We start from the raw sequence: 56059 nt of genomic DNA, 5'->3' as shown, positions 1-56059 counted from the left end.
CGCCCCCAGAACACCCGGCCGTCATCATTGCAGAGGATAATGCCGACGTTTGCTCTGAAGCCGTCCGAATCAATCACTTATGCCGTTATCCAGTTGTAGGGCTCGCTATTTGCATTGTTCCACAAACGGGCTGTAACCGGCAAACTGGGCGCCTCGGGCGAAGGGATCGGGCCCATCATCCCGCGGGCGATTCTTCCGGAAAGGTTCCATATGGCACTGGCTTTGTTCGACCTGGACAACACCCTCCTGCACGGCGACAGCGACTACCTCTGGGGGCGCTTCCTCCTTGCGCGCGAGCTCGTCGACGCGGCCGTATTCGAGTCCGAGAACGAGCGCTTCTACCGCGCGTACCAGGAAGGCACGCTGGACCCGCTGGAGTACCTGCGCTTCGCCCTGGCACCGCTGGCCCGGCACGACCCCCGCGAGCTGCACGCGTGGCGGCGGGAGTTCGTGGACGAGTGGATCCGCCCCCGGGTCCTGCCCCGGGCACAGGAACTGGTACGCGAGCACGCGGGGCAGGGCGACACCACCGTGATCGTCACGGCCACCAACCGCTTCATCACCGAGCCCATCGCGCAGCTGTTCCAGGTCGAGGACCTGCTGGCGACGACGCCCGAGCAGCGCGACGGCCGCTACACCGGCGAGGTGACCGGACCCGTCACCTTCGGCGCCGGCAAGGTGGACGCCCTGGAGCAATGGCTCGCGCAGCGCCGGGAGTCGCTCCGGGGCAGCCATTTCTACAGCGACTCGCACAACGACCTGCCCCTGCTCGAGCGCGTCGATCACCCGGTGGCCGTGGACCCCGACGACCTCCTCCGCCGCCGCGCCGAGGCGGCGGGCTGGCCCACCATCAGCCTGCGGTGACGCCATGAACCTGATCCACGGCATGCTGGGAATCCTGGCCTGTCAGCTGGCCGGCGAGGCCATCGTGCAGCTGGCCGGAATCCCGGTCCCCGGGCCGGTCATCGGCCTGGTCCTGCTGTTCGCCTTCCTGCTCTGGTACGGGGAGCCGCCCCCGGCCCTGCGCCGCGTCAGCGACACGCTCCTGGACTACCTCGCGCTGCTGTTCGTCCCCACGGGGGTCGGGCTGATGGTGCACTTCCCCCTCATCGCCCGGGACTGGCTCGCCATCGGCGTGGCGCTGGTGATCAGTACCGCGGTCACGCTGGCCGCCACCATGCTGGCGCTGCGTGCCATGCTCGCGCTGCGGAGCCGCCGCGATGGCTGACGAGATCACCAGCATCTGGGTCTACCTGGCCACGTCGCCATTGCTGTGGCTGACCATGACGCTCGCGGCGTTCGCGCTCGGCAGCTGGCTCAATCACCTCCTCGGCGGCAGCCCCGCGCTGCACCCGGTGCTGCTGTCCATGGGCCTGCTCATCGCCGTCCTCCTGCTCACCGGCACGGACTACGACACCTACTTCGAGGGCGCGCAGTTCGTTCACTTCATGCTCGGGCCGGCGACGGTGGCCCTGGCCATTCCGCTGTACGACCACCGGGAGCAGATCCTGGCGTGGCTCGGGCCGCTGCTGGTGGCCGGCCTGGCGGGCACCGCCGTGGCGGCGCTGTCCGCCGTCGTGGTCGGGGCGCTTCTGGGCGCCGGGCCGGCCACGCTGCTGTCCATGGCGCCCAAGTCGGTGACCTCGCCCATCGCCATGGGGGTCGCCGAGAAGCTCGGCGGCCTGCCGTCGCTGACGGCGGCTCTGGTCCTCATGACGGGCAGCCTGGGCTGCGTCATGGCGCCGCCGCTGATCCGGCTGCTGCGCATCCGCGACGACGCCGTGAAGGGCTTCGCCATGGGGCTGACGGCGCACGGGCTGGGTACGGCCCAGGCGTTCAGCATCAGCGCCACCGCGGGCGCATTCGCGGGCCTGGGCCTGAGCCTGGCGGGGCTGCTGACGGCGTTCCTGCTGCCGCTGCTGGTGGGCTTTCTGCCGATTCAGCCCTGATCGGCGAACAGCGGCAGATGGGCCAGGGCAACGGCATCGCCCGGGTCATCGCCCTCGGTGCAGATGGCCGCCCGCGCCACGACCGTGGCCCTGGCCGCGTCCATGACCTGCTGCATGCCGTCCAAGGTGGAGCCGGTACTGATGACGTCGTCGACGAGCACCACGCGCCGCCCTTCCACCAGGGCGCGGTCCTTGGCGTCGAGGTAGAGGGTCTGCTCCGTGCCGGTGGTGATGGAATGGGTCGTGGCCTTCAGGGCATCGCCCATGTAGCCCTTCCAGCTCTTGCGCAGCACCACGTAGGGCTGATTCGTGCGTACCGACAGGGCATGCGCCAGGGGGATGCTCTTGGCCTCCGGCGTGACCAGGGCGTCGTACTCGAACGCGGCCAGGCGTCCGGCGAGCAGCGTCGCCGCCGTCTCCACGAGCTCCGTGTCGCCCAGGATGTTGAGCACCGCGATGCGGATGCCGGAGCCCACGCTCATCAGCGGCAGGTCCCGCGCGACGGGACCGATGGTCAGTCGATGGGTCTCAGGGGCGGACGGCATGGCTTCCACCGGAACGACAAACGCCCCGGGGCTCGAGCGCCCGGGGCGCGGGGGATCTGGAGCGGGTGATGGGACTCGAACCCACGACTTCAACCTTGGCAAGGTTGCGCTCTACCAACTGAGCTACACCCGCCTGAACCAATGAGTCGAGAGTGTAAAAAAACGGGCCGGACCATTGCAAGGTGATCCGGCCCTTCAAGGACGGTGGTGACAAGCCGCGGGCATCGGCGGGACTGCTCACGACTTGGCGTCTATTGTTTGTCATCGCCAGGAATGAAACAATCTCTCATTCATCATTTTTTGCATGAGATTACTTCATGTTTCTCGATCTGCGCCATCTCCGCGCCCTGCTGGCCATCCGCGACCACGGCAACCTGTCCCAGGCCGCCGAGTCCCTGCATGTCACCCAGTCGGCGCTGTCCCACCAGCTGCGCGCCCTGGAGGACCATTTCGATACCCCGCTGTTCTTCCGCCGGTCCCGCCCGCTGCGCTGGACCCCCGTCGGCGAGCGCCTCCTGCAGCTGGCCCAGGAGATCGTGCCGGAAGTCGAGCGCGCCGAGACCGAGCTGCGCAGCACCGGCGACGGGCAGCAGGGACGGCTGCACATGGCCGTGGAATGCCACAGCTGCTTCGAGTGGCTGATGCCCACCCTGGACCGCTATCGCCCGGACTGGCCCGGCGTGGAGCTGGACCTGTCCATGGGCTTCAGCTTCCACCCGCTGCCGGCGCTGTACCGCGGCGACGTCGACCTGGTCATCACCTCCGACCCGGAGGAGACGCTCACCGGCCTGACCTATGTCCCGCTGTTCCGCTACGAGATGCTGCTGGCGGTGGCGCGGCAGTCTCCGCTGGCGTCCCGGCGCTGGATCGTTCCCCGGGACCTGGGCGACCAGACCCTGATCACGTACCCGGTCTGCCCGGACCGGCTGGATATCTATACGCGCTTTCTGGAGCCCGCGGGCGTCGACCCGGCCGAGCGCCGCACGGCCGAGCTGACCGTCATGCTGGTGCAGCTCGTCGCCAACGGCCGCGGCGTCGCCGCGCTGCCCAACTGGGCCCTGCGCGAGTACCAGGACCAGGCCAGCGTCCACGGCCTGCCCCTGGGCGAGAACGGCCTCTGGAGCACCCTCTACGCGGCGGTGCGCGACGAGGACCGCAACAAGCCCTTCGTCGACGCCTTCATCCGGCTGGCGCGTGAGCGGACCGCCGAGACGCTGCCCGACATCATCCCCTCCCGCTGACAAACCCGCTGCCGTCGGCTATTACGTTAAGGGAACGCTGAACAATTCCCGCGTTCTTCCGGGGAGCCCGCCATGCCGCGCATTCAGGAGCTCGACCACGGCTTCCGCCACCGCTACCTGGATTACGCGACCCTCACCGCCCAGCTCGAGGCCTGGAGCCAGGCCTTCCCCGGGATCGTCCATCTGCAGAGCATCGGCACGACGCCGGAGGAGCGCTCCATCTGGCTGCTGACCATCGGCCGGGAGCCCCGCAGAACGCGGCCCGCCGCATGGGTGGACGGCAACATGCACGGCACCGAGCTGGCGGGCTCCAGTGTCGCTCTCGCCATCGCCGAGAGCGTCCTGCGCATCCACATGGAACCCGAGCGCGCGGGCGAGGATTTCCCGCCGCCCCTGGTCGAGGCCCTGCGCGCCGTGCACCTGTACGTGGCCCCGCGGCTGTCCCCGGACGGTGCCGAGGCCGTCCTGGCGCACGGCGGCTTCATCCGCTCGGTGCCGCGCGCGTCCGACCCGGACCGCCCCGGCGCCCGCTGGCGGCGCATGGACCTCGACGGCGACGGCCGTTGCCGCCAGCTGCGCGTGCGCGACGCCGCCGGCGATTTCGTTCCCTCCAGCGTCTTTCCGGGGCTGATGCTGCCGCGCGATCCGGATGACCCGCCGCCGTATTACCGGCTCTACCCGGAAGGCGAAATCGAGGGCTATGACGGCTTCAGCATTCCGGAGCCGGATCCGCTCAGCGACACGCCGGACCTGAACCGGAACTTCCCCTGGGACTGGCGCCCCGAGGCGGAGCAGACGGGGGCCGGCGCATACCCCGGCAGCGAGCCGGAGTCCGAGGCGGTGCTGCGGTTCGCCGCCGCCCACCCCAACCTGTTCGCCTGGCTCAACCTGCACACCTTCGGCGGCGTGTTCATCCGCCCCCTGGGCGCGGCGCCGGACAGCCGCATGGATGCGGGCGACCGGCGGCTGTACCGGCAGCTCGCCACGTGGGCGCAGGCCTACACCGGCTACCCCACGGTGAGCGGCTACACCGAGTTCACCTACGAGCCGGAACAGCCGCTGCACGGCGACCTCACCGACTTCGCCTACCACCAGCGCGGCTGCCTGGCGGAAGTCTGCGAGCTGTGGGACCTGTTCCGCCGCATCGACATGCCGGAGCAGGCCCGCTTCGTGGATCACTACACCGCGGCCGCCCGCATCGACATGGAGAACCTCGCCCGCTGGGACGCGGACCACAACGACGGCCGCATCTTCCGGGACTGGCAACCGCTGGAGCATCCGCAGCTCGGCCCCGTGGAGGTCGGCGGCCTGGACCCGGTGACCGGCATCTGGAACCCGCCGCCGGAGACGCTGCCGGCTATATGCGAGGGAGTCGCCGCGTACTGGCTCCGCGTCGCGGGCCTGCTGCCGCGACTGGTGGTCGAGGAGGTCGTGGTCAGCCACCTGGACGAGCGCCTGCTGGAGGTCACCGTGACCATCGCCAACCACGGCTACCTGGCCACCAACGGCATCCCGTCCAGCCACGGGCTGCCCTGGAATCACGGGGTCACCGCCGAGCTGGATCCGCGCGACTGCCACCTTGCCCATCCGCAACAGGCGCGGCGAGAACTGGGCGCCCTGGACGGCTGGGGCGACGGCCAGGGCAGCAGCAGCCACATGCCGTGGTTCCAGCGCTCCCGGGGCAGCAATCATCGCCGGCAGGTGACCTGGCTGATACGCGGCGAGGGAACGCTGGAGCTGTCCGTGGGCAATGCGCGGCTCGGCTGGTGGCAGCAGACCGTGGTGGCCCGCTGATCCCGCGGACACGGCCGCGGCAATGATGGATGATTCCCGGACCCCGATGCCCTCGCTATCTGGCATGATGCCCGGGACGAAGCAATGACGACATCCGGCCACCTTCGGGGCAGCCCCATGCGACGACTGCTGTACGGCACACTCGCCTACCTCCTCGCCGGCGCCCTGGCGGCGCCCCCGCTGTCGGCGGACGAGCGCGCGGCAGCGCTGCAGGTGGATCGCCGCGTGTACGCGGGCCTCTCCGGGATGACCGCACAGTCCGACATCCATGTCGGCGGCGGCGCCGGCGGCGACGTCAACACCCTGAGCGACGGTTTCCTGCTGCGCCTCGGCCGCACGGGCCGACCGGCCCGCTACGACGTGGAGCTGGCGCGTACCCGCTACGAGGAGGGAACGCTCCTGCTGGGCATGGTCTCGCTGGACTACCTCATTCCCTGGGGCGACCTCTTCTCCGGCTTCGTGGGCCTGGTCGGCGGATACGCGCGCGTTGAGTGGAAGGGCGACGACCCGTTCAGCGGCGGGGCCGATTTCAACACCGACGGCGAGACCGTCTCCGGCGGGGTCATCGGCTTGCGGGGCGGCGGCCTGATCGAGGTCACGGACCTGGTGCAGGTGGAGATCGGCTACCGCTATCTGCATACCGGCATGGATCAGCGCTTCACCGGCGGCGCGCGCAGCGGACGCGTCGACATCCGCAACGTCCGCATGGTTCACGCGGGCGTCAACTTCCGTTTTTAATGTCCTGCAGGATACCAGGAGCCGACAATGCGCACTGCTGTCACGGGCCTGATCACCGCCAGCATGCTGGCTCTCGTCCTTGTCACTGCGCCGGCCGCGGCCCGGTCCGGAGACGACACGGGCGCACCGTTCATCGGCGCCGGCACGGGGCCGCACCGGCTGCATTTCGACAGTGACGACCGCGCCGCGGTGGACGTCGCGCGGGAGGACGAGCCCGGCGGGCACCTGCGGGTCGGGGTCGTGGAGGGGGACCGACGCGTCTACGGCCAGTGGACCGTGATCCGGCCGGCCGACTACCTAGTGTCGTCACTGACCGCCAACATCGACTACCTCTGGCACGCCGGCGGCCCCGTCACCCTGTTCGGGGGGGTGGGCGGCGGCGCCATCACGCTGAGCTGGGACGGCGACAACAGCTTCGACACCATGGCGGCGGTCAGCGCCCAGGCGGGCGTCATCCTCGACGTCACGCGCAGAATCGACCTGGAGCTGGGTGTACGGCAGCTGTTCACCCGGCTGCGCACGGATCCGCGCGGCCCGGACGGCAACAGCGTGGACGTGGACCTCGACCGGCTCGGCGCCGCCACCGCGGGAGTCAACGTCCGCTTCTAGTATCCTTCGCGCCGGGCTCCTCCGCCGTCCCCTCAGTAGTGCTGCCGCGGCCGAGCCGCTGCAGCACCTCGCGCTTTTGCGCAACGCTCATGCGCGACCACGAGGCGATCTCGTCGAGCGTACGGCCGCAGCCGAGGCAGTGCCGGCGCTCGCCATCCATCTGGCAGAGCCCCACGCACGGGGATTCAGGGTACGACGACACGGACATCGAGCGGCCTCCCGGTTGACGGCCCCGCGCGACCAAGGGCGGGTTGCCGGGCGGCAACCCGGGACACATTCTCGGCCCACCGGACGGATCGGGCAAGGCCGCGACACGGCTCCCTACCGGGTAACCGGCTCGCCGGCCCGGCCCGACGGCATGGCGAGCCCGCCGCCCATGGCCAGCTCGCCACCGCCGGGCATCGCCGGCATCAGGCCGGCCAGGCGGCGCGATTCGCCGTGCAGCTGCCAGTCGAACACGGCGCGGAACGCCAGCACGCTCTTGACGTAGTCCCGCGTCTCGCCGTAGGTGATGTTCTCGATCCACACGGCGGCCGGCTGGCCGGCATTGTCCTCCGCCCACTGCTGCGCGCGCCGCGGGCCCGCGTTATAGGCCGCGGCCGCCAGGATGACATTGCCGTCGAAGCGCTCCAGCATCTGCCGCAGGTAGGCAGCGCCCAGGCGCGCGTTGGTCGCCGGATCCAGCAGGTCGGCCGCGCTCGGCAGCGAAAGGCCGAGATCCCGCGCCACCCGCCGGCCGGTGGCGGGCATCACCTGGAGCAGGCCCAGCGCTCCGGCGCGGGAGCGCGCATCCGGGGAGAACGCGCTTTCCTTGCGCGCCACGGCGAACACCAGCGCCGGGTCCAGGCCCTCCGCCTCCGCGGCCGCGGTGAGCGTCTCGCGAAATCCCGCGGGAAAACGCAGCCCCAGCGCGTCGTGGAGGCCGGCGCCGTTGGCGCCGCGGATGGCCCGGTCGTACCACCCCCAGTCCCGGGCCAGCATCGCCGCCTGCGCCCGCGTGTCCGCGTCGTCGCCGGCCAGGGCGGTAATCCATTCCCGGCGCGCCCGGGAGATCATGCCCACCCGGAGCAGCTCCCGGGCGCGGCGAAGCCCCGGGCGGTCCGCCAGCCGCGCCTGCTTCTCCGGCTCCGCCTCGGGCTGCCGCGGATTCATGGCGTACGACCGGCCGATGGCATCGGCCGCGAGGAACCCGTAGTAGTGACGCTCCCCGGCCAGCTCCCGGAAGGCATCGCGGGCCCGCTCGCGCTCGCCCGTCCGCCAGAGTGCCTGCGCCTGCCAGTAGCGCCACTCTCCCGTTTGCCGTTGGGTGCCGGCCAGGTCCGCGATCGCCGCGAGGGCAGCCTCCCAGTCCTGCTGCCGGACCGCCGCCCGGGCCCGCCACTCACGCACCTCGTCGTTTACCGCCTCTTGCGGTAGCGCCTGCAATCGCTCCAGCGCGTCCTCATCCCGGGAGTAGGCGGAGCGCAGGGCGATCTCGCGGCGCAGCGCCGTGCGGGCACCGTCGGACAGGACACCGCGCTCGGCCCAGGCCGCCAGCAGCGAGCGGGCCGCATCCCGGTCGCTGCGGGCCAGCCGCTGTAGACCGAATCGCACGAGCTGGCGGCCCCGCCGGGTGTCAGCGGCGAACTCCGGTTGCTCCAGTGCGGTTGCCGGATCCCGTGCAACCGCCAGCCAGTGGTCCAGCCACGGGCGATCATCCGGGTGCAGGCGCCGGCGCAGGGCCAGGGCGAGATCGGCGTTGCCCGCATGCATGCTGCGGGTGATACGTTCCCAACGCTGCTCGCGGGTCAGTACGTCGCGCTGGTACAGCTCGGCGAACACCGGGTCGCAGGCCCGCGGCTGGGACTGCCCCACCAGCCACAGCTCCCGCGCCCGTGCCAGCCACCGGTCATCCACGCCGCGCGCGGCACGGCGCGCCTGCAGCGCATAGCATTGCAGCGTTGCACCACCGCCGCCGCGGTAGAAGTGGAGAAATTCCTGCCAGTCCGCCCGTCGCCCCAGCTCGTGGAGCCAGCGATACCGGAACCGTTGTCCGACCGGGCTGCCGCCGTGGGCGTCCAGGAACGCGCGGGCCCGGCCGGCGTCGAGGCGGCCCGGCGCACGCAGCAGGTAGTCGTGTTGCAGGTAGGCTGTCAGGGGGTAGCCGCTGAGGCGCTGTTCCAGAGCATCGATATCCATGGCCCGGCCCTGCGCGATGCGGTCCCGGGCGTCCCGGAACAGCTCGCGCTGGTTCGCCAGCCGATCATCCGCAGCCGCGTTCTGGCCCAGCGCCAGAAACGCCACCAGCACCATCGCCAATGCCCGAGGCATGCCCGCCCCTCCGGTTCACCCTTCGCATGAGGATGCACGCAAAAGTCCCTGAGGAAAAGGCGAAATTCGTCACGGTTTGAAAAGAAAAATCAATCGGCAGCCGCAAGGAGCGCCGCGTGGCGGGCGGCCCGCTCCGCGTCGGGATCCTCGATCACGGGCTCCCGGGCGATACGCGCCACATAGCCCGACGGGAAGCCGTGCTCCTGGGCTCCGGCGAGCACGATATCGCGGTACCAGCGGAACGGCTGGCGGTTGTCGTCGATGGTGCCGGGGACCGCAACGTAGCAGAACACCGATACGGAATCGGCGCCGAGCAGAACCTGCCGCTCCTCGATATGGTAACCACGCCCCAGGTCCTCGGCACGATCCAGCACCGGCTGCTCGCTGGCATGGACGTCGTAGACGACACCGTGGACCACCTCCCCCTCGCATGCCGCGATGTTGCACTTGGCCGTGCCGTCCTGGCGGCTCACGTGGTGGAAATGCAGGCTGTGCCCGGCAAGCGACGCCGCGCCGACAAGGCGGGCCGACGGCGTGCGCTCGCGCAGCCGCGCCACCAGCATGTTGGAACCGTAGGCAAAATACCGTCGCCAGGTCATTCAGACCTCGAGCCACTCCCGGCGGATCTCGGGGGAATCCTGCAGCTGCTGCGGTGTCCCGTCAAAGACGATCTGGCCGTCGCCCATGACGTACAGGCGATGGGAGATGTTCAGCGCAATGCTGAGCTTCTGCTCCACCAGAAGCACCGCGAGCCCGTCCGCGGCAAGCTCCTGCAGCAGCTCCGAGAGCTCGGTCACGACGCGCGGCGCCAGCCCCTCCGTGGGCTCGTCCACCATGATGCAGCGGGGGTTGCCCATGAGCGTACGGGCGATGGTGAGCATCTGCTGCTCGCCCCCGGACAGGGCTTCGCCCGGCGTATCGCGCCGCTGCTCCAGCTGGGGGAAGCGCTCGAACACCTGGCGATAGCCCCAGCGGCCGCTGCGGCTGCCGCGGCTGCGCTTGACCCCGAGCTCCAGGTTCTCGGCAACCGAGAGCCCGGGGAAGATGGCGCGGTCCTCCGGTACGTAGCCGAGCCCGAAGTGGCAGATACGATGAGCGGGCTGTCCGGTGATCCGCCGGCCGTCGAGATGGACCTCGCCCACCGGGGGCACGATCCCCATTACCGACTTGCACAGCGTCGAGCGCCCCACACCGTTACGGCCCACGAGGCTGACGATCTCGCCGGCGCCGACCTCCATGGACACGCCGCGCAGGACATGGGACTTGCCGTAGTAGGCGTTCAGCTCCCGGGTGGCCAGCATCAGTGCACCTCCGTGCCGAGATAGGCTTCCTGGACCGCGGCGTTGGCGCGAACCGCCTCGGGGACATCACTGGCGATCACCTCGCCGTAGACCAGCACCGTGATCCGGTCGGCGAGATTGAACACCACGCCCAGGTCGTGCTCCACCAGAACCAAGGTGCAGTCCTGGGTGATCTCCCGGATCAGCTCCACCATGGCATCCGCCTCGCTCCGGCTCATGCCGGCCGTGGGCTCGTCCAGAAGCAGGACCTCCGCCCCCGAGGCGATGGTGGCGCCGATCTCCAGCGCCCGCTGCTCGGCATAGGTGAGCAGCGATGCCTGAACATCGCGCTTGGCGGTGAGGTTCAGCCGTTCCATGAGCTCTTCCGCACGGGCCGTGACGTCCGGCTGCGCGTTCACCAGCTTCCAGAATGCATACCCGTGGCCGCGGGACCAGAGCAGGGCGCATCGCAGGTTCTGCATCACCGTCATGTTCTGGAACAGGTTGGTGACCTGGAAGCTGCGGCTCAGGCCCATGCGGTTGATCCGGTGCGGGGGAAGGCCGCCGATACCCCGCCCGAACAGCTCGATGGCCCCCGAGGTCGGCTCCATGCGCCCGCTGATCAGGTTGAACAGGGTCGACTTGCCGGCACCGTTGGGACCGATGATGACATGCCGCTCGCCGCGGGGGACGTCCAGGTCCACGCCGCGGATAATCTTGGCTCGGCCGAAATCCTTGGTCAGCCCGTGCAGGGCCAGGGCCGTGTGATCACTCATCGGTCACCCCCGGAGGCATGAATGGCCCGCTGCATCACTGGCCGGGCATGGAAGATGAAAACCGCGATGCCGGCAGCCAGCACGGCAAAGGCGAGCAGCCACGGGAGCGCATTGGTGACATTGACCGTGAACATGAACAGCCCCATGGGTTGTTCCGGGTTCCAGTGCTGGAACAGGTGATACGCCATCTCGATGACCGCCACCAGCCCGAGGAACGCAACCAGCATCGACCCGGCAGCGTACAGCCGCGCGGCCACCGAGCCGCGCCAGTCGCCGGCCCGCCAGGCGCCGTACCATTGCAGGGCGAGCCCGGCCAGGCCCTGGGGCGCGAACATCACCACGGCGACGAACAGCAGGCCGAAGTACAGCAGCCAGGCGTTCGTGATCGCGGAGAGCTCGCTTTCGAGAAACACCACCAGGATCGCCCCCACCACGGGCCCGATGAATACCAGGATGCCGCCGATGTAGGCGCTGAGCAGCACCACGCCGGACTGCACCATGCCGACGGTCTCGGCGGTGATGATCTCGTCGACGATGATGAACAGGCCGCCGGCGAGCCCCGCGAAGAACGACGCCAGCACGAACTGGAAGAAACGCACCATCTGCGGGCTGTAGCCCACGAACTGGGCCCGCTCCGGGTTGTCGCGCACGGCATTGGCCATCCAGCCCAGGGGCGTCTTGCGCAGCAGGTACATGGCGAGGGCGGCGATGAATGCCCATACGGCGACCAGGTAGTATGTGCTCAGCCCCGAGCTGTACTCCGCCCCCACCAGGGACGCCGGCACGGTACGATTGCCGTACAGCCCCGACTCGCCGCCGAAGAACCCGGTGAACATGAGCGAGCTGGAGGAGACCAGCTCGCCGATGCCCAGCGAGATCATGGCGAAGACCACGCCGGCGCGGCGGGTGGACACGGCACCGAAGATCAGGCCGAACAGCAGCCCGCCGGCGGCACCCACCAGGGGCACGAGCTCCAGGGGCAGCCCGAATCCCGTGGCCTCGATGTAGCGCAGCATGTGCATGGCCATGTAGCCGCCCAGCCCGAAGTAGACCGCATGGCCGAACGACAGCAGGCCGGTATTGCCCAGCAGCATGTTGTAGGACAGGGCGAAGATGACCATGACCCCCATATGGCTGAGCATGGTCAGGGCGTGGCTGGAATGCATGAACAGCGGTACGGCCAGGGCGATGACCGCGGCCACCAGCCAGGGCCCGGCCCGCTGGAGCCACACGCGTGCGACAGGAGTGTCGGCCAGGGCGCGGGCGTTGGTCTGTGATGCGCTCATGTTTCACGCTTCCCCATCAAGCCGCGCGGGCGGAATATCAGCATCAGCACCAGCAACAGGTACGGCAGAATCGGTGCGATGCGCGTGGTATCCAGGTACCAGAGGGTGGCGAAGAAGCTCTCCTGCGATACCGCATAGCCGAACAGGGCGCCCAGCTCCGCAAGCGACCAGTCCACGGACAACGCAAACGTCTGCAGTACGCCGATGAGAACGGAAGCGATCAGCGCCCCCTGGATGGAGCCCAGGCCGCCGACCACCACCACGACGAACACGATGGGGCCCATCATGAACGCCATGCCGGGCTCGGTAACGAGCTGGATGCCTCCGACCACGCCGCCGAGAGCCGCCAGGCCCGTGCCGAAGGCGAATACCCAGGTAAACACCTGCGGGACGTTGTGCCCCAGGGCGGAGACCATGTCCGGCCGCGACAGCGACGCCTGGATGATCAGTCCTGCGCGCGTGCGCTTGAGCAGCACCCACAGGCCGATGAACATGACCACCGCGACCACCAGGACGAAGGCGCGGAACGCCGGATAGTTCGTCCCGAATAGCGAGAACAGTGGAAAGTCCAGGGCCTCGGGCACCCGGTAGTCCATGGGAACGTTGCCCCAGAACAGCCGCACCAGCTCCTCGACCACGTAGGCGAGGCCGAAGGTGAACAGCAGCTCGGGCACGTGACCGAACTGGTGCACCTGGCGCAGCCCGAAGCGCTCCACGGCCGCGCCGATGAGCCCCACGGCCACGGGCGCCAGGAACAGGGCCACCCAGAACCCCGTGTACAGGCCGATGGTATAGGCGAAGTACGCGCCCAGCATGTAGAAGCTGGCATGGGCGAAATTGAGCACGCCCATCATGCCGAAGATGAGCGTCAGCCCGCTGGAGAGCATGAACAACAGCATGCCGTAGAGCAGGCCGTTCAGAAGGGAAAAGACGATTGTCTCAAGCATGCAGGTCCCACCACCGCTCGCTGCCGGTTGAAGCACCCCCGGCCATCGGGCCGGGGGTGCGCATACCGCGATCGACCCGGAGCCGGATTACGGCCGGTCCATCTCGCAGCTGCTCTCGACGGTGGCCTCCGAGGCCGGGATCTTCGCCAGCGTACGGAACCCGACTCCGGAGTTCTCGGCGTCGTAGGTGACGTCGGTATCCATGACGGAGATGTACATGGGCTGGATGATCTGGTGGTCCTTGGCGCGCATGGTCACCGTCCCGGTCTGGGACTCGAACTCCATGCCTTCCAGGGCATGGGCCACCGGCTCCGCGGCGGTGGTGCCGGCTTCCTCGACGGCGGCCTTGAGCATGTACATCTGGTTGTAAACGCGGTGGTAGTACCAGTCGATCTCGGGGTAGCGCTCGGCGAAGGCCTCGTACCACTCGCGGTACTCATCGTGGCCCTCGTCGACGTTGACGTTGGCGTGCCATTCCGTGATCTGGGTCAGCTGCCCGGCACCTGCCTCACCCAGAGCCGCCGGCACGCCCAGGCCGCCGCCGTAGTAGGTGTGGAAGGTGACATCCAGGCCGGCGTCGTCGGCCGCTTCCACCAGCAGGGTCAGGTCATTGCCCCAGTTGCCCGTGATGACCGTATCCGCGCCGGACTGGCGGATCCGCGAGACATAGGGGGCGAAATCGCGCACCTGGCCGATGGGATGAAGGGCCGAGCCGACGATCTCCACGTCGGGCATCTTCTCCGCGAGCATCTGGCGCGCCTGCTCTTCCACCACGTGGCCGTGGGAGTAATCCTGGTTGATCAGGTAGACCTTCTCGGCCTCTCCCTCCTCGGCCATGTAGTTGGTCAGCGCCTCGATCTTGATGCGGCTCTCGGCGTCGAAGCGGAAATGCCAGAAGCTGCAGTTCTCGTTGGTCAGGGCCGGATCCACCGCGGCATAGTTCAGGTACAGGAGGCGATTGTCCGGATTACGCTGGTTGTTGCGGTTGACGCTCTGGACGATGGCGCTGGCGACGTTGGAGCCGTTGCCCTGGGTGACGAACGGGATCCCCTGGTCCGCCGCGCGCTGGACGAGCTGCGCCGATTCCGACGGGCTCTGGCTGTTGTCCATGGGCACGATCTCGACCGGCCGCCCCATGATGCCGCCCTCGTCGTTGATCCGGTCGGCAGCGAAGCGGAAATGCTTCAGACCGGCATCGCCGACATTGGCGAACGGACCGGACAGCGGCTCGATGTAGGCGATCCGGATGGGATCACCGGACTGGGCACTGGCAAGGGATGCCACGGTCATGGCGCCCGCGGCGGCGAGACCGGCGAGGGCGCGGGCCATACGGCGTCGGTGGTTCATGTTCTCCTCCAGGCAACGGTGCGGATTCCGTTGATTGTCATTGATTTTTTGTCAGGCACGGAGCCGCTTCGGGCGGTCTCCGCAAGCCGGCGCACGCCGGCATGCCACCATGTATATTCGCTCACTGGCCGGAACGCAATCGTGCAGAGCAACAAAATCGGAAGAATATTCCGCATAGCGAAACATGAGGCGGGTACCGGGTTCGCGTGAGCACGGCGGACCGCGCCCGGGTCAGGCGGCCTGGCGATACCGGCGCAGGAAGCGCTCCAGCTTGTCCAGCGCCTTCTCCAGGTCCTCCACGTGGGGCAGGAATACCAACCGCAGATGATCGGGGTTCGGCCAGTTGAACGCGGTCCCCTCCACCAGCAGCAGATGCTCCTGGCGCAGCAGCTCCAGCACCAGGCGCCGGTCGTCGCTGACCGGGTAGACATCGGGGTCGAGGCGGAGGAACAGGTACAGCGCCCCGCTGGGCTGCACGCAGGACACCCCCGGAATGGCATTGACCCGCTCCCAGGCGAGCTGGCGCTGCTCGTGCAGGCGCCCGCCCGGGGCCACCAGGTCGTCGATGCTCTGGTAGCCGCCCAGGGCCGTCTGGATCGCGAACTGGGACGGCACGTTGGCGCACAGCCGCATGGAGGCCAGGATGCTCAGGCCTTCGACGTAGTCCGCCGCCCGTTCCTTGCCCCCGGACAGGACCATCCAGCCGGACCGGAACCCGGCGGCGCGGTAGCTCTTCGAAAGGCCGCTGAAGGTCACGCAGAAGCAGTCCCCGGCAAGGCGGGCCAGGGGCACGTGACGGGCGCCGTCGTAGAGGATCTTGTCGTAGATCTCGTCGGCGAACAGCACCAGGTCGTGCCGGCGGGCCAGCTCCACCACCTGCCGCAGGGTCTCCTCGCTGTAGACCGCGCCCGTGGGGTTGTTGGGATTGATGACCACGATGCCCCGGGTGCGCTCGCTGATCTTCGCCTCCATGTCCGCGAGATCCGGCTGCCAGCCGTTGGCCTCGTCGCACAGGTAATGCACCGGCCGGCCGCCGGAGAGGCTCACCGATGCCGTCCACAGCGGATAGTCCGGCGCCGGGATCAGGAGCTCGTCGCCGTTGTTGAGCAGCGCCTGCGTAGCCATGACAATCAGCTCGCTGACGCCGTTGCCCAGGTAGATGTCCTCCAGGGCCACGTCGTCGATGCCGCGCTGCTGGCAGTGCTGCATAATGGCCTTGCGCGCCGAGAAGATGCCCTGGGAATCGGAATACCCCTGGGCCGCCGGCAGGTTGCGGATGACGTCCCGGAGGATCTCGTCCGGCGTTTCCAGGCCGAAGGGCGCGGGGTTGCCGATATTGAGCTTGAGGATGCGATGGCCCTCGTCCTCGAGGCGCCGGGCCTCTTCCAGGACCGGGCCACGGATGTCATAGCAGACGTCGGCGAGCTTGTGGGACTTGCGGATCAGCGACACGACGGGCTCCCGGGCGCGTTGGCAAAAGCCGGAGTGTACTAAGCTTTTCCGGAGGAATGCCATGCGGGCGCCGCATTTACTCCCTCCCCGGGAGCCGGTAGGGTAAATCACCATACGGCACAGTATGTTCGTGGATGGAGCCGCGACACCCAACAGGAGACATGGCGACGATGACTGACTACAACGCCCCCACCCGCGACATGAAGTTCGTGATGCAGGAGCTCCTGGGCATCGAGCCCATCGCCCGCCTGCCGGGCTTCGACGAGGCGACGCCGGGACTGGTGGACGCCGTGCTCGAAGAGGCGGCGCGCTTCGCCGGCGGCGTGCTGGCGCCGCTGAACCAGCCCGGTGACCGGGCCGGCTCGCAGTGGCACGACGGCGCCGTCACCACGCCGGACGGCTTCGCCGACGCCTACCGGCAATACGTCGACGCCGGCTGGAACGCCCTGCCCTGCCCGCCGGACTACGACGGCCAGGGCCTGCCCGAGTTCGTCGCCACCGCCACCCAGGAGATGTGGCAGTCGGCGAACATGAGCTTCGCGCTCTGCCCGCTGCTCACGGCGGGCGCCATCGAGGCGCTGCTCTCCCACGGCTCGGAGCAGCAGAAGGCGACCTACCTGCCGAAGCTGGTCACCGGACAGTGGACCGGCACCATGAACCTCACCGAGCCCCAGGCCGGCTCGGACCTGGCCGCCGTGCGCTGCCGGGCCGCGCCGGAAGGCGATCACTACCGCATCCAGGGCCAGAAGATCTACATCACCTGGGGTGAGCACGACTGCGCGGAGAACATCGTCCACCTGGTCCTGGCGCGCACCCCGGACGCCCCCGCCGGCGTCAAGGGCATCTCCCTGTTCATCGTGCCCAAGTTCCTGCCCGATGCCGACGGCAACCCGGGTGAGCGCAACGACGTACGCTGCGTGAGCATCGAGGACAAGATCGGCATCCACGCCAGCCCCACCTGCACCATGTCCTACGGCGACAACGGCGGCGCCGTGGGCTACCTGGTGGGTGAGGAGGGCAAGGGCCTGGCGCACATGTTCACCATGATGAACGAGGCCCGGCACAAGGTCGGCGTCCAGGGCTTGGCCATCGCCGAGCGGGCGTACCAGCAGGCGCGGTGGTACGCCGGCGAGCGGGTCCAGGGCACGCCGGCCGGCTACAGCGGGAGCGACAAGGTGAGCATCCTCCACCACCCCGACGTCAAGCGCATGATGCTGACCATGCGCTCGCAGATCGAGGCCATGCGGGCACTGAGCTACTCCGCGTCCTGGTCCATGGACATGAGCCGCCGGCACCCGGACGCGGACGAGCGCGCCCGGCACCAGGCGCGGGTGGACCTGCTCATCCCCATCGTCAAGGGCTGGTGCACGGAGGTAGGCCAGGAGCTGACCAGCATCGGCATCCAGGTCCACGGCGGCATGGGCTACGTCGAGGAGACCGGCGCCGCCCAGCACTACCGCGACGCGCGGATCACGACCATCTACGAGGGCACCACCGGCATCCAGGCCAACGACCTGATCGGGCGCAAGACCCACCGCGACGGCGGCGAGGCCATGCAGACCCTGCTGACCGAGATGGCGGGGCTCGCCGCGGAGCTGGACGCCAGCGCCGACTCCGGCGTGCGGGCCATCCGCGAGCCCCTGGACACGGGCATCCAGGCGTTGCGCGAGGCGGCCAACTCCGTGGTCCGGACCCACGGAGAGAACCCCGGTGCGACGGCTGCGGGGGCGGTGCCGTACCTGATGATGGCCGGCTACGTCTGCGGCGGCGCCCTGCTGGCGCGCTCGGCCCTGGTGGCGCGGGCGGCGCTGGACCAGGGCTCGCCCGAAAAGGAATTCTACGAGGCCAAGCTGGTCACGGCGCGGTTCTACGCCCAGCACATCCTGCCCCGGGCACCGGCGTTGCTGCCGGCCGTCCTGGCGGGGGACGACGCGGTGGGCGCCATGCCGGCCGAGTGGCTGTAAGGCGCCAGCCGCCGGACGACAATCGGGGCTGAAGCCCCTCCCACAACAGTGCCCCGCCTGGGTGCATCCGTCGGCGACTGCTGTGGGAGGGGCTTCAGCCCCGACGATATACCGATCACCGGTCGCGGGCCGGCGGTGCGGCACCGCCGGTCCGCGACCACGCCCTCAGAAGTCCGAGCCGAAGGCCTTGCGGTACCAGCCCCGGAACTGCTCCAGGGTGAAATGGTGGTTCTGCGTGCCCGACCGGGCGACCTTGAGGCTGCCCATGAGCGACGCGATCTGGCCGGTGGTCTTCCAGTCCAGGTCGTGCAGCAGGCCGTAGAGCAGCCCGGCGCGATAGGCGTCGCCGCATCCCGTGGGGTCGAGGATGTCCTCGGGCTTGACCGCCTCCACGTGGATGGTCTCGCCGTTGGTGTAGATGTCCGAGCCCTCGCCGCCGCGGGTGACGATGAGCGCGTCGAGCCGCTTGGCCAGCTCTTCCATGCTCAGGCCGGTGCGGTCCTGGACCATGCGGGACTCATAGTCGTTGACCGTCATGTAGGTCGCCTTGTTGACGAAGTCCAGCAGCTCCTTGCCGTCGAACATCGGCAGGCCCTGACCCGGATCGAAGATGAACGGGATGCCGGCGTCGGCGAACTGCTCCGCATGGGCGATCATGCCGTCACGGCCATTGGGCGCGACAATGCCGATCTTGGCGTTCTCGTTGGTGGGAACCTTCACCTCGTGGGCCAGGTTCATGGCGCCCGGGTGGAATGCGGTGATCTGGTTGTCGTCCAGATCCGTGGTGATGTAGGCCTGGGCGCAGTAGTGGTCGTCATACTGGCGCACGTAGGTCTGCGGCACGCCCCAGTCCTTCATCCAGTCGGCGTAGCTGCCGAAGTCCTTGCCCACCGTGGCCAGGGGCAGACCGCGCTCGCCGAGAAGCGTCAGGTTGTAGGCGATGTTGCCGGCGCAGCCGCCATACTCCCGGCGCAGCTCGTCCACCAGGAAGGCCACGTTGAGAATGTGCACCTGCTCGGGCAGCACGTGATTCTTGAAGCGGTCGCGAAAGACCATGATGGTGTCGAACGCGACCGAGCCGCTGATCAATGCGGTCATGGAGGATCTCTCCCTATTGCTGATGAAAACCGACCCCTGCGGTGCATCCTCGTGCGCGCAACCCTGCGGCCCGCGCCGCAATCGGCGGGCAGCGGGCCGCGGGGCGAGTCGATGCGTCCCTCAGGGGGAGGCGGCGCCGGCTCAGCCGGCGTCGCCCTGCCATTTCAGGTCGAGCTCCTTGGCCGCCTTGACCTCGTCCAGGCGGCGCACGGGCATGTTGTAGGGTGCCCCCTTGACGAAATCCTTGTCCTGGCGCGCCTCCTCGCGGATGGTCACCATGGCCTGCACGAAGCCCTCCAGGTCGTCCCGGGTCTCCGTCTCCGTGGGCTCGATGAGAAAGCACTCCGGCACGAGCAGCGGGAAATAGGCCGTGGGCGCGTGGTAGCCCAGGTCCAGCAGCCGCTTGGCGAAATCGCCCGCCGTGACGCCCAGCTCCTTGGCCTCGGACTTGAGGCTGACGATGAACTCGTGGCTGGCCCGGCGCTCCGGCAGCCACACCTGGAAGCCCTCGGCCCGCAGACGGCTCATCAGGTAGTTGGCGTTCAGCGTGGCGAACTCGGCGACCCGGACCATGCCGTTGCTGCCCAGCATGCGCGCGTACACGTAGGCCCGCAGAAGCACCCCGGCATTGCCCATGAACGCCGACAGCCGGCCGATGGTCTGCGGGATCTCGTCCTCGCCGCGCCAGTGGTAGCCGTTGTCGTCATGGCCCACCTGCGGCACGGGGATATGCGGCAGCAGGCGCTCGCCGACACCCACGGCACCCGCGCCCGGACCGCCGCCGCCGTGGGGCGTGGAGAAGGTCTTGTGCAGGTTGATGTGGATGACGTCGAAGCCCATGTCCCCGGGCCGCGCCTTGCCGAGAATGGCGTTGAGGTTGGCGCCGTCGTAGTAGAGCAGGCCGCCGGCATCGTGGACCAGCGCCGCGATCTCCTGGATGCGCCGCTCGAACACGCCCACCGTGGAGGGATTGGTGAGCATGATCCCGGCGGTCTGCGGCCCCACGGCCTCCTGCAGGGCCTCCATGTCGACGTCGCCGTCGGCGGCGGTGGGGATCTCCCGCACCTTGTAGCCGCACATCACCGCCGTCGCCGGGTTGGTCCCGTGGGCGGCGTCCGGCACCAGGATCTCCGTGCGCTCCGTGTCGCCGCGGGCGACGTGGTAGGCGCGGATCATGGCCACCCCGGTGAACTCGCCCTGGGCCCCCGCCATGGGGGCCAGGGACACGGAGCGCATGCCGGTCACTTCCGCGAGCATCTCCTGGAGCTCCCACAGGCAGGCGAGAAAGCCCTGCCCGGTGCTGTCGGGAGCATGGGGATGCCGGTCCAGGAAGCCGGGCAGCATCGCCAGGCTGTTACACGCCCGCGGGTTGTACTTCATGGTGCACGAGCCCAGCGGGTAGAAATGGGTGTCGATGGAGAAGTTCTTCTGCGACAGCCGCGTGTAGTGGCGCACCACCTGCAGCTCCGAGACTTCCGGCAGCGTCGCGCGCCGCTTGCGCCGGAACGCGTCCGGGATGTCGCTGAGCCCGGCGGTGGTCGCCGGTGCCTGGGCGCGGGCGTACCGCCCGGTACGGCCCAGGTCGAAAATCAGTTCTTCCTGCGTCACGGCAAGACCTCCCGTTGATCAGGCCGCCCGGGCCAGTGCCTGGCCCAGGGCGTCCACGTAGCGATCCATGTCCGCCTCGGTGACGGTCTCGGTGGCACATACCAGCAGCGCATTGGCCAGCCGCTTGTCGTGGCGGCCCAGCGGGTAGCCCGCCAGCACACCCTGCGCGGCCAGCTGGTGGAACACGGGCTCGGCGGGCCGGTCCAGCTCGATGACCCGCTCGTGGAAATAGGGGCCGTCGAAGCGCAGGCTTACGCCGTCGATCCCGGTGAGCCGCTCGGTGAGCCGGCGCGTGGTGTCGTGGCACTGGGCGGCCACCCGTTCCAGGCCCTCCGCTCCCAGCAGCGCCAGGTACATGGTCGCTGCCGTGACCATCAGCCCCTGGTTGGTGCAGATGTTCGAGGTGGCCTTGGAGCGCCGGATGTGCTGCTCGCGGGCCTGAAGGGTCAGGGTATAGCCGGTACGGCCCTCGAGATCCACGGTCCGCCCGACGATGCGCCCGGGCATCTGCCGCACGTAGGCCTTGCGGCAGCACATGAAGCCGAAGTACGGGCCGCCGGACGACAGCGGAATCCCCAGGGGCTGCCCCTCGCCGCAGGCGATGTCGGCCCCCTGCTCGCCCCATTCGCCGGGCGGGGTGATGACGGCCATGGCCGTGGGGTTGACCACCGCGATCACCAGGGCACCGTTGCGCCGCGCCCAGTCCGTCAGCGCCGCCGCGTCCTCGAGGCGCCCGAACCAGTTGGGCTGCGGCACCACCAGGGCGGCGATGTCCTCGCCGTCCCACTTCTTCAGCGTGGCCGGGTCGACGACGCCGGTGGATGGATCGCTGGGCACGCTCTCCAGCACCAGCCCCTGGTTGCTCACGATGGTGCGCGTGGCGTCGCAGTAGAGCGGGTTGGCCGTGTCCGGCACCAGGATGCGCCCGGATTTCGACTTGCGATTGGCGCGCACGGCCATGAGCACCGCCTCGGCCATGGCCGAGCCGCCGTCGTAGAGAGAGGCGTTGGACGCGTCCATGGCCATGAGGCCGGCCATCATGCTCTGGTACTCGTAGATCAGCTGCAGGGTGCCCTGGCTGGCCTCCGCCTGGTACGGCGTGTACGCACTGTAGTACTCCCCCCGCGTGGTGACCTCCCACACGGCGGCCGGCACGTGGTGGCGATACGCCCCCGCGCCCACGAAGCACGGCCCCAGGGTGTCCCCGGTGGCGCGCTCGTTCATGACCCGGGTGATCTCCATTTCCGAGACGCCGGCGGGCACCCGCGGCAGCCCCGGATCACGGAGATCCTCGGGGATCTCGTCGAACAGCGCGTTGACGCTGTCGACGCCGATCTCCGCCAGCATGTGGCGGATGTCTTCGTCAGTATGGGGAATGAACGGCATGGCAGTATCCGACCCTGGTTGGAGAATCAGGCGTCACCCCTCGTCCTCTTCGGCGATGAAGTGCTCGTAGTCGTCGGCGTCCATGAGTTCTTCCAGGGCATCGGGATCGTCCACGCGGATGCGCATGATCCAGCCCTCGCCGTAGGGGTCCGTGTTCACCAGCTCCGGGGCGTCCTGCAGCTGGCTGTTGGTGTCCACGATCGTGCCGGCCACCGGCGCGTAGACATCCGACGCCGCCTTCACCGACTCCACCACGGCGCAGGCCTCGCCCGCCTCCACGGTGCCGTCGATCTCGGGCGTTTCCACGAACACCAGGTCACCCAGGGAGTCCTGGGCGTGGTCGCTGATGCCCACCGTGACGGTGCCATCGTCTTCCTGGCGGACCCACTCGTGGGAGGAGGCGTACTTCAGATCACTGGGTACGTTGCTCATTGGTCTGCGTCCCCTGGGTTTCTGACCCGCCCGGGGCGGGTCGTTCAATCAATGAAAGCCTGACCGTTGCGGACGAAGGGCGGCCGGACCAGGCGCACGGCCAGAGCGCGCCCGCGCATGTCGACGCTCCAGGGACCATCGTCGCCGACCGGAATGCGGGCCAGCGCAATGGACCGCTCCAGTACCGGGGAGTAGCCGCCGGAGGTGACCTCGCCTTCGCCACCGTTGTCCGAGTGCAGCGCCTGCCCGTGCCGCAGGACCCCGCGGCCCTCCAGCACCAGGCCCACCAGCCGGCGCGCCGGGCCTTCCGCACGCTGGCCCTCCAGCGCCGCGCGGCCGATGAAATCGCGGTCCTCCGGTTTCCAGGCCACCGTCCACGACAGCGCCGCCTCCAGCGGCGTGGTAGCGCTATCCATGTCCTGGCCGTACAGGCACAGCCCCGCCTCCAGGCGCAGGCTGTCCCGGGCCCCGAGACCGCAGGGCACCGCCCCGGCATCGGTGAGATGGTCCCAGAGGTCCGGGGCGGAACGGCCCGGAAGAATGATCTCGAAGCCGTCCTCGCCGGTATATCCGGTGCGGGCCACCAGCCAGTCGCCGGTCTCCGCTGCCCGGAACGGCTTCAGCCCCGCCAGCCGGTTCTCGAGACGGGCGTCCACGGCCTGGCCGAGACATGCTTCCGCCTGCGGACCCTGTACGGCAATCATGGCCATCTCGCTTCGCTCGCGGATGCGCAGATCCTGCCCGCCGGCCTGCTCGCGCAGCCAGGCCAGATCCGCCTCGCGGCGGGCGGCATTGACGACGATCCGGTACCGCCCTTCCGAAAGATAGTAGACGATGAGGTCGTCGAGAACGCCGCCGTCGTGGTTCAGCATGCAGGTATAGAACGCCTGCCCGGGCTCTTTCAGCCGTCCCGCATCATTGGCGAGAACGTATCGCAGATAGGCGAGCGCGCCCGGACCGCTGACGTCGACCACGCCCATGTGCGATACATCGAACACGCCGGCGGCACGGCGCACCTGCTCGTGCTCACGGATCTGGGACCCGTAGTTCAGCGGCATCTCCCAGCCCGCGAAATCCACGAGCTTGGCGCCGGCGGCCTGGTGCCGGTCGTGCAATGGCGTTCGTTGCAGCATGGTGCCGCAAACCCTCCTGTCAGTTGGCTTTTCCGTCTTGTCTACGGCGTGGAGTGAAGCGTCCCGACAACCCCCGATACGGACCGGGCACACCGTGGTCAGCCAGGCAGCGCCCGGGCTGGTTGCCGCCGTGACCCGCGAGCCGAGCCCGCTAGGGTATGCCGCCTCGGGGCGCGTAGCAACCGCCACCATATGAAAAACAGTCATACAAACCCTGAACGGAAGAATATCACACCTGCTGGCGACCCCCCTTATTCACGACCTCATCTTCCTTTTCATCAACGTGTTAAGGAATAAACTCCGTGTCAGAGGAATCATCGTCACACGGTTCATCACCACCCCGTACTCAAACGAAATTCAATCTCCGCACCCCCACGCGGCCATCATCCACGCCGCCGGATCGCTGTCGGCGGCAGCACGATCGGCGCTTGTGCCCGGTCCCGGCGCCTGCTATCCCTACACTGGATCGGCGTGTGCGGGTCCGGCGGGCCGAGCCACCCGAACACCGGGACGGCAAACAACAAGCACGACACAGGCACATAAGGGGCTGTCATGGAAGCGGAACTCAATGTCGCCACCCTGGTTACCTTCGTTCTCTACCTGGTCGTCATGCTGCTTTTCGGGCTGCTTGCCTACCGGGTAACCAACAACCTGTCCGACTACATCCTCGGCGGCCGCAGACTGGGCCCCGGCGTGACCGCGCTGAGCGCCGGCGCCTCGGACATGAGCGGCTGGCTGCTGCTCGGGCTCCCCGGTGCCGTGTATGCCGCCGGCATGAACCAGATCTGGATTGCGGTGGGGCTCGCCGTCGGCGCCCTGCTCAACTGGCTGTTCGTCGCCCGGCGCCTGCGCCGTCACACGGTCATCGCCGACGACGCCATCACGCTGCCGGACTTCCTGGAGCGCCGCTTCGAGGACGACACGCGCATCCTGCGCGTGGCGTCCGCGGTGGTGATCCTGGTGTTCTTCACCTTCTATACATCCTCCGGCATGGTGGCCGGCGCGACGCTGTTCGAGAACACCTTCGGCCTGGACTACAACACCGCGCTGTTCGTGGGTGCCGCGGTCATCATCGTGTATACCTTCCTGGGCGGCTTCCTGGCCGTGAGCTGGACGGACTTCCTGCAGGGCATTCTCATGTTCTGCGCCCTGCTGCTGGTACCTGCGGTGGGCATCGTCAGCTTCGGCGGCTGGGGCGAGGTCAGCAGCACCGTGGCCGGGATCGACCCCGGCCGCCTGTCCGTGTGGCACGAGATGACGTTCCTGAGCGTGGTCTCCCTGCTGGCCTGGGGCCTGGGCTATTTCGGCCAGCCGCACATCCTGGCCCGCTTCATGGCCATCCGCAACGAGGACGAAATGCCGCGGGCCATGGGCGTGGGCATGACCTGGATGGTGCTGTCCCTGATCGGCGCCATTTTCACCGGCATGGTGGCCATGGCCTGGTTCGCGGACTCGCCGCTGGACGACCAGGAGGCGGCGTTCATCATGATGAACCAGGTGCTTTTCAATCCCTGGGTGGCGGGCATTCTCCTGGCCGCCATCCTGGCCGCCATCATGAGCACCATCGACTCCCAGCTGCTGGTCTCGTCCAGCGCCCTGACCGCGGACTTCTACCGCGCCCTCATCCGCGAGGACGCCAGTGACAGGGAGCTGGTATGGGTGGGCCGGGCGGCCGTGCTCGGGGTCGCCATCATCGCCACGCTGCTGGCCATGGACGACGACAGCCTGGTGCTGGACCTGGTGGCCTACGCCTGGGCCGGCTTCGGCGCCGCCTTCGGGCCGGTGATCATCCTGTCGCTGTTCTGGAAGGAAATGACGCGCAACGGGGCCCTGGCCGGCTTGATCGTCGGCGCGGTGACCGTCATCGTCTGGGAGGGTCTGTCCGGCGGCCCCGGCGGCATTTTCGACGTCTACGAGATCCTGCCCGGCTTCATTCTTGCGGCATTGGCCGTCTGGGTGTTCAGCGTGACCGGGCCGAGACCGTCGGCCGCCCTGCGCGTCCAGTTCGAGCGCGCCCACGAGTAGGCGCAACGGCCTGCCGGCGCCCCGATGCTTGCAACCATGGGGGCGGCGATGCCATCGCCGCCCCCGACGGAGGTGCTGTCCCATGATCATCACGCCCGGTCCCCGCCCCACCGCCCTGCGACAGGCCATCCGCGAGGCTTACCACATGGACGAGACGCGCATGGTGGATCAGCTCACCGCGGAAGCTGCCACCGAGCCCGCGCAGCAGGAGGCGGTGGCCCGGGAGGCGGCACGCCTGGTCAACCATGTACGCGACAACCGCGTCTCCCAGGGCGGCGTGGACGCGCTGCTGCACGAGTACGACCTCTCGAGCAAGGAGGGCGTCGTGCTCATGTGCCTGGCCGAGGCGCTGATGCGCGTGCCGGACTCCGCCACGGCGGACCGCCTGATCCAGGACAAGATCAGCACCGGCGACTGGGAATCCCACCTGGGCCACAGCGAGTCCATCTTCGTCAACGCCTCCACCTGGGGGCTCATGCTGACCGGCCGGGTCGTGCGTTTCGACGAGCGCTCCACGCGCGACCTCGCCTACACCGTGCGCCGCATGGTCCAGCGCAGCGGCGAGCCCGTCATCCGCCAGGCCATCCGCCAGGCCATGCGCATCATGGGCCGGCAGTTCGTCATCGGCCGCACCATCGACGAGGCCATCAAGCGCGCCCGGGAAGACGAGAAGCAGGGCTACCGCCACTCCTACGACATGCTGGGCGAGGCGGCCCGCACCATGGACGACGCCGATCGCTACTACGCCAGCTACCAGAACGCCATCAAGGCCATCGCCCGGGCGGGCAAGGGCCGCGGCGTCCTCGACGGGCCCGGCATCTCGGTGAAGCTCTCGGCCCTGCATCCGCGCTACGAGCTGGGGCAGTTCCACCGCAGCCGCGACATCCTCGTCGAGCGCCTCGGCCACCTCGCGGAGCTGGCCCGGGATGCGGACATCGGCCTGTGTGTCGACGCCGAGGAGGCGGACCGGCTGGACATCTCCCTGGACGTCATCGAGGCCGTCTCCGGCGACGCCAGCCTGTCGGGCTGGGACGGTTTCGGCCTGGCCGTGCAGGCCTACCAGAAGCGCGCGGCGCCGCTCATCGACTGGCTCGCGGACCTGGCCCGGCGCCACGACCGCCGGCTCATGGTGCGGCTGGTCAAGGGCGCGTACTGGGACAGCGAGGTCAAGCGCGCCCAGGAAGGCGGCCACCCGGAGTACCCGGTGTTCACCCGTAAGGTGAGCACGGACGTCTCCTACCTGGCCTGCGCCCGGCGGCTGCTGCGCGCGGGCGCCGAGTGCATCTATCCGCAGTTCGCCACCCACAACGCCCACACGCTGGCCTGGGTGATGCAGGAAGCCGGCGACGCCCCCTACGAGTTCCAGCGCCTGCACGGCATGGGCGAGGCGCTGTACGAGCCCATAGTCGGTCGCGGGCGAGGCCACCGGCCGGTGCGCATCTATGCCCCGGTGGGCAGCCACGAGGAGCTGCTCCCGTACCTGGTTCGCCGCCTGCTGGAGAACGGCGCCAACAGCTCCTTCGTCAACCGCATCCAGGACGAGAAGCTGCCGGTGGAGGAAATGGTCGCGGACCCGGTGGAAGCGGTGCAGGGGCTCAAGAACAAGCCGCACCCCCGCATTCCCCTGCCCGCGCATATCTACGGCGAGCAGCGCCGCAATTCCAAGGGGGTCAATCTCGCCGACCACCTCAGCATCGAGCCCCTGGGCCAGGCCATGGATGAGGCGGCCAGGGGGCCTTGGCACGCGGCCCCGGTCATCGGTGGACGCCCGCGGCCGGGGCAGGCGGAGCCGGTGCGCAACCCGGCCCGTACCGACGAGCGCGTCGGCGAGGTGACCTGGGCCACACCGGAGCAGGCGGACGAGGCGGTGGCCATGGCCCATCGCGCGGCACCCGGCTGGGCGGCCACGCCCGTGGAGGAGCGGGCCCAGTGCCTGGAGCGCGTGGCCGGGCTGATGGAGCGCCACATGGCCGAGCTCATGGCGCTGTGCGTGCGCGAGGCGGGCAAGGGGATCCCCGACGCCGTGGCCGAGGTGCGCGAGGCCGTGGACTTCTGCCGCTACTACGCCCAGCGTGCACGGCTGGATTTCGGCGCCCCGATGCCGCTGCCCGGGCCCACCGGGGAGCGCAACGAGATCGCGCTGCACGGCCGCGGGGTGTTCGTGTGCATCAGCCCCTGGAACTTCCCTCTGGCGATCTTCACCGGCCAGGTGACCGCCGCCCTGGTCGCCGGCAACACCGTGGTCGCCAAGCCGGCCGAGCAGACCAGCCTGATCGGCGCCCGGGCCGCCGAGCTTCTGCACGAGGCCGGAGTGCCGCCGGAAGCCCTGCAGCTGCTGCCCGGTGCCGGGGAGATCGGCGGCCGCCTGGTGGCCGACGAGCGCATCGGCGGTGTGGCCTTCACCGGATCGGTGGCTACCGCCCGGCGCATCAACCAGACGCTGAGCCAGCGGCAGGGTCCGATCATCCCGCTCATCGCCGAGACGGGCGGCCAGAACGCCATGATCGCGGACTCCACGGCGCTGCCGGAACAGCTGGTCCGCGACGTGCTGATCTCGTCGTTCCAGAGCGCCGGCCAGCGCTGCTCCGCCCTGCGCGTGCTGTACGTCCAGGAGGACGTAGCCGACCACGTGCTGGAGATGCTCGCCGGCGCCATGCAGGAGCTCACCGTCGGCGACCCCGCCTGGCTGGCCACGGACGTGGGCCCGGTGATCGACGCCGAGGCGCGGGACAACCTCATGGCCCACGTGGAGACCATGCGCCGGCAGGCACCGGTCATCGGCGAGGCGCCCTTGCCCCCGGAAACCCGGGAAGGCACGTTCGTTCCCCCGATAGCCTTCGAGATCAACGGCATCGACGACCTGGAGGCCGAGCACTTCGGGCCCGTTCTGCACGTGGTGCGGTACAACGGGCGGGAGCTGGACCAGGTCATCGATGCCATCAACAACACCGGCTACGGCCTGACCATGGGCCTGCACAGCCGCATCGACGCGGTCGCCGAGCGCGTGGCGCAGCGCGCACGGGTCGGCAACCTCTACGTCAACCGCAACCAGATCGGGGCCGTGGTCGGCGTTCAGCCCTTCGGCGGCGAGGGGCTGTCCGGGACCGGGCCGAAGGCCGGCGGGCCGCGTTACCTGCACCGCTTCGCCACGGAGCGCACGGTCACCGTGGATACCACCGCCGCAGGGGGCAACGCCTCACTGTTCGCCATGGGCGACGAAGAGGATCTGCCGCGCTGAAAAGCGCCCCGGCCGGGTAGTATACTCGCCGGGGCGGGCGGTTGCCGGTCCCCGCGTGCGTGAACACCAACCCGGAGAGTCCTGTTGAACGTGATGGATCCGGCCCGCGCGGCGCTGCGCGCCGGGCGCCAGAGGCTCGACGCCTGGGCCCTGGCAACGCTCGCCATCGCCGCCCTGGTTGCCCTGCCGATCCTGGCCGTGCTGGTCCATACCTTGATGCCGGCGGGCGACGTCTGGGACCACCTGGCGTCGACGGTACTGCCCCGATACCTGGCCAACACCCTGGCGCTGATGGTGGGGGTGGGCACCGGGGTCACAGTCATAGGCGTCGGCACGGCGTGGCTGGTGGTCATGTGCCGCTTCCCGGGGCGACGGCTGTTCGAGTGGGCCCTGCTGCTGCCGCTGGCCGTACCCACGTACGTCATCGCCTACGCCTACACCGATTTCCTGCAGTTCGCCGGACCGTTTCAGTCCTGGCTGCGGGAACTCTTCGGCTGGGGCGCCGGGGACTACTATTTCCCCGATATCCGGTCCCTGGGCGGCGCCATCACCCTCATGGCGCTGGTGCTCTATCCCTATGTCTACCTGCTGGCCCGGGCGGCGTTCCTGGAGCAGTCCGTGTGCGCCCTGGACGTCGGCCGCACGCTGGGACGGGGGCCCTGGCGCATGTTCTTCCGCATCGCCGTGCCCCTGGCCCGGCCCGCCATCGCCGGCGGGCTGGCGCTGGCGCTGATGGAGACGCTCAACGACTTCGGCGCCGTCCACTTCTTCGGCGTGGACACCTTCACCACCGGCATCTTCCGCACCTGGTTCGGGCTGGGCGAGCAGGTGGCAGCGGCGCAGCTCGCCGCCTTCCTGCTGATCTTCGTCATCGTGCTGGTGGTGCTGGAGCGATGGTCCCGCGGTCAGGCGCGCTTCGCCCAGGCCTCCGGCCGCTACCGCGAGCTGCCCGAGTACCATCTGCAGGGGCCCCGCGCGGCGGGCGCCACCGCTGCCTGCGCCGTTCCGGTTACCATCGGCTTCCTGGTGCCGGCGGGGCTGCTGCTGCACATGGCCATCGAGGACGGCGACCCGCTGCTGGGCCCGCGCTTCCTGGGACTGATCTTCAACAGCCTCACCCTGGCGGCAACCGCGGCCGTGCTGGCCGTCGCCCTGGCCCTGATCCTGTCCTACGGGGTCCGCCTCAACCCGGGACCGGTGACCGCCACCGCCGCACGCATCGCATCCATGGGCTACGCCATTCCCGGCTCGGTGATCGCCGTGGGCATTCTCATCCCGCTGGGCTGGGTGGACGAGCGCGTGCACGTGTTCATGCGCGAGAACTTCGGCATCACCCCGGGGCTCATCCTCACCGGCTCCGTGGCGGCGCTGATCTACGCCTACGTCACGCGCTTCCTGTCGGTGTCCTATAACGCCGTCGAGGCCAGCCTCGGCCGCGTGACCACCAGCATGGACGCGGCCTCGCGCACCCTGGGCCAGTCCGCCGGGAGCACGCTGCGCCGGGTGCACGTGCCAATGATGCGCGGCAGCCTCCTGGCGGCGGCCATTCTCGTGTTCGTCGACGTCATGAAGGAGCTGCCGGCGACGGTCATCCTGCGCCCGTTCGGGTTCGACACCCTGGCCATCCGCGCCCACAACCTGGCCTCGGACGAGCGGCTGTCCCAGGCCTCGACGGCGTCGCTGACCATCGTCGTCGCCGGCATCATTCCGGTGATCCTGCTCAGCATCGCCATGCGGCGCTCGCGCCCCGGCAGCGACGCCCGGACGCAGGACTGAGAGACCGATGGCGGCGCGCGGAAGCACGCGGGAATGATGCGGCGTTTCCCCTCAGGTGCTCTCGGGGAACACGAATGCCTGGGAGCGGTCCAGGTCGATCCGCACGGGCTGATTCTCGGCGGGCAGATAGCGCCCCGGCACGCGGGCGTGCAGGTGGACCTCGCGCCCGTCCGGGCAATGGGCGCACAGGTGGATCAGGCTGCTCGCCCCCAGCAGCCGCGACATGATGACGTGACTCTGCTGCTGGGGATTCTCCGGCCGGCCGATGACCGACACCCGCAGGGCCTCCGGCCGGACGAGCACCTGCACCGGGGCGCCGTCGTCGAACTCGCGCGCGTCCACCCGCCCCACCGGGGTATCCACGAATCCGCCGGCCACCACCCCCGGGAAGCGGTTGAGATCACCGAAGAAGCCGGCGACGAACGGATCCGCCGGCCGGCAGTACAGCTCCTCCGGCGTACCCATCTGGACAATCCGCCCCTCCCGCATGAGGGCGATGCGATCGGCCATGAACATGGCTTCCTCGGGATCGTGGGTGACCAGCACCGTCGCCGTCTCGCTGCGCTTGAGCACGTGCAGGGTGTCGTCGCGGATCTGGTCGCGCAGGCGCGCGTCCAGGCTGGAGAAGGGCTCGTCCAGGAGCATCAGCCGCGGCTCCGGGGCCAGCGCCCGCGCCAGCGCCACGCGCTGCTGCTGTCCGCCGGAGAGGGTGTGCGGGAAGGAATCCGCGTGCGCCTCGATGCGCAGCTGGCGCAGCAATGCCGCCGCCCGCTCGCGGCGCTGGCGCACCGGCAGGCGGTCGAGGCCGAAGGTGACGTTGCGCATCACCGACAGATGCGGGAACAGGGCCGCGTCCTGGAATACCAGCCCGACGTTGCGCGCTTCCGGCGGGTCCTGCGGGCCGTCGGCGCGGGCGACCAGGCGACCGCCGATGCGGATCGCGCCGGCGTCCTGCCGCTCCAGGCCGGCAACCATGCGCAGCAGTGTCGTCTTGCCGCATCCCGACGGCCCCAGCAGGCAGACGACTTCCCCCGCCCGCACCGCCAGGTCGATCGCCTCGACGGCGGGTACACCGTCGAAGGCACGGCTGACGCCGTCCACCTCGAGCACGGCCGGCGCATCGGCGCGCTCCTCGTGCTCGCTACGGGACGTCGCGGAAAGCTCGCGTGCCGCGGTGACCATGCGTCGTCATCCTGCCCGGAATCGAACCTCGCGGAAAGCGAGGATATCTACCAGAATGATATGCAAATGAGAATGATTTGTAAAAGCTGGTTCCGTACTCCGCGGCCGCCTTGACGCCGCGGGCTCGCGGATGTGTACTGACAATGCCAATGAATACGAAGCATTCCTATTACAGAAATAGAGCCGATCACCCACGACGGAAGGTGCGACCATGGCAAAGCGCTCAACACTGACGAACGTCCTGCCGGCGGCCGTTCTGGCCTCCCTGATGCTGTCGCCAACGGCCGCACTGGCCGACGGCAACGTCAACATCTACTCGGCCCGGCATTACGATACCGACGATGCGCTCTACGAGGCGTTCACCGAGCGCACGGGCATCGAGGTCCAGGTCCTGGAAGCGAACTCCGACCAGCTCATCGAGCGTATCGAGCGCGAGGGCGAGGCCAGCCCCGCCGACGTGCTCATCACGGTGGACGCCGGTCGGCTGTGGCGCGCCCAGCAGGCCGGCGTCTTCCAGAGCATCGAGTCCGACGTGCTGGCCGAGCGCCTGCCGGACCGCCTACGGCACCCGGACGGCCTGTGGTTCGGCTTCAGCCAGCGCATGCGCACTATCTTCTACAATCGCGAGTCGTTCGACCCCGCTCGGGTGGATACCTACGAGGATCTGGCCGAGCCGGAGTTCGAGGGCGAGATCTGCATCCGCTCCTCGAGCAACATCTACAACCAGTCCCTGCTGGCCTCGCTGATCGATGCCCACGGCGAGGAGGAAGCCCAGGAATGGGCCCAGGGCGTGGTGGACAACATGGCCCGCCAGCCCCAGGGCGGCGACACGGACCAGATCCGCGGCGTTGCCGCCGGCGAGTGCCAGCTCGCCGTGGCGAACCACTACTACTACGTGCGCCTGCTCAAGTCCGACGACCCGAATGACCGGGCAGCGGCACGCAAGGTCGGCATGATCCTGCCCAACCAGGACGGCCGCGGCGCGCACATGAACGTCGGCGGCGCCGGTGTCGTCGAGGGCGCACCGAACCGGGACAACGCCATCCGTTTCCTGGAGTACCTCGCCTCCGACGAGGCCCAGGAGCTCTTCGCCAAGGGCAACAACGAGTTCCCCGTGGTGGAAGGCGTCAAGAGGGATCCGGTCCTGGAATCCTGGGGCAACATCCACGTGGACGATATCAACGTAAGCGCCCTGGGCCGCTACAACGACGAGGCCGTGCGCATCTTCGACCGGGTGGGCTGGCGCTGAGCCGCCCCTGCCCGCGTAATGCGCCCGGCGGCCACCCCGCCGGGCGCCGTCCTTGTCGCGCTACTGCAGCACCGTCCACGGCATGCGGAACGTGATCGCCATGTCCGGCGCGTCCGCCGTGACCCCCACCTCCAGGTTCACGCTCGCCGTCACCCGCGGCGAGACCACGTGCGACACTCCCAGCAGCAGCGACCCCACGCCCAGGCTGTCCGACTCGAAGGTCGTGTTGTTGATCTCCGTACGGGTCGGGCGGATGACGTCGTGCTTGTAGCCGATGCTGAACGACGTCCGCGGGTTCAGCGACACCGACGTCCCCAGGCTCATGCGCAGCGCATCGCCGGGCTCCACGCGGCCGATGTCGAGGGCCTGATCACCGGCGCCGATGGTGCGGTCCACGTCGCGGGGGAAGTTGCGCAGATAGCCGATGTTGCCGTAGAGCACCGCCGGATCGGACACCACCAGCCCCGTGATGCTGAGCTCCAGGGCGTGGAAGCCGGAGCCGGTGGCCGCCTCGGTTTCCACGGCGCTGTCGTTGTGGTCGACCTCGAACGGCCCGCGACCGGTGATGGACTTGTAGCGCAGATTGCCGATATAGAACGGTCCGCCGGCGCTGCCGCGATTGAGCTGATAGTGGAGGCTCGCCTCCACGTCACCGACACCGTCACCGTCCAGGCGCTGGGACGTGGTGGAGTTGTCCACCTGGGGGATGCTCACCGAGCGCCGCTCGCTGCGGTAGACATACGGCACCTTGAGGCCGAACTCCAGCCGGGGCGTGAGCCCCATGCGCACGTCCACGGCCGAGGTCCAGACGTCCCGGTCGACGTCCTCCACCTCGATGATCCCCACCAGAAAGGTGGGCAGGATCTCGACGCCCTGGAACGTGAACCGGTTGACCTGGGAATTGCTGTACTGGAGGGACGGCTCGATGACCACGGTCCCGGCCGGGGTCAGCACGCCGCCCACATCCGCCATGGCCTGAACATCCGGGCGCTCCGGCTCTTCCTCTTCCGGCGCCACGCCCACGGGGCCCGAAGGCGTTCCTTCCTGGGCCAGGGCGGGGGCGCCGCCGGCACCTAACGCACAGGCCATGACCAGACCCCGCACCACACCACCCATCTCGCCGCGCCACCGCATTCTGTTTTTCTCCTTGTGGGCCTGCACAATTCCCCGCGCCCCATTGCCACTCGGCCCCGGGGAACACCGAACCAGTTCCGCGTGCACCCGCCCGCGACTCGTTCAGTATATGCCTAACGCGCGATGGCCTTGCCCATCTGCCGCGCGCGCAGCGCGTTGTGTATCTGCTCGGAATAGCTGCGGAAGTTCAGCACCCGCAGTTCCATGTCCATGATCTGCTGCACCGACCGGCCATTCGCGGTGTTGGCAACCGTGCCGAACACCTGCTCCGGCCCGATCCGGTGGGAAATCCGGGTCGTGCCGACACCATTCGAGCCGGCCACCGGCAGCTCGACCTGCACGACATCGCCGCGCACGGTCTTGGTGGCGACGACCGGTCCCGCCCCGGACACGGGCGGTGTGCCGGACGAGGCGGACGCCGCCACCGCATCGCCGGACGCCGGTTCGGCGTCGGCAGCGGTGATCCCGTGCACGGTCATCCGCTGCTCCACCCAGCGATGCCGGTCGGCATAGCGCTCCAGGCGCGCCGTCGTCTCCAGGGCCAGCCGATTATCGATATAGGTGCGCAGGTTCGCGGCCAGGTCCATTCTCAGCCCGCCCACCTCCAGGCCGCCGCGGAGCCCGGCCAGCACTTGGTCGGGCAACGGGTCCGCCGTAATCATCGCGGCCCCTGCCGGTACCGCACCGCCACTCAGCGCCAGCGCCAACAGCACGCCGGACACCAGACAACCGCGTTGCCGGCCGCCCGCCCATACACTGCCTGCTGCGTTCATGACCTATCTCCCGAACTCGTTGATGCCCGGCAGCGTCACGCCACGCGCGGGTAGTGCCGCCATGGATCGCGCCGAGCGACCGATCGGCGCCGCCGGGCGCACGGCCCAGTCGGCGGCCAGGTTGAAATGCTCGCGGGCCGTATCCAGCCGCCCGCGGCCGGCGAGGACGATGCCGTTCCAGACCGCTTCCATGAAGGCGCGCGGCACGATCACCGTGCCGCCGGCCGGGTCGCCGACGATCACCTCGTCGCCGCGAATCCCCTTGACGACGATGAAGTGCTGGTAGCCGCCGGTGTTGACCAGCACGATGGCCGGCGCCCCGATTCCGGCCAGCTGGTCCAGCGTCATGCGAAAGCCGTCGGCGTTGAGGCCGTGGGCGTCCAGGTAGCGCTTCAGGTCCAGCATGGAAAAGCCCTGGGCGCGGATCAGCTCCTGGTTGCCGACGGCATACATGGTCTCGAAGACCTGCGCCTCCGTGCGCGGAATGCCGTAGTGGTAGGTCAGCAGCGTCGCCACCGCCGCCGAGCCGCAGCTGTAGTCGTACTGCTGGCGGATCACCCGCTCCCAGCGCTTGCCGGTCATGCTGACAACAGGTACGTGCAGCGCGCCCGCCGCCGTGGGCACCCGGGCGGGGGTCGTCTGCGCCTGGACCGGCGCGACCACCGCCGCCAAAAGTGCCAGCGCCAGCAGGGCGCCAGTCATGCGCGCTGCCCGCCCCATCCCTTGCCGTCGCCGTGCCTGCTGTTTCATGGCCGTGAATCCGTCAGTGCAAATGAACGCTCATGTTGACGCCGGTGCTGAACGAGTTGCTGTTGCCGGTGTTGAAGACGTTCAGACCAACTCCGGACGCGCCCTCGAAGGCGCCGTCACCGATGGTGATGTTGCCGTTGGTCATGGTGCCGACGTTGTAGCTCGCGCCCTGGGTGGTGGAGGAAAGATTCTGCGTGCTGGTCACGATGGTCAGCCGGTTGTCCGCCCCGCGCGCCTCGCCCAGCTCGCTCGCCGCCAGCGTGGGCAGGGCCTCGAATCCGGTCGCCGCCCCGGCCGGCAGCTCGCTCGCCACCGCCGCCTGGCCAGCCAGCAGCATCACGAGCAAGCACCCTGCGGGGCCATAAACGCGCGCTTTCATGGTCTTGATCTCCTGGTGGAACGGCCGACGGGGAGCATCCCCGCCGGCCGTCGACACGCACTTCCGTTAGTTGCCGATGCTCACGCCGGAGTGAGCCGCCACGGACACACCGCCGGTGCTGGCGTTGTACAGGCCGGAGGAGATGTTCATGTTGTTGATGCCGGCAAAGGTGCCGCCACCCACGTTCACGGACACACTCCCGGTCGACAGCGAGCCGCCATAGCCGTGGCCGCCGTTGCCGCCTGCGCCGCCTGCGCCGCCTGCGCCGCCCATGTTGCCGCTGGCGTTACCGGCCGTGGCAGTGCCACCGACCGCACCGTCACCGCCCTGGCCACCGTCGCCACCCTGCGCGGAGTTCCCGCCGTTGCTGGCGTCGCCGCCGTTGCCGCTGTTGCCGGACATTGCGGTCTGCGAGCCCGCGTCCGCGGCACCACCCGCACCACCAGTACCACCGGCACCGCCGTTGCTGTTCTGCGTGGAATCAGCGTCAGCTGTCTGGCCGGTGCTATTGGCGTTGCTCTGGGTCTCGCCGTTCTCGTCCGGGGTATCGGTGACATTCGACTGGCTGGTGCTGTTCCAGTTGTCGGCATCAGCGTCGCTGTAGCCATCGGCGTCGCCGCCGTCGGCATCGTCACCGTCGCCGGCATAGGCATAGCCGTCGGCATAGGCTTCACCGGTGTCTCCGGCATCACCACCCTCGCTCTCGAGGTTGACCTTGCCGTCGTCACCGTCCCCGCCGTCGCCGCCGTCACCCACGCCGACGGAGGCCGCCACGGAGACGTTCAGGCTGTCGCCGCCTTCCGCGCCGTTGCCACCCGCGGCGCCGTTGCCGCCGTTACCGCCGAACACGCTGATCGGCGCCCCGGTGACATTGGACTGCATCTCCTGGTAGGAGATGACTTCCACCACCGAGTTGAACGACTCACTGTAGGCTTCGGCGTGGCCACCCGCGCCACCCGGACCGCCCGCACCGCCGGCACCGGCCATGCCGCTGCTGCCGCCCGTGCCGCCCGTACCCGTACCGGCCCCGCCGGCACCCGCGGTGGACGTGCTGGCGCCGGCGTTGGCATCACCGTCCAGGTTGCTGTCGCTGGTGTTGGTCTGGGTCTCGCCGTTGTCGGGCGGAGAGGTGGTGTTGTTGGACTGGGTGGTGCTGTTCCAGCCTTCGGCTTCCGCGTCGCTCTCGGCCTCGGACGAGCCACCGAAGCCGCCGTAGCCCTTGCCCTCGGCGTCGCCGCCGTTACCGCTGTAGCCACCGTTGCCGCCGTAGCCGCCGTTGCCCGCATTCGTCGTCGCGTTGGCGGTGGAGTTGACGGTGTTGCTCTGGTTGTCGCCGAACTTGTTGATGGGGTTCGCCGAGGCCAGGGAGCCCCAGGCGGCTGCCAGTGCCAGGGCCGTCACACAGGCCACTGCTGTCTTTTTGGTACTCATGCCGTGTATCTCCTGTACAACCCGTTGCAGTCGATCGTGCCGCGCCGCCAGCCCTGCCGGTGGCCCTAAGGGAAAGGCACCGAGGCTGTCGCCGAGGGTTCGGGGAAGAATTCATGCGCCCCGCAGTCGGAATAGCAGGCTTTGTGCCAAACGCCGGCAAACGGTTGCACGCAAGGCCCCGGCGACGCTCAACGGCGACAGCGGGTCGTTCCGGCGCGCCGCGAGGCCGCGGCAGGTGTTCCTCGGGTGATACGGGCGACCGCCGCGCACCGCCGTAGACATACAGCCACGGGCCTTCGCGGGACTGCAGCCACCTGTTTCCCCGGTGAAACAGTTTCGGCGACGCAGAAGCAATGCAGGCGCGAGGAATCCATGGAAACGCGCATCAGCGGCGGCGCCCGGGAGGCGGAGGCGGGGGAAGGCGGCGCCGGCGGCGGACTGTCTCGTCCCACAGGCGAATGCCTTGCCCGCGGGGTGATTTGCCGCCGCCGCGCCGTCCGGATCGTTTGCCGTTAGGAGGCCGCGGCATGCGGGTGGACCCCTGAGTGGGAGTGGTTGCGGGGGGAGTTACAAGTTCCGCGCCAAAGGCAGCGACGGGGTCTTACCAACCTTCCCAGGTATATCGTCATGCCTCAGTGAGTTTCTGCGCCGCTGTGGCAAGGCGCGAGGAGGGAGGTGTAGCAACAGCTACATGACCGACGAGCAACGCCGTCCACAACGGCGCTGAGACCTGACAATATTCCTGGAAAGGTTAGTAACACTCTTCGATGCCGTACTTGTGCATGAGCCGGTACAGTGTCACCCGGGACACTCCCAGCTCCCGCGACGCCTGGGAATGATTGCCGCCACAGCGCCGCAGCATCGCCCGGATGGCGGCCTGCTCGGCGTGCGCCCGGGCCTCTTCGAGGGTGCGCAGCGGCCGATGCTCCTGGCTCCTGCGCTCCAGTCCCAGATCCGCCGGCGTGATCAGTGCGCGGTCACACATCACCACGGCGCGACGGACACGATTGATCAGCTCGCGCACGTTGCCGGGCCAGTCGTGGCGGCGCATCATCTCGAACGCCTGCTGGCTGAACCCGCGGGCGCGACCGTGGCCCTCGGCAACGAACGTGCTGAAGAAGTACCGCGCGAGAAGCTCGATGTCCTCCTGGCGCTCGCGCAGAGGCGGCAGGTCCAGCCGCAGCACGTTGAGCCGGTAGTAGAGATCCTCGCGGAACAGCCCCCGGCGGACCCGCTCTTCCAGGTCGAGGTTGGTCGCGGCGATCACGCGGACATCGACGGCGATGGACCGGTCACCGCCCACCGGATCGATGGTCCCCTCCTCCAGGAAGCGCAGGAGATTGACCTGCTGATCCAGGGGCAGATCGGCGATCTCGTCGAGCAGCAGCGTACCGCCGTGGGCCGCCTCGATGCGCCCCTGCCGACGCTTGAGCGCACCGGTGAACGCACCTCGCTCGTGGCCGAAGAGCTCCGTCTGGATGAGACCGGACGGCAGCGCGCCGCAATTGATGGCGACGAAGGGCCCGTTACCGCGCAGGGAGCGCTCGTGCACGGCCCGCGCCGTCATCTCCTTGCCGGTGCCGCTTTCCCCCTGGAGCAGCACCGGGGCGTCCACGCTGGCCACCCGCCGGATGCGCTGGAAGAGCTTGCGCATGGCGGCGCTGGAACCGACCATCTGCGACTCTTCCACGACGGCCTCGTCCGGGCCGCACAGCGCCTGCATGCCCCAGGCATGCCCCAGGGAAACCTCCAGCCGGTACGGGTCGCACGGCAGCGTGTGGAAATCGTGACAGAAATCGTGGACGAGCTGGCGGCACGGCGCCTGCTCCAGGGCCCCGGACTGGACCAGGGCGATCCATCGGGTGTGGTTCGCCGCCAGGAGCAGATCCCGCCACTCGGTGCCCGGCAGTACAAAGGTGACCGGCAGCACGCCGACGTGGTAGCCGTTGAAGCGGAGCATTTCCCGGGCGGCCTCCGGCGTCGCCGCCCGATGGACCGCCCAGTCGGTGCCGGATAGCTCCGGCGGATTCACCCCGTCATCCGTGGCCAGATACAGTAGCGCCCGGTCCGGCATGCCTGCGTCCCCCCTCTCTCGAACGAGAGGTATGCGCCATCAGTATAGCCCGTGAACGCAGATTCAAGTGCGTCGCGCCGGTTACGCCGCCCGCAGCAGTGCCTCGGTGGTATCCAGCAGGCGGCTGGCGAAGGCCCACTCGTTGTCGTACCAGGCACAGACCTTGATCAGGCCGTCACCGCCGGCGCGCGTCATGGACGGGTCGTACGTGGCGGACGCCGTCGTATGGTTGAAATCCACGGAGACCAGCTCCTCGTCGGCCACCTCCAGGATGCCGCGGAGCCCGCCGTCGGCGGCATCTCGGAGGACGGCGTCCACCTCCTCCGCGCCGGTGGCACGGGCAGGACGGAACGTCAGGTCCACCAGGGACACGTTGATGGTGGGCACACGTACCGCGAAGCCGTCCAGACGCCCGGCGAGCTCCGGCAGCACCAGGCCCACGGCCGCCGCGGCGCCGGTGCGCGTGGGAATCATGGACTGGGTGGCGGACCGCGCCCGCCGCGGATCCTTGTGGTAGACGTCGGTGAGCACCTGATCGTTGGTGTAGGAGTGAATGGTCGTCATCAGCCCCTGCTCCACGCCCACGGAGCGGTGCAGGACCTGGGCCAGCGGCGCCAGGCAGTTGGTGGTGCACGAGGCGTTGGAGATGACCCGGTGGCCGGAGGTCAGGGTGTCGTGGTTGACGCCGTAGACGATGGTGGCGTCGACATCGCCGCCGCCGGGCGCCGAGATCACGACCTTGTCCGCGCCGGCGTCCAGGTGCGCCTGCGCCGCCGCCCGCGAGGTGAACCGGCCGGTGCACTCGAGGACGGCTTGCACCCCCAGATCCCGCCACGGCAGCCGTGCCGGGTCCGATTCGGCCAGGACGCGCACCCGGCGCCCCTCCACCAGCAGGTCGTCGCCGTCGACCTCGACGGCGCCGCGGAAGGCACCGTGTACGGTGTCGTGGCGCAGCAGGTAGGCATTGGTGGCGGCGTCCCCCAGGTCGTTGATGGCCACCACCTCCAGGGACTGCGTACGTGCCTGCTCGAAGATGGCGCGCAGGGCGTTGCGCCCGATGCGCCCGAATCCGTTGATGGCGATGCGATAGGCCATGGATGCCTCCCTTAGAGCGAGCGCGGAACGGATCCGCGCGGCGCGGCCCTCAGGCCGATACGCCGAGGTAGCGACTGAGCACGGTGTCGTCGGTCATGGCCGCCTTGTCCGCGGCCTCGTGGACGATCCGGCCCTCGGCCATGAAATAGGCCCGGTCGGCGGCCAGGGCGGCGGCCTTGACGTTCTGCTCGATGAGCAGGACCGCGACGCCCTCGCCGGTGAGCGTGCGCAGCCCCTCGGCCACGTTTTCCACCACCGCCGGGGCCAGGCCCTCCGTCGGCTCGTCGAGGATCAGGCAGCCCGGATTGGTTACCAGGGCACGGCCGATGGCGAGCATGGACCGCTCGCCCCCGGAGATCTGATTGCCGTAGGATCGCCGCCGCTGGCCCAGCGACGGAAACAGCTCAAAGACCGCGTCGGCGGTCCAGCGCGTGCCGGCGGGCCCCGGGCGGCGATTGAGCTCGAGATGCTCGTCCACGGTCAGCGACGGGAACAGCCGCCGTCCCTGGGGGACATACCCCACCCCCAGCCGGGCGATGCGGTGCGGCGGCCAGCCCAGCACGTCCTGCCCGAGCAGGCGCACCACGCCGTCGGCCCGGGGCGGCGTCAGCCCCATGAGCACCCGGGCCAGGGTGGACTTGCCCACGCCGTTGCGCCCCATGAGCGCCACGCACTCGCGTCCCGCCCGGAGCTCCAGGCCCTGCAGCACGTGCCCCAGCCCGTAGCGGGCATCGAGGTCCGCGACTTCGATCACGGCATCACTCATGGGCGCGCCCCAGATAGATGTCCTTCACGCCCTCGTGGGCAGCGATCTCCTCCGGTGTCCCCTCGGCGAACATGCTGCCGCCGTGGAGCACCGAGATGCGCTCGCTGAGGTCCAGGACCATGTCCATGTCGTGCTCGATCATCACCATCGTCACATCCCGCGGGAGCCCGCGAATCACCTCGGTGAACCCCTGACGTTCCGCCCGGGACAGCCCCGCCGCCGGCTCGTCCAGCAGCAGCAGCCGCGGCCGCCGCGCCAGGACCATGGCCAGCTCCAGCTGCCGCAGCGTGCCGTGGGACAGCTCCGAGACGGGATCGTCGAGCACGGGGGTCAGCCCCAGCTGATCCGCGGTCTCCATGAGCGCATCGTCAAGGGCATTGCGCCAGGAACGCCACAGCGAGGGCAGGCGCCCGTTGCCGCGCGCCAGGGCGAGATTCGCCCGGACGCTGACCGCGGGAACCAGGGTGGAAACCTGGTAGGTCCGCCCCAGCCCCTTCAGCGTGCGCCGCACCACGGAATCGGCGGTGATGCGCTCACCGAAGAAGTAGATGTCGCCCCGGTCCGGGCGCAGCTCGCCCGCGATCATGTTGAACAGCGTGGTCTTGCCGGCGCCGTTGACGCCGATCAGACCACGCCGCTCCCCCGGGGCGACGGACAGGTGAACGTCACTGGCGACCACCAGCGACCCGAAGGACTTGGCCACGCCGGCGACGTTCAGGGCCTGCTCCTCGCTCATGGGTTCCTGCCTCCCGCTTCAGTCGTCGTAGTACGGGTCCGAGCAGTCCCCCGGAGGAAAGTCCCGGCTGTCCGGCTCGGAGGCCAGGTACTCCTCGGGATCGAACGGGCCGAACTGGCTGACCTCTTCGTACGTCTCGATGGGCACGTTCACCAGGCGGCCGTCCACTTCCTGGACCTCGTTGATATAGATGTTCTGCACGGGGTTGCCGTACTCGTCCAGGTAGAGGGGGCCGCGCGGCGCATCCGGCATCTCCGTGTCCCGCAGGGCGGCAATGACCGGGTCGCGTTCCGTGGAGCCGGCCTTCTCCACCGCCTGGACGGCCATGAGGAACGCCACGTAGCCGTGCTCCGCCGGCGCCAGGGGCATGGCGTCGTCGCCGTGCATCGCCCGGAAGGCGTCGCGGAACTCGATGAAGTTCTCGGTCTGCAGGCCTTCCGCGTACTGCAGGGCGGACACGCCGCCCAGGGCGGCCTCGCCCATCTCCGGGAGATCGCCGACGGCGTAGAAGTTCGATCCGCCGATCAGCGGCATGCGCTCGTCGATGCCGAACTCGTGATACTGCTCGAAGAAGGACAGGGCGTCGCTGCCGGCGCCGTTGTAGAGCACCGCATCCCCTTCCGGCAGCGTCGCCAGGATGGAGCTGTAGTCCGACGTCCCCGTGGGGTGCCAGATACGCTCCACGGACTCGCCGCCGGACCGGCAGAAGGTCTCGAGGAAGCCGCCGATCTGGTTGTAGGGGAAGGAGTAGTCCTGCCCCACCATGACGATCCTCTCGTGGCCCAGCTCCTCCGCCACGTAGCGGCCGAAGGCGAACATGGGCTGCGCCCCGGTCCAGCCGGCACGCACCACGTTCTCGGCGCGCTGGCGCATGGTGATGTCCTCGGGCGCCGAGTAGGAGATGATGGTGGGCATGCCGGAGTCCTTGGCCCACTCCAGCGCGGCGAGCCCGGTGCTGCCCAGGACCGGGCCGACGACGATGTCCACGTCGTCCCGCGAGTCCATGGCCCGAAGGCGGTCGACCACCGTCTCCGGGTCGCCCTGGGAGTCATAGAAGGTCACCTTGATGTCGTGACCGGCCACGCTGTCGCCGACCTCGTCCATGGCGAGCTCCACGCCCATGTTCTGCTGCTCGCCGAAGAACGAGAATACGCCGCTGGTGGGGCCGACGACCCCGATGTGTACCGTCTCCTGGGCCTGGACCGGGGCGGCCGCCAGTGCCAGGGCCGAGATCCCGCCGACGAGAATGTGTCTGGTTGCTGACATGGTGTCTCTCCTCCTCCCAACGAGGGTTCTCTTTATGAGGAAGCCGTTTCCGACTTCGCGCTTCGTGAACGGTTCTGCCCGAAGACCTCCGCCAGCCCTCGCGGCATGAGCAGGATGCACAGGAGCAGAACCAGACCGATGACCATGGTGTGCCGGTCGGTGAACTGGCTCACCACGGATTCCAGGACCACCAGGATGACCACGCCCAGCGCCGGCCCCCAGAGCGTGCGGTAGCCGCCCACCACCGCCGCGGTGAGAACCCAGACGGCGTGGTCCAGGCCCAGCGGCGACGGCGACATGATGCCCATGTCGAAAACCATGAACACGCCCGCCACGGCGGCGATCGCACCGGCTAGCACGAAGGCCGTGAAGCGGGCCAGGTAGACCGGGTGCCCCAGGGCGCGCATGCGTTCCTCGTTGTCCTGGATGCCCAGCAGCAGCAGCCCGAACGACGACTGGTACAGGCGCCGCACGCCGAGAAAGATCAGCACCGCGACCGCGGCCAGGACGGCAAAGAAGACGCGGTCATTGCCGAGGTCGATGCCCAGCACCACGGGCAGGCGCACCCCCGAGATGCCGTTGTAGCCCCCGGTGACGTCCACCCACTGGAACGACAGCGCCCAGACCATCTGGCCCAGGGCCAGGGTCAGCATCAGAAAGCTCACCGCCCGGGAACGCAGGGTGAGGAGGCCGAAGACCGCCGCAAAGGCGACGGCGACGACGATCGCGACGGGGATGACGGCGCCGGCCGGCCAGCCGTGGTTGACGCCGAGGATGGCGATGACGTAGCCGCTGATGCCGGCGAACGTGGTCTGGCACAGCGAGAACCAGCCGAGCCGCCCGGCCAGGATGGAGAAGCTCAACGCCAGCAGCGAGTACATCAGCACCCGGTTGCCCTGGGAGACCGCGTAGTCGCCCATGAGCAGCGGCCAGACTGCCAGCAGCGCGACGAGGCCGACGATGAAGGCGCGTTCGTTGCTCATGTCGTGCGTCCGAACAGGCCCTGGGGCCGGAAGACCAGAATCAGGGTCATGGGCAGAAACAGGAAGAACAGGGCGAACTGGGGCAGATAGCCCGTGGCGAAGCTCGACACCATGCCCGTGATCAGCGCACCGACGGCCGCGCCCTTCAGCGAGCCCATGCCGCCGATGATGATGACCACCAGCGAGAGCATGAGCACGCGCACGTCCAGGCCCTGGTTGAGCGACATGTAGGAGGTGCCGATCACCCCGGCCGCCCCGGCCAGGAAGCTGGCCACGGCGAACACGCCGGCGAACAGCAGCGGCACGTTGATCCCCTGGGCCATCGCCGTCTCGCGGTCGTCCACGCCCGCGCGGATGGCCGCGCCGATGCGCGTGCGGGACATCACCAGCCACAGCGCGCCCCCCAGCAGCACAGCCAGCACCATGATCACCACGCGGAAGGCGGGGTACATCATCACGCCGAGATCGACGGGGCTGCGCAGGCCCGGCGGCAGGGGCAGCGAGATCGGGCGCCCGCCGTAGGCCACGAGCAGGGCGTCGGCGATGATCAGGCCCACGGCGATGGTCAGCAGCGCCTCGGAGAGGTCCAGCCCGCGCACGCGCTGAAGCAGCAGCCGCTCCACGAGCAGCCCGCCGGCCATGGCGACGGCGCCGCCGACCAGGACGCCGGCCGCCAGGCTGCCGCTCGCCTGCACCACGTGCACGCCGGTGTACCCGCCCAGGAGATAGAACGCGCCGTGGGCCAGGTTCACCACCCGCATCAACCCGAACGCCAGCGTCAGCCCGCTGGCCATGATGAACAGCAGCGCCGCGAGGGTCAGACCATTGAGCGTGAGGAAGTAGAACGTGTGCAGAGTCATCGCGCCGCCGTCCTCATCCGTCCGCGATGGCCTTGAACGCGCGCGTCTGCTCCGTCAGCGCCCGCTCCGTGGGCAGGCGCTCCATGCTGGAGGCGCCGTAGAAGCCGTTGCAGCCCGGGCACTTGCCGAGGATGTAGCGGGCGTCGTCCGGCATGGCGATGGGGCCGCCGTGGCACAGGGCGATGATGTCCGGGCGCTCGGCGCGCGCGGCCGCGATCCACTCGTTGATGGCGGGCACGCAGTCGTCCAGCGTCATGGCGGTCTCGGCGCCGATGGAGCCGCCGGTGGTGAGGCCCATGTGGCAGACGATGATGTCGGCGCCTGCACGTGCCATGGCCACGGCGTCGTCCGCGGAGAACACGTACGGCGTGGTCAGCATGTCCAGCTGCCGGGCCCGGGCCACCATCTCCACCTCGCGGGCATAGCTCATGCCGGTCTCTTCCAGGTTCGCCCGGAACGTGCCGTCGATCAGCCCCACGGTGGGGAAGTTCTGGATGCCGGCAAAGCCCATGGCCCGGAGCTCGTTGAGCAGGTGGTCCGTGATCATGAACGGGTCGGTGCCGTTGACTCCCGCGAGCACCGGCGTGTGCTGCACCACCGGCAGCACCTCCCGGGCCATCTCCTTGACCACGTCGTTGGCGTTGCCGTAGGCCATCAGCCCCGCCAGGGAGCCGCGCCCGGCCATGCGGTACCGGCCCGAGTTGTAGATCACGATCAGGTCGATGCCGCCGGCCTCCTCGCACTTGGCGGAAAGGCCGGTACCGGCGCCGCCGCCGACAATGGGCTGCCCCCGATCCACCATGTCCCGGAAGCGGTCGACAAGCTGTTGCCGAGTCCACCTGCTCACGCTGAACCTCCTCTTTCGTGTTCCGCCATCACGGCGCGGAAATGCTCCACCAGCGCTCGCGCGAACGCCGGCTCATTGATGTTGTGGGGCAGGCGAACAAGCTGCCGGTCGGCCGTCTGCTGCACGGTCTCCTCCAGGGCCCGGAACAGCGCGGCATCCGCCTCCGGATCGTGGAACGGCTGCCCCGGGGCGTCGAGCAGCGACACCCCGCCTTCCGGGATCAGGAATCGCACCGGGCCCCGGCAGCGGTTGAGCTTGTCGCCGATCCAGCGCCCCATGCGCTCGTTCTCCTCGGCGGTGGTGCGCATGAGGGTGACCTGGGGGTTGTGCTCGTAGAAGGTCCGCCCCTGGTAGTGCGCCGGCACCGTCCCGGGCGCACCGAAGTTCACCATGTCCAGCGCGCCGCAGGAGCCGACGTAGGGGAGCCCGGTACGCGCGATGGCGTCGAGGCGCCCCTCGCCGGCGCTGAACACGCCGCCCATGAGCAGGTCGCAGACCTCGGTGGTGGTGACGTCCAGCACGCCGGCGAGCATGCCGCTGTCGGCCAGCTTCTCCATGGACTGCCCGCCGGTGCCGGTGGCGTGGAACACGAGGCAGTCGTAATCGGCGTCCAGCATGCCGGTGACCTGGTTCACGCAGTCGGTGGTCACGCCGAACATGGTCAGGCCGACGGCCGGCTTGTCGGCGCCGCCCTCGGGAATGCGGTTGCGGATCATGCCGGCCAGGGCATTGGCCGCGTTGCCCAGCACCTGGCGGGAGATCCGGTTGATGCCGGCGACGTCGGTGACCGACGGCATCATGGCGATATCGGACGGCCCCACGTAGGGGGCGATGTTCCCCGAGGCCACCGTGGACACCAGCAGCTTGGGCAGCCCGACGTCCAGCTCGCGCAGGGCCGGGGCGATCATGGCGGTACCGCCGGAGCCGCCCATGCCCAGGACGCCGGCGATGTCCGTGCGCGTACCCAGGAAGCGGCGCAGCGCCTCGGCCATGGCTGCCACGGCCTGTCCGCGGTCATCGATGAACACCGCCTGCGGCCCGTCCGGATGGCTGGCCGCCACGTCCGCGGCGCGGATGTCGGCGTCCCCGTCGTCGCTGCGGGTACCGATGTCCACCAGCACGGGCTCGAGCCCGGCGGCGCGGAGTAGCCCGCAGGCGTAACGCAGTTCCGCACCCTTGGTATCACAGGTGCCGATGACATAGGCCCTGGCTGCCATGATTCTCCTCCTGTATCCGGGGACGCCCCCGCCGCGCGACGGCACCCTGTCATGGATCCCGGCCGGCGCGGATTCTTTCTTTGGGCGGAATGAGTGCAGAGGTCGTGCCATCTCGGAGAACGGCGTTATCACGGGCCTGCAGGGCCAAACGCCACGGGTACACGCGGGTAATATCGAGTAGACTATGCCCAGAACTACTCTTTCTGACTCATCCTGAGGTACCCATGGTATCGCCCGGTGCACACGACGGCTGGTTGGTGGGCAGTAGCGCGGACGCCGTGGCGCACTCCCCCGCCCCCTGCCTGCTCAGCCCGCTGACCGCGGGGCTGGACCCCCACCTGGCTACAATGGCATGCGTGCTGCCGGTAGGCGACGTCAACGGCTCGCTGCGCGACGCGGCGGCAGCACAGCCCCCGCCGGACGGAACCCTGGCCGGGGTGCTGGCCCACGACCCCTTCCGGCGCACCGGCGACCTGCTCGCCGAGCTCGGCGCACGGGGCGTGCACAGCATCGTCAACTGGCCCAGTGTGGCCCCGCTGAGCGGCGAGCTGGCGGCCGCCCTGGAGCACTCGGGTTTCACCTACCAGCGGGAGATCGATCTGCTCCGGGAGGCCCGGGCCGGGGGATTCCGGGTCGCGGCCGTGGTGCATACCCGGGACCAGCTGCAGGTCGCCCTGGAGCTCGGGCCGGACCGGATCGTGGTCACTCCGGGACTCACCACGGCGGACGCCCGGGAACGGCGACGGCAGGGCGAGGCGACCACGGCCCTGGCCCGAAGCGCGCAGCAACGATCCGGCAACCCCGTATGGCTGCACCTGCACCCGGGCTTCGCCGAATGGCTGGAGGGGTCGGTACCGGCGGGTGTCGTCGTGCTGCGGCACGCAGCCGGATCGTCCGGCGCCTGAAAGCCCGCAGCGGTGCACTGGCGCTAGAGCAGGTCGTAGCGCCGCATCTTGTTGTACAGCGTCTTGCGCGCCAGCCCCAGCTCCCGGGCGGTGTCACCCCGTCGAAAGCGGTTGCGCTCGAGCGCGGCCATGATCCATTCGCGCTCGCTGCGCGGCGCCGGCCCGTCGCCGGGCGCGGCCTGGTTGGCCACCGCGGAGGCGCCGGCCTCCGACGGCGAGGGTGCCGGCTCAGCGGTCAGCGGCGGCAGATCCTGCGCGGAAACCACTTCCTCGTCGCACATGATCACCGCCCGCTCGAGGACATTGCGCAGCTCGCGCACGTTGCCCGGCCAGGAATGGCGCATCAGGGCCCGGTACGCCGAGGCGTCCATCTGGCGCACCCGCGGGTTCATCTCCTCGGCGATGCGCGGCAGCAGGTGGCGTACCAGCAGCGGAATGTCCTCGATGCGCTCGCGCAGGGGCGGCAGCGTGATCTCCACGGCGTTGAGGCGGTACAGCAGATCCTCCCGGAACGCGCCCTCGGCGGCCATGCGGCGCAGCGGCTGATTGCTGGCGCACAGGATGCGCGCGTGGGTGCGGCGCGGCGTGTTGGTCCCGAGCCGCTCGAAGGAGCCGTCCTCCAGCACGCGCAGGAGCTTGGCCTGCAACGGCAGGGCCAGATCGCCGATCTCGTCCAGCAGCAGCGTGGTGTTGCTGGCCTGCTCGAACCGCCCCACCCGGGCCTTGACCGCGCCGGTGAACGCGCCCGCCTCGTGGCCGAACAGCTCGCTCTCCAGCAGCTCCCGGGGAATGGCGGCGCAGTTCACCGCCACCAGGCGCTGATCCCGGCGGCGGCTGGCGGCGTGGATGGCCCGGGCCACCAGCTCCTTGCCGGTGCCGTTCTCGCCGGTGATCAGCACCGACAGGTCGCTGTCGGCGACCTTGCGGATCATCTGGATCACCGAGGTGATGGCCGCGGAGCGACCGATGAGGCCGAACTCGTGGCCCTCGCCCAGCCACTCGCTCTTGAGGCTGTGGATACGTTGCTGGAGATGGGCCACGGACTTGTACGCGGAGGTGGTCTCGGCCACCGCGGCCTCCAGGGGGATACGGTCGATGGTGGAGCCGCCGATGTAGCCGTCCGCCCCGGAGGCCTCCGCCACCTGCTGCGCCTCCGCCGGGGCGGTGATGGGGCCGCCCTCCACGGCGCACTCGATGCGCGGATTGCGCCGCCGCACCTCCTCGAAGACCTGCCGGGCGTGCTCGCCCGCTTCCTCCAGGGTATAGCGGCTGGGCACGCCGGCCATGCCGCCGGCATTCCAGCCGTAGTTGATGCACACGATGTCCACCCCGGCCTCGGCCATCATCAGCGCCTCGTCCTGGCGGCGGACGTAGCCGCAGGTCTGCAGCCCGGCGGCCCGCGCCGTCTGCATCAGCCGCACCTCGCGCTGGAAGCCGCTACCGGCGTACTCCAGGTTCTGCCGCATGGGGCCGTCGAAGTGCACGGCGGTGGGAAAGTTGCAGATGCCGTCGAAGCCCGCAGCGCGGACCTCGGCGACCAGGTCGTCCAGCAGCACGCGGGGATCGAAGACACAGGCGCCGAAGAACACCGGCAGATCCACCCGCCCCAGGATCTCGGCGCGGGCGAACTCCAGTACCGAGCGGTTGTTGTCGGCCACCGGCAGCATGCAGGCGATGGATGGCGCGCCCATGACGCGCACCCGTCCCGCATGCAGGGCCAGGAGGATATCGGCGCCGCCATGGGCGGCGGCGCGCGCCGTCATGCCGGTGCCGATGGCGGCGCCCACCAGGAACGGGCTTTCGTCGACGGCCGTTTGCGTACTCATGGAGCTTCGTATAGCACCGTTGCCGGGATAAAGGCAAAACCGGCGTGCGGAAGGGTCGGCAATCGGCCCTCAGCCCCGCGCCAGCGACGGCAGCTCGCCGCGGCGGCCGAGGGCATGGTCCACGAACAGCGCCTTGGCCGGGGCCAGGCGGTCGGTGACGCTGAGCCCCAGGTTGCGCAGGATGCCGCGCACCGGGTCGTCGTTGCTGAACAGCCACTGGAAGCCGTCCATCGCCCGCTGCATGAAGGCATTGTCCCCGCGGCGCCAGCGGGCGTAGCGGCGCAGGGCGCCGACGCCGCCGATGTCGCGGTCCGCCTCCCGCGCCGCGGCGAGCACGTCCACCAGGGCCGCGGCATCCAGGAAGCCCAGGTTCACCCCCTGGCCGGCCAGGGGATGGATGACGTGGGCGGCATCGCCCACCAGGGCCACGCGGGGCGCGACGTAGGCACGGGCGTGGAGGCGGCGCAGCGGGAAGGCGGCGCGATCCCCGCTGGCGGTGACCCGGCCCAGGACCTCCTCCGACGCGCCGCTGAGCGCAGTGTTGAACGCCGCCTCGTCCATGGCCTCCAGCTCCCGGGCCCGCTCCGCGGTCGCCGACCAGACGAGGGAGCAGCGGCCGTCCGCCAGGGGCAGGAGCGCCAGCGGCCCCGCGGGCAGGAACCGCTGCCGGGCCGTCGCGCCGTGGTGCTGCTCCGTGGCCACGGTGGCGACGATGCCGCGCTGGCCGTAGTCGTGCTCCGCCACGCCGATGCCCGCGTGCCGGCGCACCAGGGAGCTGGCACCGTCCGCCCCGACCAGCAGCCGACCCCGCAGCCGCCGCCCGTCGTCCAGGCGCACCGTGGCGCTGTCGGCGCCGACGTCCAGCTCCTCGACCCCGACCGGGCAATACAGGCTGACCCGGTGGCGTCGCCCGGCGGCCTGCCGGAGCGCGTCCTGGATCAGCGGATTCTCGATGATGTAGCCGAGACAGGGCTCGCCGCGGTCGGCGGCGTCGAAGGTCACCCCGGGGTGGCCGGCGGCATCCCAGGCACGGATCGCCTCGAAGGGGCTCACCCGCCCCGCGGCGATGGCCTCCCAGGCGCCCAGCCGCTCCAGGATGCGGCGGGAGGCCGGCGTGACCGCGGACACCCGGTTGCTCACGTGATCCCGCTGCCATGCCGGCGGCTCCCTGGCCTCCACCACGGTGACCTCCAGGCCGGCGTCGGCCAGCCCGATGGCCAGGGCCAGCCCGACCATGCCGCCGCCGATGATGATCACGTCCGCCCGCTGCTCAGCCATGGGTCGGGGTCTCCAGGGGCAGCCCCCGGGCCAGCCGCGGCGGCCGGCCGCCGCGGCCCATGGCCTGGCGCATGAGCTGCTGCCGGGCGGCGGGGAACAGCTCCATGCCCAGCAACCCGAGATTGCGCGCCAGCCGCAGGCCCGGCAGGCGATTGGAGAACAGCCGCACCAGGCCGTCGGTGAACGCGGTGACCCGCCGGTGGTCATCGCGGCGCGCAGCGGCATAGGCCCGCAGCAGCTCCGGGCTGCCCGGGTCATCGCCCCGCCCGGCCGCGACATGCAGCCGCTCGGCGAGCTCGGCCACGTCCCGCAGTGCCAGGTTGAACCCCTGGCCGGCCACCGGGTGCAGGGTGCGCGCGGCATTGCCGACGAGCACGCCGCGCGTGGTGATGCGCTGCCGGCTGCGGCTCAGGCGCAGGGGATAGACCGCCCGTCGCCCGGCCCGCAGGAAGCGCCCCAGCCGGTAGCCGAAGGCGTCCTGCAGGGCGGCCAGGAAGGCGTCGTCCGGCAGCCCCGCCAGCGCCTCGGCGCGCTCCGGGGCGACCGTCCAGACCAGGGAGGCGTGGCCGCCGCGCAGCGGCAGCAGCGCCAGCGGGCCCTCCGGGGTGAACCGCTCGTAGGCCCGCCCCTGTGGGTCGCGGGCCGGCGTGACGTTGGCGACGATGCCGCACTGGCCGTAGTCGCTGTCGTCGCAGGGGATCCCCAGGCGCTCGCGCAGCACCGAGTGGGTGCCGTCGGCGGCCACCAGCAGCCGCGCAGACAGGCTGCGATCGCCGTCCAGGCGGACGGCGACGGCGTCGTTGTCGTCCCAGTCGACGGCCTCCACCCGGGCGGTGACCTGTTGCACGGCTTCGGGCAGCTGCCCCAGCCGCTCGCGCAGCACGCGGCCGAGGACGCGATTGGGGACGACGTGCCCCAGGGCGTCCAGCCCTTCCCCGGCGGCGTCCATGCGGGTGATGCCGAACGCGCCCTGCTCGGAGACGTGGATGCTGCGGATGGGCGCCGCCTCGGCGGCGATGGCCGGCCACAGCCCCAGCGCCTCCAGGATGCGGCGGCTCGCCGGGGCCAGCGCGGTGTTGCGGTCGTCGTAGCTCGGCTGCGTGGGCGCCTCGGCGGTCACCGGATCCACCACCCGCACGGCGAGCCCGCTGCCGGCGAGGGCGACCGCCAGGCTGGCGCCCACCAGGCCGCCGCCGGCGATCGCCACGTCCACCGCCTCGCCCCGGTCGGTCATTGCCGTCAGCCCTCCGCCATGATGGCTTCGACGTCGGCGACGGCCTTGGGTACGCCGGCGCTGAGGATATCCTGGCCGTCGGCGGTGACCGCCACGTCGTCCTCGATGCGCACGCCGATGTTGTGCCAGCGCGGGTCCACCTCGGGAATGTTGTCGGCAATATAGAGCCCGGGCTCCACGGTGATCACCATGCCCGGCTCCAGCACGCGCCACTCGCCGTCGATGCGGTAGTCGCCGACATCGTGGACGTCCATGCCCAGCCAGTGCCCGGTACGGTGCATGAAGAACGGCCGGTAGGCCTCGTCCTCGATGAGCGCGTCCACCTCGCCGTGCAGCAGGCCGAGATCCACCAGCCCCCGCACCAGCACGCGCAGAGCGGCCTCGTGGGGCCGGTTCCAGTGGTCGCCCGGACGCACCGCCTGGATCGCCGCCTCCTGGGCCGCCAGCACGATCTCGTAGACGGCCCGCTGCTCGCCGCTGAAGCGCCCGTTCACCGGGAAGGTGCGCGTGATGTCCGAGGCGTAGCAGTCCAGCTCCACCCCGGCGTCGATGAGCACCAGGTCGCCGTCCCGGAGGGTGGCGGCATTGTCCACGTAGTGCAGGATGCAGCCGTTGCGGCCGCCGCCGACAATGGGCGGATACGCGGGCCAGCCGCCGTGGCGCCGGAAGATGTACTGGAACTCCGCTTCCAGCGCGTACTCGGGCATGCCCGGGCGGCATGCGACCATGGCCCGCCGGTGCGCCTCGCCGGAGACCTGCGCCGCGCGGCGCATCTGCTCCAGCTCGGCCGGGCTCTTGATCAGCCGCATCTCGTGCAGCGGGTGCTCCAGCGCGACGATCTCGCCGGGCGTCCGCGCGCCGGCCCGGGCGCGGGTGCGCACCTGGTTCACCCAGCCCAGGATGGCGTGGTCGAAATCCGGATTGAGCCCCATGGTGCAGTACAGCCGGTCCTTGCCCTCGAGCAGGCCCGGCAGGATCTCGTCGATATCGTCCACGGGAAAGGCATCGTCGGCGCCGTAGCGCTCACAGGCCCCGTCCTGCCCGGCGCGCGGGCCGTCCCAGACCTCCCGTTCGGGATCCCGGTCCCGGCAGAAGAGGATGTACTCACCCTGTGCCCGGCCCGGCACCAGCACCAGCACGGCCTCCGGCTCCGGGAACCCGGTAAGGTACTGGAAGTCGCTGTCCTGGCGGTACGGATGCTGGACATCCCGGTTCCGCGGGCGCTCCGGTGCGGCGGCGACAACGGCCACGGAGTTCTCGCCCATGAGGTTCATGAGCTCCCGGCGACGGCGAGCGAATTCCTTCGGATCCATCAACCCTCCTTCAGTGCGTCCGCTGGCTGCCCTGCCCGGACCCCGAGCCCTGGACGGGCACCGGGCCGCTGCGACGGCGGGGCTGAAGGTGCTCGCGCACCAGCAGCGCCCCGGTACGCACGAACTCCAGCAACTCCTCGTAGGCGGCCTCGTCGTCCTCGCCGCCGTCGTCGCTGGCCGCGTGACTGACCTCGCCGAGGTGTCCGATGATCTCGCTCACCTCCTTGGGCAGCTGGCTCTCGTCGGCGATCCCCGCCACCCCGAGGCCGTAGATGAACCCGTGGGCCCAGCCGCCCAGGGCCTCCGCGCGCTGGACCACCGCTACGGACTCGTCCGGCAGCAGCAGCTGGAACTCCAGGTTGCTGTCGTCCATGCCCTGGCGCGTGGCCTCGTAGAGCTCGGCCAGCGCCTCCAGGCAGCGCCGCGCCGGGTCCCCCTTCGGCTCGGTGCCGGCGAGCACCTGGGCGATCCAGCGGGAGGCTTCCACCTCCCCCGAGGCGCTCAGCATCCCGGCGAGCAACCCCTGGGCTTCGGCCGCCCCGATCTCGGCGTCCACCTCCCGGAGAGCGGCATCGAGGGCGTCATATTCCGGCAGTGACTGGCTCATGGCTCCCGTCCGACGTATTCAATGTGCGGCAGAATCGCTATGCTATCACGTGGATACGGGCCTCCGGGCCCGCGGGTACTGGATGAGGACGGCAGGCATGAGCGAACTGTCCCCGAGAGCGCTGCGCAGGGAGCTGGATCGCCTGGACCGCCAGGTGGACGCCCTGGTGCGCTACTGCGCCCGCCTGGAGGAGGAGAACCGCGTCCTGCGGGAAGCGCGCGACTCCCTCAACGCGGAGCGTGCCAGCCTGCTGGAGAAGAACGAGATGGCGCGCTCGAAGATCGAATCGATGATCAGCCGCCTCAAGGCCATGGAGCACCACTGATGCGCGACGGCATGGAACCGGTGCGGGTCACCATCATGGACAAGGAATACATGGTGGCCTGCCCGCCCGAGGAGAAGGACGGGCTGCTGAACTCCGCCCACCTGCTGGACAAGCGCATGCGCGAGGTACGCGACAGCGGCAAGGTCCAGGGGCCCGACCGCATTGCCGTGATGGCGGCGCTCAATCTCACCCACGAGCTGCTGCAGGCCCAGGGAGAGCAGAAGGAGACGGCCCGCCTGGTCGAGGAGCGGGTGCGCGCCATGGAGGAGCGCATCGGCCAGGTGCTGCCGGAGTCCTAGTGTCCCGCCCGGCGGTCGGCGCGTTGCGACCCGGCCTTGCAGTACCGCCGCATTGCCCCCAGTATGGAGGGCGACACCCCTGCGGCGTTCGACAGCGGTCACAGCTATTCCTTGACCCTCAATTGAATCGCCAGGGGAATTGACGTAGCAGCGGTCCGGTGCGCATGTCCGCCCTGGTGCGGAAAGCCTAAGGCGTTGCTCGTCCTCCCCACCTGAACCTCAGGGTTCAAGGGGCGATACCGCACGGCGTAGCGGGGGTGTCCCCTTTCTTTCTGGTGTCCCGCCCCGGAGCACGACGGATGCAGTACTGGCTGATGAAATCCGAGCCGGACGTGTTCGGCATCGACGATCTCGCCGCCGCCCCGGACCAGACCGATCACTGGGACGGCGTCCGCAACTACCAGGCGCGCAACATGATGCGCGACCGGATGCGCCTCGGCGACCAGGTCTTCTTCTACCATTCCAATACCAAGGTCCCCGGTATCGTGGGCATCGCCGAGATCGCCCGGGAGGGCTACCCGGACCATACCGCGTTCGACCCGAACGACCCGCACTACGACCCCAAGAGCGACCCGGACCGCCCGCGCTGGTACATG

General features: G+C 69.5%; 52 protein-coding genes, 1 tRNA gene and 1 other RNA gene (2 of these 54 cut by a window edge). 17 read left to right on the top strand and 37 right to left on the bottom strand.

Translation table 11 applies throughout. The features are described from left to right. Positions 1–77, bottom strand: the 5' portion of a protein-coding gene (locus QWY84_RS05220; RefSeq protein ID WP_290201390.1) for an RNA pyrophosphohydrolase. It extends 466 nt beyond the left edge of the window; only the first 77 of its 543 coding nucleotides appear in the window; the start codon lies at positions 75–77; its stop codon lies off the left edge, out of view. Between the two features lie 133 nt (positions 78–210). Here QWY84_RS05220 and QWY84_RS05215 point away from each other — a divergent pair, with 133 nt between their 5' ends. From QWY84_RS05215 to QWY84_RS05205, 3 genes are read left to right on the top strand one after another with little or no spacing between them, the layout of a single operon-like run. Further along, the gene (locus QWY84_RS05215; protein ID WP_290201389.1) at positions 211–864 is read left to right on the top strand and encodes a histidinol-phosphatase; all 654 of its coding nucleotides are present in this window, start codon (positions 211–213) and stop codon (positions 862–864) included. Between the two features lie 4 nt (positions 865–868). Continuing rightward, positions 869–1228 carry a CidA/LrgA family protein gene (locus QWY84_RS05210; RefSeq protein WP_290201388.1) on the top strand — a complete coding sequence of 120 codons (360 nt, stop codon included), beginning with the start codon at positions 869–871 and terminating at the stop codon, positions 1226–1228. Further along, complete coding sequence (locus QWY84_RS05205) at positions 1221–1949, top strand: LrgB family protein (protein ID WP_290201387.1); 729 nt, start codon at positions 1221–1223, stop codon at positions 1947–1949. The genes QWY84_RS05210 and QWY84_RS05205 overlap by 8 nt, the downstream gene beginning before the upstream one ends. On the opposite strand, the gene QWY84_RS05200 is transcribed toward QWY84_RS05205, so the two are convergent. Further along, complete coding sequence (locus QWY84_RS05200; RefSeq protein WP_290201386.1) at positions 1940–2494, bottom strand: phosphoribosyltransferase family protein; 555 nt, start codon at positions 2492–2494, stop codon at positions 1940–1942. The genes QWY84_RS05205 and QWY84_RS05200 overlap by 10 nt on opposite strands. Before the next feature lie 57 nt (positions 2495–2551). After that, positions 2552–2627: transfer RNA gene (locus QWY84_RS05195), tRNA-Gly, on the bottom strand. 184 nt (positions 2628–2811) lie between these two features. Between QWY84_RS05195 and QWY84_RS05190 the strand changes: the two genes are divergently transcribed. The 4 genes from QWY84_RS05190 (at position 2812) to QWY84_RS05175 (ending at position 6876) form a co-directional block, all read left to right on the top strand. Further along, positions 2812–3735: a LysR family transcriptional regulator gene (locus QWY84_RS05190; RefSeq protein WP_290201385.1), complete on the top strand. Its 924-nt coding sequence runs from the start codon at positions 2812–2814 to the stop codon at positions 3733–3735. 72 nt (positions 3736–3807) lie between these two features. Continuing rightward, positions 3808–5529: a M14 family metallopeptidase gene (locus tag QWY84_RS05185; RefSeq protein ID WP_290201384.1), complete on the top strand. Its 1722-nt coding sequence runs from the start codon at positions 3808–3810 to the stop codon at positions 5527–5529. Between the two features lie 117 nt (positions 5530–5646). Further along, on the top strand, positions 5647–6267 hold the full coding sequence (locus tag QWY84_RS05180) for a hypothetical protein (RefSeq protein WP_290201383.1): 621 nt from the start codon (positions 5647–5649) through the stop codon (positions 6265–6267). A 27-nt stretch (positions 6268–6294) separates the two neighbouring features. Further along, complete coding sequence (locus tag QWY84_RS05175) at positions 6295–6876, top strand: hypothetical protein (RefSeq protein ID WP_290201382.1); 582 nt, start codon at positions 6295–6297, stop codon at positions 6874–6876. On the opposite strand, the gene QWY84_RS05170 is transcribed toward QWY84_RS05175, so the two are convergent. The 9 genes from QWY84_RS05170 to QWY84_RS05130 form a co-directional block, all read right to left on the bottom strand. Next, a complete protein-coding gene (locus QWY84_RS05170) occupies positions 6860–7084 on the bottom strand; it encodes a DUF1289 domain-containing protein (protein WP_290201381.1) in 225 nt (74 codons plus the stop codon). The genes QWY84_RS05175 and QWY84_RS05170 overlap by 17 nt on opposite strands. A gap of 113 nt (positions 7085–7197) precedes the next feature. Continuing rightward, positions 7198–9186, bottom strand: a complete 1989-nt coding sequence (locus QWY84_RS05165) for a transglycosylase SLT domain-containing protein (protein WP_290201380.1) — start codon at positions 9184–9186, stop codon at positions 7198–7200. 89 nt (positions 9187–9275) lie between these two features. Continuing rightward, complete coding sequence (locus QWY84_RS05160) at positions 9276–9785, bottom strand: gamma-glutamylcyclotransferase family protein (protein ID WP_290201379.1); 510 nt, start codon at positions 9783–9785, stop codon at positions 9276–9278. Then, a complete protein-coding gene (locus QWY84_RS05155) occupies positions 9786–10487 on the bottom strand; it encodes an ABC transporter ATP-binding protein (RefSeq protein ID WP_290201378.1) in 702 nt (233 codons plus the stop codon). Next, positions 10487–11242: an ABC transporter ATP-binding protein gene (locus tag QWY84_RS05150; RefSeq protein WP_290201377.1), complete on the bottom strand. Its 756-nt coding sequence runs from the start codon at positions 11240–11242 to the stop codon at positions 10487–10489. The genes QWY84_RS05155 and QWY84_RS05150 overlap by 1 nt, the downstream gene beginning before the upstream one ends. Then, on the bottom strand, positions 11239–12528 hold the full coding sequence (locus QWY84_RS05145) for a branched-chain amino acid ABC transporter permease (protein ID WP_290201376.1): 1290 nt from the start codon (positions 12526–12528) through the stop codon (positions 11239–11241). Before QWY84_RS05145 ends, QWY84_RS05150 begins: the two co-directional genes overlap by 4 nt. Next, complete coding sequence (locus tag QWY84_RS05140; protein WP_290201375.1) at positions 12525–13475, bottom strand: branched-chain amino acid ABC transporter permease; 951 nt, start codon at positions 13473–13475, stop codon at positions 12525–12527. Before QWY84_RS05140 ends, QWY84_RS05145 begins: the two co-directional genes overlap by 4 nt. Positions 13476–13562: 87 nt before the next feature. After that, complete coding sequence (locus tag QWY84_RS05135) at positions 13563–14822, bottom strand: branched-chain amino acid ABC transporter substrate-binding protein (protein ID WP_290201374.1); 1260 nt, start codon at positions 14820–14822, stop codon at positions 13563–13565. Between the two features lie 231 nt (positions 14823–15053). Next, on the bottom strand, positions 15054–16274 hold the full coding sequence (locus tag QWY84_RS05130) for a pyridoxal phosphate-dependent aminotransferase (protein ID WP_290201373.1): 1221 nt from the start codon (positions 16272–16274) through the stop codon (positions 15054–15056). Positions 16275–16435: 161 nt separating this feature from the next. On the opposite strand from QWY84_RS05130, the gene QWY84_RS05125 reads away from it, so the two are divergent. Further along, entirely contained in the window at positions 16436–18238 is a 1803-nt protein-coding gene (locus QWY84_RS05125; RefSeq protein WP_353959869.1) for an acyl-CoA dehydrogenase, read from the top strand. 165 nt (positions 18239–18403) lie between these two features. Here the strand turns inward: QWY84_RS05125 and QWY84_RS05120 are convergent, their stop codons facing one another. The 5 genes from QWY84_RS05120 to gcvT form a co-directional block, all read right to left on the bottom strand. Beyond that, a complete protein-coding gene (locus QWY84_RS05120) occupies positions 18404–19336 on the bottom strand; it encodes a carbohydrate kinase family protein (RefSeq protein ID WP_290201372.1) in 933 nt (310 codons plus the stop codon). A 141-nt stretch (positions 19337–19477) separates the two neighbouring features. Beyond that, a complete protein-coding gene (gcvPB, locus tag QWY84_RS05115; RefSeq protein WP_290201371.1) occupies positions 19478–20944 on the bottom strand; it encodes an aminomethyl-transferring glycine dehydrogenase subunit GcvPB in 1467 nt (488 codons plus the stop codon). A gap of 18 nt (positions 20945–20962) precedes the next feature. Further along, a complete protein-coding gene (gene gcvPA, locus QWY84_RS05110) occupies positions 20963–22330 on the bottom strand; it encodes an aminomethyl-transferring glycine dehydrogenase subunit GcvPA (protein WP_290201370.1) in 1368 nt (455 codons plus the stop codon). 33 nt (positions 22331–22363) lie between these two features. After that, positions 22364–22762, bottom strand: coding sequence for a glycine cleavage system protein GcvH (gene gcvH, locus QWY84_RS05105; protein WP_290201369.1), 399 nt, complete (start codon positions 22760–22762; stop codon positions 22364–22366). Between the two features lie 44 nt (positions 22763–22806). Then, positions 22807–23895: a glycine cleavage system aminomethyltransferase GcvT gene (gene gcvT, locus QWY84_RS05100; protein WP_290201368.1), complete on the bottom strand. Its 1089-nt coding sequence runs from the start codon at positions 23893–23895 to the stop codon at positions 22807–22809. 552 nt (positions 23896–24447) lie between these two features. Between gcvT and putP the strand changes: the two genes are divergently transcribed. From putP to QWY84_RS05085, 3 genes are all read left to right on the top strand, one after another. Next, a complete protein-coding gene (gene putP / locus QWY84_RS05095; protein ID WP_290201367.1) occupies positions 24448–25920 on the top strand; it encodes a sodium/proline symporter PutP in 1473 nt (490 codons plus the stop codon). A gap of 82 nt (positions 25921–26002) precedes the next feature. Beyond that, positions 26003–29158: a bifunctional proline dehydrogenase/L-glutamate gamma-semialdehyde dehydrogenase PutA gene (gene putA / locus QWY84_RS05090; protein ID WP_290201366.1), complete on the top strand. Its 3156-nt coding sequence runs from the start codon at positions 26003–26005 to the stop codon at positions 29156–29158. Between the two features lie 93 nt (positions 29159–29251). Further along, positions 29252–30934 carry an ABC transporter permease gene (locus QWY84_RS05085; RefSeq protein ID WP_290202683.1) on the top strand — a complete coding sequence of 561 codons (1683 nt, stop codon included), beginning with the start codon at positions 29252–29254 and terminating at the stop codon, positions 30932–30934. 51 nt (positions 30935–30985) lie between these two features. Here QWY84_RS05085 and QWY84_RS05080 read toward each other — a convergent pair whose 3' ends face one another. After that, the gene (locus tag QWY84_RS05080) at positions 30986–32116 is read right to left on the bottom strand and encodes an ABC transporter ATP-binding protein (RefSeq protein ID WP_290201365.1); all 1131 of its coding nucleotides are present in this window, start codon (positions 32114–32116) and stop codon (positions 30986–30988) included. Positions 32117–32327: 211 nt separating this feature from the next. On the opposite strand from QWY84_RS05080, the gene QWY84_RS05075 reads away from it, so the two are divergent. Next, the gene (locus QWY84_RS05075; RefSeq protein ID WP_290201364.1) at positions 32328–33365 is read left to right on the top strand and encodes a Fe(3+) ABC transporter substrate-binding protein; all 1038 of its coding nucleotides are present in this window, start codon (positions 32328–32330) and stop codon (positions 33363–33365) included. A 60-nt stretch (positions 33366–33425) separates the two neighbouring features. Here the strand turns inward: QWY84_RS05075 and QWY84_RS05070 are convergent, their stop codons facing one another. From QWY84_RS05070 to QWY84_RS05005, 14 genes are all read right to left on the bottom strand, one after another. Further along, the gene (locus QWY84_RS05070; RefSeq protein WP_290201363.1) at positions 33426–34499 is read right to left on the bottom strand and encodes a transporter; all 1074 of its coding nucleotides are present in this window, start codon (positions 34497–34499) and stop codon (positions 33426–33428) included. Positions 34500–34612: 113 nt separating this feature from the next. Next, positions 34613–35272, bottom strand: a complete 660-nt coding sequence (locus QWY84_RS05065) for a hypothetical protein (RefSeq protein WP_290201362.1) — start codon at positions 35270–35272, stop codon at positions 34613–34615. Between the two features lie 3 nt (positions 35273–35275). Continuing rightward, positions 35276–36022 carry a C39 family peptidase gene (locus QWY84_RS05060; RefSeq protein ID WP_290201361.1) on the bottom strand — a complete coding sequence of 249 codons (747 nt, stop codon included), beginning with the start codon at positions 36020–36022 and terminating at the stop codon, positions 35276–35278. 13 nt (positions 36023–36035) lie between these two features. Then, positions 36036–36401: a hypothetical protein gene (locus QWY84_RS05055; RefSeq protein ID WP_290201360.1), complete on the bottom strand. Its 366-nt coding sequence runs from the start codon at positions 36399–36401 to the stop codon at positions 36036–36038. Between the two features lie 66 nt (positions 36402–36467). Then, positions 36468–37832 carry a hypothetical protein gene (locus QWY84_RS05050; protein ID WP_290201359.1) on the bottom strand — a complete coding sequence of 455 codons (1365 nt, stop codon included), beginning with the start codon at positions 37830–37832 and terminating at the stop codon, positions 36468–36470. Between the two features lie 751 nt (positions 37833–38583). After that, a complete protein-coding gene (locus QWY84_RS05045) occupies positions 38584–39906 on the bottom strand; it encodes a sigma-54 dependent transcriptional regulator (protein ID WP_290201358.1) in 1323 nt (440 codons plus the stop codon). A gap of 81 nt (positions 39907–39987) precedes the next feature. Next, a complete protein-coding gene (gene gap, locus QWY84_RS05040) occupies positions 39988–41001 on the bottom strand; it encodes a type I glyceraldehyde-3-phosphate dehydrogenase (protein ID WP_290201357.1) in 1014 nt (337 codons plus the stop codon). 49 nt (positions 41002–41050) lie between these two features. After that, the gene (locus QWY84_RS05035; RefSeq protein WP_290201356.1) at positions 41051–41767 is read right to left on the bottom strand and encodes an ABC transporter ATP-binding protein; all 717 of its coding nucleotides are present in this window, start codon (positions 41765–41767) and stop codon (positions 41051–41053) included. Then, positions 41760–42503 (bottom strand): ABC transporter ATP-binding protein, encoded by a 744-nt coding sequence (locus QWY84_RS05030; protein ID WP_290201355.1) that lies wholly within the window; start codon positions 42501–42503, stop codon positions 41760–41762. Before QWY84_RS05030 ends, QWY84_RS05035 begins: the two co-directional genes overlap by 8 nt. 18 nt (positions 42504–42521) lie before the next feature. Then, positions 42522–43769: an ABC transporter substrate-binding protein gene (locus tag QWY84_RS05025; protein ID WP_290201354.1), complete on the bottom strand. Its 1248-nt coding sequence runs from the start codon at positions 43767–43769 to the stop codon at positions 42522–42524. Positions 43770–43801: 32 nt separating this feature from the next. Next, a complete protein-coding gene (locus QWY84_RS05020; RefSeq protein WP_290201353.1) occupies positions 43802–44752 on the bottom strand; it encodes a branched-chain amino acid ABC transporter permease in 951 nt (316 codons plus the stop codon). Further along, positions 44749–45612, bottom strand: coding sequence for a branched-chain amino acid ABC transporter permease (locus QWY84_RS05015; RefSeq protein ID WP_290201352.1), 864 nt, complete (start codon positions 45610–45612; stop codon positions 44749–44751). The genes QWY84_RS05020 and QWY84_RS05015 overlap by 4 nt, the downstream gene beginning before the upstream one ends. 13 nt (positions 45613–45625) lie before the next feature. Next, on the bottom strand, positions 45626–46459 hold the full coding sequence (locus tag QWY84_RS05010) for a phosphoenolpyruvate hydrolase family protein (RefSeq protein ID WP_290201351.1): 834 nt from the start codon (positions 46457–46459) through the stop codon (positions 45626–45628). Next, the gene (locus tag QWY84_RS05005) at positions 46456–47676 is read right to left on the bottom strand and encodes a Tm-1-like ATP-binding domain-containing protein (RefSeq protein ID WP_290201350.1); all 1221 of its coding nucleotides are present in this window, start codon (positions 47674–47676) and stop codon (positions 46456–46458) included. Before QWY84_RS05005 ends, QWY84_RS05010 begins: the two co-directional genes overlap by 4 nt. Positions 47677–47900: 224 nt before the next feature. Here QWY84_RS05005 and QWY84_RS05000 point away from each other — a divergent pair, with 224 nt between their 5' ends. After that, the gene (locus tag QWY84_RS05000; protein WP_290201349.1) at positions 47901–48581 is read left to right on the top strand and encodes a phosphoenolpyruvate hydrolase family protein; all 681 of its coding nucleotides are present in this window, start codon (positions 47901–47903) and stop codon (positions 48579–48581) included. Positions 48582–48604: 23 nt separating this feature from the next. Here QWY84_RS05000 and QWY84_RS04995 read toward each other — a convergent pair whose 3' ends face one another. From QWY84_RS04995 to QWY84_RS04975, 5 genes are all read right to left on the bottom strand, one after another. Next, positions 48605–50407, bottom strand: coding sequence for a phosphoenolpyruvate hydrolase family protein (locus tag QWY84_RS04995; protein WP_290201348.1), 1803 nt, complete (start codon positions 50405–50407; stop codon positions 48605–48607). Between the two features lie 69 nt (positions 50408–50476). Continuing rightward, positions 50477–51685: a UbiH/UbiF/VisC/COQ6 family ubiquinone biosynthesis hydroxylase gene (locus QWY84_RS04990; protein ID WP_290201347.1), complete on the bottom strand. Its 1209-nt coding sequence runs from the start codon at positions 51683–51685 to the stop codon at positions 50477–50479. Further along, positions 51678–52919: a 2-octaprenyl-6-methoxyphenyl hydroxylase gene (gene ubiH, locus QWY84_RS04985; RefSeq protein ID WP_290201346.1), complete on the bottom strand. Its 1242-nt coding sequence runs from the start codon at positions 52917–52919 to the stop codon at positions 51678–51680. Before ubiH ends, QWY84_RS04990 begins: the two co-directional genes overlap by 8 nt. A gap of 5 nt (positions 52920–52924) precedes the next feature. After that, a complete protein-coding gene (gene pepP / locus QWY84_RS04980; RefSeq protein WP_290201345.1) occupies positions 52925–54232 on the bottom strand; it encodes a Xaa-Pro aminopeptidase in 1308 nt (435 codons plus the stop codon). Between the two features lie 10 nt (positions 54233–54242). Further along, positions 54243–54839, bottom strand: coding sequence for a UPF0149 family protein (locus QWY84_RS04975; RefSeq protein ID WP_290201344.1), 597 nt, complete (start codon positions 54837–54839; stop codon positions 54243–54245). A 97-nt stretch (positions 54840–54936) separates the two neighbouring features. Here QWY84_RS04975 and QWY84_RS04970 point away from each other — a divergent pair, with 97 nt between their 5' ends. From QWY84_RS04970 to QWY84_RS04955, 4 genes are all read left to right on the top strand, one after another. Then, the gene (locus tag QWY84_RS04970) at positions 54937–55164 is read left to right on the top strand and encodes a TIGR02449 family protein (protein WP_290201343.1); all 228 of its coding nucleotides are present in this window, start codon (positions 54937–54939) and stop codon (positions 55162–55164) included. Then, positions 55164–55463, top strand: a complete 300-nt coding sequence (locus QWY84_RS04965) for a cell division protein ZapA (RefSeq protein ID WP_290201342.1) — start codon at positions 55164–55166, stop codon at positions 55461–55463. Before QWY84_RS04970 ends, QWY84_RS04965 begins: the two co-directional genes overlap by 1 nt. Positions 55464–55536: 73 nt before the next feature. Then, positions 55537–55725, top strand: a non-coding RNA gene (gene ssrS, locus QWY84_RS04960) — 6S RNA. 37 nt (positions 55726–55762) lie between these two features. After that, on the top strand, positions 55763–56059 hold the 5' portion of the coding sequence (locus QWY84_RS04955; RefSeq protein WP_290201341.1) for an EVE domain-containing protein. Its footprint extends 162 nt past the window's final position; the window shows 297 of its 459 coding nt (coding positions 1–297); it begins with the start codon at positions 55763–55765; the stop codon falls past the right edge of the window.

Source organism: Aquisalimonas lutea (genome assembly GCF_030409225.1).
Classification (GTDB): Bacteria; Pseudomonadota; Gammaproteobacteria; order Nitrococcales; family Aquisalimonadaceae; genus Aquisalimonas; species Aquisalimonas lutea.
The sequence above is the reverse complement of the archived record's forward strand: the minus strand, read 5'-3'. Positions and strand labels throughout refer to the sequence as shown.

Excerpts from the sequence above, each read along its gene's own strand:
- QWY84_RS05180 (WP_290201383.1), top strand. The coding sequence starts at position 5,647 with ATGCGACGACTGCTGTACGGCACACTCGCCTACCTCCTCGCCGGCGCC.
- QWY84_RS05190 (WP_290201385.1), top strand. The coding sequence starts at position 2,812 with ATGTTTCTCGATCTGCGCCATCTCCGCGCCCTGCTGGCCATCCGCGAC.
- QWY84_RS05030 (WP_290201355.1), bottom strand. The coding sequence starts at position 42,503 with ATGAGCGAGGAGCAGGCCCTGAACGTCGCCGGCGTGGCCAAGTCCTTC.
- QWY84_RS05025 (WP_290201354.1), bottom strand. The coding sequence starts at position 43,769 with ATGTCAGCAACCAGACACATTCTCGTCGGCGGGATCTCGGCCCTGGCA.
- QWY84_RS05070 (WP_290201363.1), bottom strand. The coding sequence starts at position 34,499 with ATGCGGTGGCGCGGCGAGATGGGTGGTGTGGTGCGGGGTCTGGTCATG.
- QWY84_RS04970 (WP_290201343.1), top strand. The coding sequence starts at position 54,937 with ATGAGCGAACTGTCCCCGAGAGCGCTGCGCAGGGAGCTGGATCGCCTG.
- QWY84_RS05035 (WP_290201356.1), bottom strand. The coding sequence starts at position 41,767 with ATGAGTGATGCCGTGATCGAAGTCGCGGACCTCGATGCCCGCTACGGG.
- QWY84_RS05200 (WP_290201386.1), bottom strand. The coding sequence starts at position 2,494 with ATGCCGTCCGCCCCTGAGACCCATCGACTGACCATCGGTCCCGTCGCG.
- QWY84_RS05185 (WP_290201384.1), top strand. The coding sequence starts at position 3,808 with ATGCCGCGCATTCAGGAGCTCGACCACGGCTTCCGCCACCGCTACCTG.
- QWY84_RS05175 (WP_290201382.1), top strand. The coding sequence starts at position 6,295 with ATGCGCACTGCTGTCACGGGCCTGATCACCGCCAGCATGCTGGCTCTC.
- QWY84_RS04975 (WP_290201344.1), bottom strand. The coding sequence starts at position 54,839 with ATGAGCCAGTCACTGCCGGAATATGACGCCCTCGATGCCGCTCTCCGG.
- QWY84_RS05065 (WP_290201362.1), bottom strand. The coding sequence starts at position 35,272 with ATGAACGCAGCAGGCAGTGTATGGGCGGGCGGCCGGCAACGCGGTTGT.
- QWY84_RS05120 (WP_290201372.1), bottom strand. The coding sequence starts at position 19,336 with ATGACCGCATTGATCAGCGGCTCGGTCGCGTTCGACACCATCATGGTC.
- QWY84_RS05165 (WP_290201380.1), bottom strand. The coding sequence starts at position 9,186 with ATGCCTCGGGCATTGGCGATGGTGCTGGTGGCGTTTCTGGCGCTGGGC.
- QWY84_RS05205 (WP_290201387.1), top strand. The coding sequence starts at position 1,221 with ATGGCTGACGAGATCACCAGCATCTGGGTCTACCTGGCCACGTCGCCA.
- QWY84_RS05125 (WP_353959869.1), top strand. The coding sequence starts at position 16,436 with ATGGCGACGATGACTGACTACAACGCCCCCACCCGCGACATGAAGTTC.
- QWY84_RS05080 (WP_290201365.1), bottom strand. The coding sequence starts at position 32,116 with ATGGTCACCGCGGCACGCGAGCTTTCCGCGACGTCCCGTAGCGAGCAC.
- QWY84_RS05210 (WP_290201388.1), top strand. The coding sequence starts at position 869 with ATGAACCTGATCCACGGCATGCTGGGAATCCTGGCCTGTCAGCTGGCC.
- QWY84_RS05145 (WP_290201376.1), bottom strand. The coding sequence starts at position 12,528 with ATGAGCGCATCACAGACCAACGCCCGCGCCCTGGCCGACACTCCTGTC.
- putA (WP_290201366.1), top strand. The coding sequence starts at position 26,003 with ATGATCATCACGCCCGGTCCCCGCCCCACCGCCCTGCGACAGGCCATC.
- QWY84_RS04995 (WP_290201348.1), bottom strand. The coding sequence starts at position 50,407 with ATGAGTACGCAAACGGCCGTCGACGAAAGCCCGTTCCTGGTGGGCGCC.
- QWY84_RS05160 (WP_290201379.1), bottom strand. The coding sequence starts at position 9,785 with ATGACCTGGCGACGGTATTTTGCCTACGGTTCCAACATGCTGGTGGCG.
- gap (WP_290201357.1), bottom strand. The coding sequence starts at position 41,001 with ATGGCCTATCGCATCGCCATCAACGGATTCGGGCGCATCGGGCGCAAC.
- QWY84_RS05060 (WP_290201361.1), bottom strand. The coding sequence starts at position 36,022 with ATGAAACAGCAGGCACGGCGACGGCAAGGGATGGGGCGGGCAGCGCGC.
- ubiH (WP_290201346.1), bottom strand. The coding sequence starts at position 52,919 with ATGACCGACCGGGGCGAGGCGGTGGACGTGGCGATCGCCGGCGGCGGC.
- QWY84_RS05075 (WP_290201364.1), top strand. The coding sequence starts at position 32,328 with ATGGCAAAGCGCTCAACACTGACGAACGTCCTGCCGGCGGCCGTTCTG.
- gcvT (WP_290201368.1), bottom strand. The coding sequence starts at position 23,895 with ATGCTGCAACGAACGCCATTGCACGACCGGCACCAGGCCGCCGGCGCC.
- putP (WP_290201367.1), top strand. The coding sequence starts at position 24,448 with ATGGAAGCGGAACTCAATGTCGCCACCCTGGTTACCTTCGTTCTCTAC.
- gcvH (WP_290201369.1), bottom strand. The coding sequence starts at position 22,762 with ATGAGCAACGTACCCAGTGATCTGAAGTACGCCTCCTCCCACGAGTGG.
- QWY84_RS05005 (WP_290201350.1), bottom strand. The coding sequence starts at position 47,676 with ATGGCAGCCAGGGCCTATGTCATCGGCACCTGTGATACCAAGGGTGCG.
- QWY84_RS04965 (WP_290201342.1), top strand. The coding sequence starts at position 55,164 with ATGCGCGACGGCATGGAACCGGTGCGGGTCACCATCATGGACAAGGAA.
- QWY84_RS05155 (WP_290201378.1), bottom strand. The coding sequence starts at position 10,487 with ATGCTGGCCACCCGGGAGCTGAACGCCTACTACGGCAAGTCCCATGTC.
- QWY84_RS05045 (WP_290201358.1), bottom strand. The coding sequence starts at position 39,906 with ATGCCGGACCGGGCGCTACTGTATCTGGCCACGGATGACGGGGTGAAT.
- QWY84_RS05050 (WP_290201359.1), bottom strand. The coding sequence starts at position 37,832 with ATGAGTACCAAAAAGACAGCAGTGGCCTGTGTGACGGCCCTGGCACTG.
- QWY84_RS05140 (WP_290201375.1), bottom strand. The coding sequence starts at position 13,475 with ATGCTTGAGACAATCGTCTTTTCCCTTCTGAACGGCCTGCTCTACGGC.
- QWY84_RS05000 (WP_290201349.1), top strand. The coding sequence starts at position 47,901 with ATGGTATCGCCCGGTGCACACGACGGCTGGTTGGTGGGCAGTAGCGCG.
- QWY84_RS05020 (WP_290201353.1), bottom strand. The coding sequence starts at position 44,752 with ATGAGCAACGAACGCGCCTTCATCGTCGGCCTCGTCGCGCTGCTGGCA.
- QWY84_RS05055 (WP_290201360.1), bottom strand. The coding sequence starts at position 36,401 with ATGAAAGCGCGCGTTTATGGCCCCGCAGGGTGCTTGCTCGTGATGCTG.
- QWY84_RS05085 (WP_290202683.1), top strand. The coding sequence starts at position 29,252 with ATGGATCCGGCCCGCGCGGCGCTGCGCGCCGGGCGCCAGAGGCTCGAC.
- QWY84_RS05170 (WP_290201381.1), bottom strand. The coding sequence starts at position 7,084 with ATGTCCGTGTCGTCGTACCCTGAATCCCCGTGCGTGGGGCTCTGCCAG.
- QWY84_RS05135 (WP_290201374.1), bottom strand. The coding sequence starts at position 14,822 with ATGAACCACCGACGCCGTATGGCCCGCGCCCTCGCCGGTCTCGCCGCC.
- QWY84_RS04990 (WP_290201347.1), bottom strand. The coding sequence starts at position 51,685 with ATGGCTGAGCAGCGGGCGGACGTGATCATCATCGGCGGCGGCATGGTC.
- QWY84_RS05215 (WP_290201389.1), top strand. The coding sequence starts at position 211 with ATGGCACTGGCTTTGTTCGACCTGGACAACACCCTCCTGCACGGCGAC.
- QWY84_RS05015 (WP_290201352.1), bottom strand. The coding sequence starts at position 45,612 with ATGACTCTGCACACGTTCTACTTCCTCACGCTCAATGGTCTGACCCTC.
- gcvPA (WP_290201370.1), bottom strand. The coding sequence starts at position 22,330 with ATGCCGTTCATTCCCCATACTGACGAAGACATCCGCCACATGCTGGCG.
- QWY84_RS05150 (WP_290201377.1), bottom strand. The coding sequence starts at position 11,242 with ATGAGTGATCACACGGCCCTGGCCCTGCACGGGCTGACCAAGGATTTC.
- pepP (WP_290201345.1), bottom strand. The coding sequence starts at position 54,232 with ATGGATCCGAAGGAATTCGCTCGCCGTCGCCGGGAGCTCATGAACCTC.